This is a genomic window from Natrinema versiforme (assembly GCF_005576615.1).
GTDB classification, from domain to species: Archaea; Halobacteriota; Halobacteria; order Halobacteriales; family Natrialbaceae; genus Natrinema; species Natrinema versiforme_A.
The window spans coordinates 115343-171891 of record NZ_CP040332.1 but is presented as its reverse complement, the minus strand read 5'-3'; the positions used below and the strand labels follow the sequence as shown (position 1 = coordinate 171891).

Below are 56549 nucleotides of genomic sequence, written 5' to 3'. Positions count from 1 at the left end.
GACCTCTACGAGAAACACGGGCTAGAAGTCGCCGAAACGCTCGAGGAGTTCCGGCAGAACGCGGCGACGATTCAGGAGAACGAATCGGATGTCGTCGGCACGGTCGGTCGGGGCCAGAAGGGATACGGAATGAACATTTTCGTCTTGAACGCGTTCCTCCGGGAGCACGGAGCGAAGCTCTGGACGGATTTCTCGGGCGACTCAGGGCTCGATACGGAAGAAGCCATCACCGCTGCGGAGTGGTACGTCGAGTTGCTCCAAGATTACGGCCCCGACGGTGCGTCCTCCCAGTCCTGGTCCGACGCGCTGACGACGATGCAGGAACGCCGCGCCGGGCACATCGTCGCGGACGCCAACCTGTTCTGGCCGGATCTAACGGGAGACGACTCCGCGGTCTCCGACGATATCGGCATCGCGAAAGTGCCCAAGCCGGCCGACGGCGAGTTCTCTCCGAACGCGTATACGTGGCAGCTCTCGATGGCGAGAAACGCCCGCAACACCGAAGAGGGCTTCCTGTTCATGCTGTGGGCGACTTCCGAACCGACCACGACGTGGATGCACCTCAACACCAGCGCCTCGTTCTCCGTGCGCCAGTCCGTTTGGGAGAACGACGAGTTCCGTTCGCGCGTCGGCGAAGAGTTCGCTCAGGTCTCGCTCGAGTCGTTGCGAGCCGCGAGTCCGGACCCGTTCGACCGCCAGTATCCCCGATGGGGCCAGCGGTACTCCGAGGAACTGCAACGGGCGATTGACGGCCAGAAGTCCGCTGAAGCCGCGATGAATCACGCGGCGGACGTGGCAGAGGATATCTACAGTGTGTAAGGCACCGACGAACTGTTCACAAAACCAATGAGTTCACCAACACAAACGCAAACGGAACCGACGCGAGAGACGGGAGAGACGAGGGTGGCCAGACTTCAGGGGGTGTGGAACGAATACCTGCCGGTCTGGTTTACGGCACCGATGGTTTTGGTGATGGTACTGATTACCTTCTTCCCCGGTGCGTACAACCTCTATCTCAGTCTGATCGACGAACCGACACTGAACGTCTTCCAGGCCGAGTTCGTCGGGTTGAGTAACTTCGAGGCGGCGTTTACTCTCGCCGGCGCGACGCACTCCCTCGTCATCACGCTCACCCTCGTCGCCAGCGCACTGCTCTTAGAGACCGTCCTCGGATTCGGCCTCGCGGCGCTCGTCGCCGGCGTCGACTCGGACCGGTTGCAGTCGTTTTACCGGATCCTGTTCATCATCCCGATGGCGGTCGCACCCGTCTCGCTCGCGACGATCGGTCGAATCATGCTCAACAGCGAGGTCGGCATCATTCCCTACCTGATCGAGACGACGACTCCGTTCGCCGCGCCGGCGTTTCTCTCGGAGATGCCGCTGCTGACGGTGATACTTCTCGACACGTGGAACTGGACACCGTTTATGTTCATCATCTTCTACGCGGGCCTTTCGTCAGTTCCCGAAACGCTGCTCGAGGCCTCGCGAGTCGACGGGGCCCCGTTGTGGCGTCGCTACGTCCACGTCATCATCCCGTACATGAAGCCGGTCGTGTTCGTCGCGACCCTCATCCGGATGATCGACTTGTTCCGGACGTTCGGTGTGGTCTACGGGTTAACGCAGGGCGGACCGGGAACGGCCACCCAACTGGTGAGTATCAACATCTACGAACAGATGTTTATCAACGTCCAGACCACCGTCGCCGCCGCGATCGCGGTCGTCTACCTCGTCATGGTCATCGCGATCTGTAACATCGTCATTGCGAAAGTCGGCTTCAAGGGGGTGTGGGACTGATGGCAACGACGGACATCGAGCCCGGCTCGTCCCAGCGCCTCGATACGGACACGCGCGAGACGGTCGTCACGGTCGTCCGGCACGCCGTCTTACTAACGTGGTCGGTCATCGTCCTGTTCCCGCTCTACTGGCTCGCGTCGATGTCGCTGAAGCCGCCGAGCGAAGTGAACGCGCTGCCGCCGGACTGGATCTTCCTGCCGACGGTGTACAACTACATCCAGCTGCTTCAGAATCCGGATTTCATCGCGGCGTTCACCAACAGCCTCGTCATGGTGTCGGCGTCGGTAGTCCTCGTTTTGCTGATCGGGGTGCCGGCGGCGTACGTCCTCTCGCGGTACGACGTCCCCATGGAGCGCGACGTGCTCGTGTGGATCCTCTCCTCGAGGATGCTCCCGCCGATCGCCGTCGTGCTCCCGTTTTTCATCGTCTACCGCGAACTCAACCTCTTCGACACGCGGATCGGGATGATCTTCATGTACGTCAGCATCAACCTCTCGCTCGTGATCTGGGTGATGAAGGCGTTCTTCGACGGCATCCCCGAGACGCTCGAGGAAGCGGCTCGAGTCGACGGCGCGACTCGGTTCCAGGGCTTCCGAAAGGTGGTTCTCCCGGCGGCCAAACCCGGGATCTTCTCGGTCGCGATTATCAGCTTCATCTTCGCGTGGATCGAGTTGTTGTTCGGACTCATGCTGACGAGTTTCGAGGCAGTTCCGGTGACGTTGTTCGTCTACTCGTTCATCGGCTCGCGCTCGATCGAATGGGGAATGCTCGCGGCCGCGTCGATGTCGATGATCGTCCCGGTCGCGATCTTCCTCGTTGCGGTCAACAGGTATCTGGCTGCCGGACTCAGCTTCGGCGTGGTGCTAAAAGAGTGATCCAGCGCACGATCTCACGCGAACGGAACGCATCGAACACGAACGATACCCCTGCAGCGGGGGCAGACAGCTGCACAACGGAGACACACTAATGGCGCAAATCACGATCGACAACGTGACGAAACGATTCGGTGAGGAAGGGAACTCGGTGATCGCAGTCGACGACGTTTCGCTCGAGATCGACGACGGCGAGTTCGTCGTCTTCGTCGGACCGTCGGGCAGCGGGAAGTCGACGCTCATGCGGACCGTCGCGGGGCTCGAAACGCAGACGGAAGGCGACATCGAGATCGGCGAGACGGTCGTCAATCAGCTCGGGCCGCGCGCACGGGACATCGCGATGGTGTTCCAGAACTACGCGCTGTATCCGAACATGACCGTCCAAGAGAACATGTCGTTCGGGTTGAAGATGTCGACGGACATGTCCGCGGCCGAAATCAAAGAGAGCGTCACGTCGACGGCGGAAATGATGGGCATCGAGGACTTGCTGGACAAGAAACCGGGCGAGCTCTCCGGCGGACAACAACAGCGCGTCGCGCTCGGCCGGGCGATCGTTCGCGACCCGAACGTCTTCCTAATGGACGAACCGCTCTCGAATCTGGACGCGAAGCTCCGGACGGAGATGCGGACGGAGATCAACCGGCTCCAGAACGACCTCGGAGTTACCACGCTCTACGTCACGCACGACCAGACCGAGGCGATGACGATGGGCGATCGGTTGGTCGTCCTCAATCGGGGGGAACTCCAGCAGGTCGGCACGCCACTGGAATGTTTCTACCGACCTGCAAACCGGTTCGTTGCGGGATTTATCGGCTCGCCATCGATGAACTTCTTTACTGGGACCGCGAGAGGCGGCACGCTACAGTGTGACGGGTTCGAGTACGACCTCTCGGAACGGATGCAGGAGAGCCTCGGCAGTCACGGGGATCTGGAACTCGGCATCCGCCCCGAGGACATCGAACTGCACGGCGAGGCGGTCGACCGGAACAGTTTCGAAGTCACCGTCGACGTGGTCGAACCGATGGGGAGCATCTCGTACGTCTACTGTCGGGTCGAGGACCGCGAGCCCGACGACACGTTCGTCGTCGAAGTCGACGGCCAACAGCCGATCACCGAAGACCAGACACTGTACGCGCACGTCCCGCCCACAGACGCACACCTCTTCGATAGCGCGACCGGCGAGACGCTCCACCAGCGCAAACTCGACAGCGACATCGGCACATCCGCCGTCAAGCAGTCACAGACAGCAGGCGCGAACTCGAGCCAGCTATAGTGTCTCGATATGAGTGACGTCCCTGCAACCGCACATCGCGGCCGGCTGCTCGCGACGCTCCGGGTACAGTACCCGGACGCGCTCGCGGAGCGCGGCTTCCGGCTGTTGCACCCGATGTCCGGGGAGCCGTACACGGGCCACCGCCGGCACCTCGTGGCGACGTGCCGATCGATCGCGAACTTCGCGGTCGGCGCAATCGTCGACGGCCCGGACTGGTGTCTCGACGCCGCCGAGCACGGACTGCGGTTCCTCGAGGAGGTCCACCGGTCCGTCGATGGCGGTTACTACCTCCTCGTCGATGCGGACGGCACTCCGCTCGACCGGACCCGCTCGGCGTATGGACACGCCTTCGTCCTCCTCGCCTACGCACGCGCCACCGTGGCCGGAGTAGACGGCGCTGAGAACGGCCTCACAGCGACACACGACCTGCTCGAGGACCGGTTCCGCGACGACGCCGGGATGCTCCGGAGCGACTGCGACCCGGATTGGACCGAACGGGAGGCCTACCGCGGCCAGAACGCGAACATGCACGCCTGCGAGGCGTACCTCGCCGCCTTCGAGGCGACCGGCGCAGACGAATACCTCGACCGTGCGCGCCACATCGCACGGACGATTACGGTCGATCTCGCCGCGGGGACCGACGGGCTGCTGTGGGAGCACTATACCGACGACTGGGACCACGACTTCGGGTACAACGAGGACGACCCCCGCCACCAGTTCCGACCGCCGGGGTACCAGCCCGGCCACCACCTCGAGTGGGCGAAGTTCCTCGCGCTGCTCGACCGGTACGCCGCGGATGGCGACGAGGGCGCACCCGAAGGCGGCTGGTACGCCCGCGCGCTCGAGCTGTTCGAGACCGCCGTCGACAACGGCTGGACCGAGGACGGCTTCGCCTACACGCACGAGGCGGACGGGACGCTCATCGTGTCCGACCAGTACGGGTGGGCGTTGGCGGAGGCCATCGGCGCCTCCGCGGCGCTCGCCGAGCGAGCCGCCACACACGGGGACACCGACGCGGCCGATCGGCTACGGGAGTGGAACCGGCAGTTCCTCGCATGTACCGACCGCTACCGCGGCTCCGCCGGCCTCTGGTACGAGAAGCGTCTCGCGGGCGATGACGACCCTGTCGCCCCCAACCCACCGGGCGTCGAGCCCGACTACCACCCCGCCAGCGCCTTCTACGAGTGCTGGCGTTCCGCGCAGAAACGGATAGCCCGACGAACGACCTTTCACGACCGCGAACGAACATGACTGATAGAGACGACATGGACCCGACCGTACTGCTCCCGCCGAAGCCCGATCGGCGGTGGACCATCGCCAAGCAACTCGGCATCGACACGGCCGTCGTGCGTTTCTGGGGCGTCGACGACTGGTGGGAGTACGACACGCTCCAACGCACCGTCACCCGCTTCGAGGACCACGGCCTCTCGCTGGACGTCGTCGAGGACCGCCCGCCGATGGAGCGAACGGTCCTCGGTGAGGAGGGCCGCGACGCGGAAATCGAGACGGTGAAGACGCTGATCGAGAACATGGGACGGCTCGGGATCGATACCTACTGCTGGGTGTGGACCGAGAACCCGCTCGGTGTCATCCGAACCTCGGACTCGCTGCCGGGTCGCGGCGACTCCCAGCGCATCGGTTACGACCACGAGTGGACGGAACGCGCACCCGAGCACGAGGCCGCCGACATCACCGAGGAAGCACTCTGGGAGAACTTGGAGTACTTCCTCGAGGAAGTCGTTCCCGTCGCCGAGGAGTACGGCGTAAACCTCGCGCTCCACCCGGACGACCCGCCGACCTCACCCGTCCGCGGGGTCCCGCGGATCGTCCAGTCCGTCGACGACTATCGTCGCATCCTCGAGCTCCACGACAGCGAGCGCCACGGTGTCACCTTCTGTCAGGGGAACTTCTCCGCGATGGACGCCGACATCCCAGCGACGATCCGCGAGTTCGGCGACCGAATCCACTTCGTCCACTTCCGCGACGTTGAGGGCGGCGAGCGGAACTTCGTCGAGACGTGGCACGACGAGGGACCGACCGATATGAAAGCCGCCATCGAAGCCTATCAGGCGGTCGGCTTCGACGGCCCCATCCGTCCCGACCACGTGCCGCGGATGGTCGGCGAACAGGACCGCGAGGACGCGATGGCTGGCTACACCGATATGGGTCGGCTGTTCGCCATCGGCTACATCAAGGGACTGCTCGAATAGCGACTGCGGATTTAGAGAGACATCAGACATGACACTCGAGACCATCGCAGTCACGGGAGGCAACGGGAAGATCGGCGAGGAGATCCTCGCACAGCTGAACGAGCACGGCTACGAGACGGTCAACGTCTCCCGCGGCAGACAGCGCGAGGAAGAGTCGGACAAATACGTCACGACGGATCTCTTGGACGCGGGCGAAACGTACGGCGCGCTCGCGAAGACGGACGCGGACGCCGTCGTCCACATGGGAACGATCCCGAACCCGTACAGCAACCCCGACTTCCGGGTGTACGAGAGCAACGTGATGTCCGCAACGCACGTCTTAGAGGCGGCCGACGGGCTCGGCCTCGAGTCGGTCGTCCTCCCCTCGAGCATCAACGTCATGGGGAGCGAACACCAGGAGCGGCCGGCTGACGTGCGGTACGTTCCGGTCGACGAGGAGCACCCGCGGACGCCCGACGATCCCTACGGCATCGCCAAGCACGCGATGGAGGTGACCGCCGACGGCGTCGCCCGGCGTCCGTCGACCGACCTCTCCGTCGTGTCACTGCGGTACCCGTGGGTGATGACCGACGAGGAGATGCGCGAGCACTTCATCGAGCGGGACCGCTCGCTGACGGCGCTCCACGATGTCCACCCCGCGACCGGCCGCGACGTGCTGTTCTCGTATCTCGCCCTCGACGACGCGGCGTCTATCGCCCGAAAAGCCGTCGAAGCCGACTTCGACGATCACGAGTCGTTCTGGGCGGTTGCCGGCGATACGACCGCCGACGCGCCGACGGCCGACCTCGTCGCGGAGTTCTATCCCGACGCGGAGCGACACGAGACGCCCGAGGGCCGCGACACGATCGTCGACCTCTCGAAGGGGCGAGAACTCCTCGACTGGCAGCCCGAACACAGCTGGCGCGACCTGTCGGCGTAGTTGTCACAGGAACGGGTCAATTCGACGGCGACAGCTCTGAGAACGATCTCGTCTGAAATCCTCGGCTACTCGGTGTCTTGAAGTAGTCGCCGTCGCGAAATAGGGCATGCGCGTTACCGACTACGAACTCTTCGCTGTCCCGCCGCGGTGGCTCTTTCTCAAACTCGAGACGAGCACCGGCCTCGTCGGCTGGGGCGAGCCGATCGTCCAGGGACGACTCGAGACGGTCAGGGCCGCCGTCGACGAGTTCGTCAGTGGGTATCTCCTCGGGAAAGACCCGTTGGAGATCGAACGCCACTGGCGGACGATGTATCAGGGCGGGTACTACCGCGGCGGGCCGATCTTGATGAGCGCCCTGTCCGGGATCGACCACGCCCTGTGGGACATCAAGGGGAAACACTACGGGGCACCGGTCCACGAACTGCTCGGCGGACAGGTCCGGGACCGGGTGCTGGTCCACCAGTGGATCGGCGGCGAGGACGAAGAAGAGATCGCGAAAGCGGCGATCACCCGTCGCAATCAGGGGTACAAAGCGCTCAAGATGAACGCGACCGCCGAGTTCCGTTCGCTCGAGCCCCCAAACGCGGTCGAACGGGCGCGACGGCGCGTCGCCACCGTCAGAGACGCCGTCGGCGACGATCTCTATCTCGGCGTCGACTTTCACGGGCGCGTCTCGAAGCAAATGGCTCGCCGCCTCGTCGAGGCGCTGGAACCGTACGGGCTGATGTTCGTCGATCAACCGGTGTTGCCGGAACACTCGGAGTATCTCTCGACGCTCACCGAGCGGACGAGCGTTCCCATCGCGACCGGCGAGCGGTTCTACTCGCGGTACGATTTCAAACCCCTTCTCACCGAGGGCGCGGTCACGGTCATCCAACCCGACGTGACACACGTCGGCGGCATCACGGAACTACGGAAGATCACGACGATGGCCGAGGCGTTCGACGTGGCCGTCGTTCCGCACTGTCCGTTGAGTCCGATCGCCTTCGCAGCGAACCTGCAAGTGGTCTTTTCCTCGCACAACGCCGTCATGCAGGAACAGGATCTGTCGCTTCACGACCCAGCGGAAAGTGTCGGGCTCCAGTATTTAGAAGATCCGGAGACGTTCGAGTTCGACGACGGCTACGTCAGTCGACCGACCGAACCGGGGTTGGGAATCGACGTGGACGAGTCGTACGTCCGTGAACAGTCGCGCGCCGACGTGAAGTGGTACAATCCCGTCTGGCGTCACGAAGACGGCGGGATCGCCGAGTGGTAGATCAGTTGTGATTGGGCGACCCGTCTGTGATAGCCATTTCGACGTTCGATCGGGACTTGAGTCCGCCAGCTATCGCCTCTCGTTGCCGGCCCAGCGTTACAATCGCCTCGGGATCAAGCCCTGGGGAATTCTCTTAGACCGCTTGTAAACAAGACGGATCGCCGGATCCGTGGAACTCGCGCTGTATCCGTTAGATGAAGAGAAAGGAAGGATACTATCGCTTTCGAATACCGTTCGAGAATTAGAGAATTCGGAGTCAAGCGCAGGCTGTGATCGCCAGCGCCATCGCGTCGAGTACGTCGTCCGCCTCGACGTCCGCGACATCTACCTCGCCTTCATGCTCCGCGGGTTCGTGACTGCCCTGCCGGAACGTCTCGCCCGGTTCGTCCATCACGTTTTCGAGGGCGGAAAGCCGCTCTCCGAATCCGACGGCGCTCGTTTTGGGTACTCGAACTCTCCACCGTCGAACGCGACGAAGCACACCTCGGGATGTGCTTCTTTCACTCGCTCGCGCCGGCGGTTCCGTTCGTCCTCTGCGGGACCGAGGAACGCGTCGACCTCGGCGATCCCGGGCGCGATGTGATAAGCCTAGACGAGAGTCCTTTGCCGACGACGTCTCGGTTTTTCGCCGAAACGGTCTCATGTTGGTCCCCGCCCCTCGCGAACTCGACAGCCTGCCGGGTCGGTGGAGAAAACGCTCGACGATCTCGGACCGAGCGCGTTCCTCGCGAGTGCGTCATTCGTGCGTTGAGTCCCCTTCTGTCGATCGATGGGTATATGTGATATAACGTGTTACAAGAGATGTAACGAATGACCGTCGAAGTCCGACTCCCACTCCCTGACGAGCAAGTCTTTCGGTATGGGGCGATGGACGAGGCTCTCGAGATACTCGCCCGCAACCCGACCGAGGAATTCTCGAACCGAGATCTCCAGCGACTGACCGGTTACGGCGGTCCCAGCGTTTCGAAGGCGCTCTCCCTCCTCGAGACGATGGGACTCGTCGTCAGGCGCGACGCCGGGAATCGAACCCTCTATCGGATCGACGAACGCCGGCTTCGCGATGCCGACGACCCGCTTCTCGAAATCCCGCAGGCGGAGTTTCGCGAACCGCTCGGACGATTCGTCGAACGAGTGGACGACGAAATGTCCTCGATCGCTGGAATCCTCTGCTTCGGCAGCGTGGCACGCGGCGAGGCGGACCGCGCGAGCGATGTCGACCTCTTCGTCCTCGTCGACGAGGACGAGGATCCGGTTTCGGTGCGACGAACCGTCTCGGACATCGTTCGCGATCTCGAGGAAGAACCGATCGACGGCGATCGGTACGAGTTCGAAGTCTTCGTCGAATCGCCCGAGAGCGCCCGTAAGCGTGGCGAGGATTTGCGCCCCATCCTACAGGAGGGAATTCCCCTCACCGAGAGCGAGACGTTCCGGCGGGTGAAGCGCGACATCTTCGGGGTGGACGGATGACGTCGAGGGTTCGATCGAGACTCGAGTCCGACCAGCATCGCTTAGAGCGAATCGCCTCGAGTTGTTGGTCCAGATTACACGTCTGATCGGAATTCGGGCCTCCCTTCGACCTCGACCGTCGGTTCGAAGCGCAACAGTGCACCGGCGTGTTCTCCCTCGTCCTCGCGCTTCCCATCCGTCAACGCCGTAGTTACGTACGCGTCCGTATACGCTGGCCCGCCGAAGGTGATCGAGGACGCTTTCCGCGCGGGGATGTCGATCCGATCGACCTCGTTGCCGGCTGGATCGTATCTGACGAGACAGCCGCCGTTCCACCGAGCGGACCAGAGATAGCCGTCGGTATCGACGGTCATCCCGTCCGGGACACCGGCTTCATCCTGTACGTCGACGATTACGTCGCGGTTCGTAATAGCGCCGGTTGCGGGTTCGTAGTCGAACCGGTAGATGCAGCCCGCCTCCGAGTCGGTGAAGTAGAAGTAGCGTTGATCGGGTGAGAATCCCATACCGTTGGGAAGCGCGACATCGTCGAAGAGGCGAGTTACCGATCCATCGGTGTCCAGTCTGTACAGCCGGCCCGCCCGTTCCTCCGTCGGCATCGTTCCGCAGAAGACGCGACCGCGCGGATCGGCGATAACGTCGTTGAACCGGGAATCGCCTTCGTCGTCGATCTCCGCGACGACTGTCGTCTCACCGTCGATCAGTCGCTCGATTCGGCCGCCACCCCTGAACAGCAGCAGTCCCTCGTCTTGGATCGTGAACCCGCCGATAACGTCCGTCTCGTACCGCTGAGTATGGGTGTCCGTGGCGGGATCGTAGCTGAACAATCGACCGTTGGGGATGTCGACCCAGTAGAGCAATTCTTCGTCAGGGTGCCACACGGGTCCTTCACCCGTATGACAACGATAATCCGCGACGACTGTCAGCGACATACACGGTTCCACTACCGTGAACGGTCAAAGGTCTTACTCAGTCGGTCTGCGTGCTGTCGCGAAAACCGACCCCGAGACCCCGACATCGCCACCCGGAGCACTTCCGTCGGCTTCGATTCGAGTGACCGGCGTTACCGTCGAAACCGGTGGTCCGGTTCCATCAGTCTTCGAGCAACGGCTCGAGTTCGGCGGCGAGGGTCTCGCCCATCGTGATCATGGCGTTGTCGCCGGGATGGACCAGATCGGTCGAGAGTCCGTCGATGGTCGGCAGCAGTTCGGGTCCCTCGAGGAGGTGGACGTTCTCGTGTGGCGTCTCGTGTACGATCTCCCGGAGTTCCGAACGGAACCGCTCGCACAACCCATCAGGGTCGGAACTCCGACAGACGTCCCGGGAGTTCCGAAAGATGGTGATCGCGACGACCGGTTTCTCGGGGTGGGCGCTCGCCACGCGGTCGATCATCCGTGTGGCCCGGTCGCGGAACTCTTCGGGGGAGAAGGTGCCGACCATGTTCACCGAGATCGAGAGCGTCGCGAAATCCCAGTCGTCGCGCTCGGCGATGTGGTCGGCCATCGCGGCGTCGCAGTAGGAGGTGCCACAGGAACCGAGGTTGATCGGGTCGGCCTCGAGTCGCCGGGCCGTCTGGCTGACGTAGGTCAGGTGCTCGCCCGACGGTGCCTCGCCCTCGGTAATCGAGGTTCCGTAGGCGAGGTACCGCCGATCGGGGAGTTCGTCCTCGCGGGGCGGACGAACGTCTCCCTCGAGGCCCTGGTAGATCATCGGCCCGCCGCGGTGTTCGCCGGGCAACCGGAGCCGACAGACCCGCGGATCGAACGCGAGACCCTCGAGTGCCAACGGCTCGAGGTCGGCCAGTCCGCTCGGGGGCGAGACCTCGATCGTCACGGGGTCGCTACCGACGACCTCGGTCGCACCCTGGATCGGCCCCCAGAAGACCTGGACGGTCCCGTTCGCGGCGCTCCCACCGGGTACCGTCGACAGAGTGACCCGCGCGGGTCCGTCGGGGACGAACCGGAGTTCGACGCCCGCGGGGTGGCGCATCCGTGCTTGGGCACCGTCGTTGAGTTCGGTCCGAACGGCCTCCGGAACGCGCTGCAGTAGCTCACCGTCCCGGTTCTCGACCGGCCGGGCCTCGCCGACGTTGTGGAACTGGATCCCGTCCCGTTGCATGGCGAGACCTGTTCCGCCGTCCCATATCAACTGTTTGGGACGCCGTCACGCAACTATCCGCGTTCGACCCCGGAAACTCGGCCTCGGCGCGTCGCCGTTACCACTCGGCGACGCTGCCGTCGTCGTGTCGCCAGACGGGGTTGTGCCAATCGTGGTCGATCTCGGCCTGCGCTCGGACGTGTTCTTCGTCGATTTCGATGCCGAGTCCCGGCTCGTCCGGGATCTGAACGTAACCGTCGTCGTAGTCGAAGACGGACGGATCCGCCAGGTACTCGAGGACGTCGCTGGTCTCGTTGTAGTGGATGTTCAGGCTCTGTTCCTGAATGAACGCGTTGTGCGAGCAGGCGTCCACTTGGAGACAGGAAGCCAGCGCGATCGGTCCGAGCGGGCAGTGGGGAGCCATCGCCACGTCGTAGGCTTCGGCCATCGCCGCGATCTTCTTGACTTCCGTGATGCCACCGGCGTGGCTGAGATCCGGCTGGATCACGTCGACGGCGCCGTTCTCGAAGACCTGCTTGAAGTCCCACCGGGAGAACATCCGCTCACCGGTGGCGATCGGAATCGTCGTGTGAGACGCGATCTCCGGCAGCGCGTCGTTGTGCTCCGGCAGGACCGGCTCCTCGACGAACATCGGCTCGTGGGGTTCCAGCTTTTCGACGAGCCGTTTCGCCATCGGTTTCGACACGCGGCCGTGGAAGTCGACGCCGATGTCGACCTCGTCACCGACGGCGTCGCGAACTTCGCGAAGTCGGGTGACGGCGGCCTCGATCGTCGCGGGATCGTCGACGCGCTCGATCTCCTCCGTCGCGTTCATCTTGAGCGCCGTAAAGCCCGCCTCGACCTGTGCTCGAGCCTGTTCGGCCACGTCGGAGGGTCGATCGCCGCCGATCCACTGGTAGACCCGGATCCGATCCCGGGTCGCACCGCCCAGCAGTTCGTGGACCGGGACGCCCAGTCGCTTGCCCTTGATGTCCCACAGGGCTTGATCGACACCCGCGATGGCGCTCATGAGCACCGGGCCACCGCGGTAGAAGCCGCCGCGGTACATCGCCTGCCAGTGGTCCTCGATCCGGTCCGGATCCTCCCCCAGCAGGTAGGTGTCGAGGAGTTCTTCGACCGCGGTCCGAACGGTCTTTGCACGCCCCTCCACGACCGGTTCGCCCCAGCCGACCGTTCCGTCGGCCGTCTCGAGACGCAGGAACAGCCATCGCGGCGGGACTTCGAACAGTTCGTAGTCGACGATTTCGGTCATAGTCGTCCCCTTTCCCGCGGTTCATTTAGTCGTTGCGAGACTTCGATCGCGTTCGACCCGTCGAATATTCCTCCTCCGCCGTACGTTTCGATCGTTCGGCTCACTCCGTACGTTTAATCTCTCCCGGTCCCGATAGTCGACATATGGTCTCTCGTCACTGGCTGTACTTCGGTGGGTTCGTGATCACGGGAGTTCTACTGGTCGGTGTCGGTCTGATGGGAGTGGTAGATGCACTGTCGGTGCTCTCCGGTGACGTGTACTATGGCGAGGAGTTCATCCTGCTGGCGATGCTCGGGGAAGCCGCCGAATGGGTCATGGTTGGGCTCGTCCTCGGGCTGGTCGCAGTGGTATTGCTCGGCGCGACTATCGTCTCCGTGCTCCGGAGCGCGTCACTCCCCCGCAGTGACCGACTCGTCTCGCTCGTTGAACGACTCGAGCGCGAGTATCCGATCCTGCAGCAGTTCGACGTCTCGGAGAAAGTCGAGCCGACAGTCGAAGACCGCGAACAACGGATCAAAGACCGATACGCGGCGGGCGAGATCGACGAGGCAGAGTTCGAACGCGAGATGGAGCAGGTACTCGACGACGATTTCGCGACCGAGACGCCGCGGTCCGGAAACGAGACCACTGTCGAAATAGAGGACCGAGACGGGTGAACCGCCTCGGGGTCAAGCCCCGAGGCTTCCCGTGGATTAGTCGGATACTCCCGCGACACCATCGGTCTGATAGCCTCGAACGGCGTCGTGGGTCACGGTCGGGGCGTCCACGGCCCCCGATGCCTGCCGTCGCACCTTCCGAACTTGGGGAAGGCTGTTGAGAACAGGCACATTCCAATCGAGTTTCTTCATGCCTTTCACGGCGATGTTAATGCTTGCACCACGGTCAGAGTGGTCTTGATGGGAACACGACCGACACTTGAACCGCTTCTTATTGCGGTTCGCACGCTCCGTATGCCCGCACAGCGGGCACCGTTGACTCGTGTACCCGGGGTTAATCCACGCGGTCGGGATTCCCTCGAAAGCGGCCTTGTACGATGTATAGAACTGGAGGGCGCGGAACGGGAGGTGGTGCAAGCGTCGGTTCATCCGCGTGCCGTAGTCGATACTGTCGCGCATCTCTTTGAGGTCTTCAAAGACGATGCATGGCCTCTCGAACTGCTGGCTCCACTCCACGATGTGACGGCTCACCTTGTGGAGTCTGTCGCGGACGAACCGTTCCTCACGCCCTTCCAGCGCGTCGTGGATGCTGTCCTTCCCCGCGTTCTGCACGCGCTTCCGCATCGTGAAGTAGCGGTGACGCTCGAACTTAATCTCGGGGAAGTCAATGACCAACGTATCTTCGACACTATCCGCTGAGAGTGCGGTCAAGGCAACGTTGTCCTCGTTCACGTCCAGGCCGACGACCGTCTGCGAGTCCTGCTTGTCTCGAACGGTCTGCTCGGTGTTGGTGACGTTGACGTGCAACTCGGCATTCTCGTTGTGGAACAGGGCTTCAGCCGTCCCAATCTTCCACTCGTCACTTTCGAGTGCGGTCTTGAGAATACCGAGATGAGTGTCACTCCCTTCAAGGACGCCCTTGATGTGCTTGTAGGGCTTCGCGCTGATGCGGAACGCCACGTCACCGTCGTCGGTGAGCGACAGGTTGTACCCTTCCTCGTAGTTTGCACGAAGCGGGTACGCGCCGTCCTTGGTGTGGCTCGGATGGCCGAAGTCGTCGTACTCGTAGTAGTTCTCCATCGCACCGAGTGCCTTCGCAACGACGCGCTGAGTCGTGTTCTTCACGAGGTCGGCGTCGTCGGCCACGCGGTCGGGAATCGCGTCCCAGTCCACGCCCTCTTTGGCGAGTCGAATGGTTTCGTTGTACACCCGGCGGGCTTCGAGGGTGGCGTCGTACAGCAGGCCCTCGTTGTCACTCTGGATGTCGAGTTGGAAGTCCAGCGTCTTGACGAGGGCCTGTGCGCCGGTCATTCGGTGTCTTGTTCGGTAGGTTCTGAGGTTCGGACAACTTTCACGTCGGCTCCACGCCAGCGTTTGGGGACGGTGACGTGGGCGCTGTTCCCGAACTCCTTGACTTCGCCGTCGAGAACTTCCTCGCCGTCGATTTCAAAACGGTTCGCCATACCTGAGTATATCCTTTAGATATACTTAACTGTGTCGGTGGAGTGACTTCGATATGGGCGAGAAGCGGTCGAACCACACGGTGTACAACGTCAACTACCACTTCGTGTGGTGCCCGAAGTACCGACACGCGATACTGGAACCAATCGAGGATTCGCTGGAAGCGAGTTTCCGCGACGTGTGCGACAAGTACGGATACGAGATACTGTCGTCGTCCGAAAATCTCCGACTTTCGTGATCACGAGAGACTTCGTCTCTCGAACGACTCCACATTTCGCCCGACCACGTACACCTGTTCCTTTCAGCCCATCCGAAACACGCACCAAGCGAGATCGTGCGAACGGTCAAGAGCATCACGGCGCGAGAGATGTGGGAACAGCACGAACCGTTCTTGGAAGAGTATCTGTGGGGTGGCGGATTTTGGGAGGAATCGTATTACGTCGGAACGGCGGGAGATGTTTCGACCGACACGATTGAACAATATATCGAGCGCACAGAACACGTTTAGCGGAGCGTACGGCCTTCACCCTCAGGGTCAAGCCCCGAGGCACTCGGCCTGCTCCGCCTGTAGACGAAGCACCACTGTCCCGTAGCCTCCCATTTCCGGTATCACTGCTCCGCTAAGCCCGTTTCGCCGGTCGTAGCGTCGCACGCCGATCGCAGTCACGAATTCGAGACCGTCTATCGAATCGCGCTTTGCTTCAAACGTTGTGTCCGTCCGTACTGGTTGTAGGCTGTCCATACCGTCCCTCAACAATGGCTGCCGAGTCCGAACAGAACGCATAGCTATGTACTGGTAGGGTGAACGCACGGCCGTGACCGACCTGCGTGCGAGTAGCGCCGTCTTCGTCGTCACCGTACTCGTCCTCGCGAGCGGACCCGTCGGCGGCGTGGCAACCACGACCGCCGCCGGGTTCGAGTCCGATTCGGTCGGCCGGATGGCACAGTCGCCGCTGGCCGTTCAGGCCGACGAGAACGCTGACAGTAACGTGACCACCCGACACGCGAATCCGAGCGAGTACGACGAGACCGGCGACCTCGCGGCGCTGGAACATCGGCTGGAGACTCGCATGACCGACGTGCTCGACGAGGGCGCGGTCCGACTCAGAGAGGGTGAGTACGATCGCGCCGCCGACTCCTTCGACGGTTCATACGCCGAGTTGCTCGACCAGTACGACGAAATCGCGGCGGAGACCCCGAACGAGAGTCGCAGCGAACTGTTCGAACTCGCGGGCGAGAACCAGCGAGCCGTAATCGACACGGTCCGGGAGTATCACGAAGTCAAAGCGGCGTACGAGGAGGCGCGGGCCGCCGGCGACGGAGAACGGGCCCGATCGCTCGCTCGCGAACTCGAGACTCTCGCCGCGACTGCCAACGAGTCGAGCGGCGAGTTGCGCGAGAACTACGACGAACTCGAGGCCGAGACCGACCGGAACCTCTCGGAGGCCGACGCCTCGATCGAGGAGGTAAACGAGGAGATTCAGGCCGAACAGGCGACGATCCGCGAGACGGAGTTCGTACCGACATCGCTCACGGTCGATGCCGAACGCGAGGAGATCTCGTTCCGCGAACCGTTGACCGGCGTCGGACGGATACGGACGGCCGACGGGCGGCCGATCGGTGACGAAACGATCCGACTCGAGGTCGGGAACGAGTCGCTCAGGACGACGACGGACGCTGACGGGTCGTTCACGTTCGAGTACCGCCCGACCGACGATCGGCTGTCGACGGAACAACTCACCGTCGAGTACGTTCCGACCAATGACTCGGTCTTCCTCGGGAGCGAGACGACCGTCGACGTCTCGATCGAGCAGGTCGAACCGACTGTCTCGAACCTCGAGACGACGGACGAGGTCGCCTACGGCGAGACCGCGACAGTCAGCGGTGACCTCCGCGTCGACGAGATCCCCGTCGACGGCGTTTCGCTCGCGGTGACCCTCGGCGACGAACGACTCGGGTCCGTCGAGACGACGAACGGATCGTTCGAGACGGACGTTCAGGCCCCCGCCTCGGTCGCCGCCGGTGAGCGGGAGGTGGGCGTCCGATTGAACTACGACGACCGCGCGCTCGCTCCGGTGGCGGCGACGAACGACGTGACGGTCCGCGAAACCGAGGCCGACATGGACGTTTCGGCCAATCGCCTGTCCGACGAGGGGCGAACGGTCGCGGTCGACGGCACCCTCGAGACGGTCGACGGGACGGGGATCGCCGGGCAGCCGGTCTCGCTCAGCGCGGACGGAACCACGCTCGAGACCGTGACGTCGGACGCCGACGGCTCCGTCTCCGCGACGGTGGAGATCCCCGAGGAGACCGCGGTCGGTGACGTTCGGATCGTTGCGACCCACGACGGCTCCGGGTCGAACCTCGCGTCCGCTACCGCGGCGTCGACCGTGTCGTTCTCGACTGCGAACCGATCGTGGATGGGGCTCCCCGCGTGGGCGTTGCTCGGACTGGGAGTCGGACTGATCGCCGCGCTCGGACTCGCCGCGTTCGCGTGGCGGTCACGCGCCCGCTCTTCGCAGTCGGGTGATCGACGCGATCCCGAGGTGACGGCGGACAGGTCCAGCAATCCGGACTCGAGCGCCGAGCGATCGCGGACCGCGACCGCCGAATCGCTGCTCGCTCGCGGCCACGACTCGCTCGCACGCGGTCGTCCCGACCGGGCCGTCGAAATGGGGTACGCGGCCGTTCGGCACGCCCTGTCCGGTCGCGTCGATACCGGCGATGCCACCGACGCGCTGACCCACTGGGAGTTCTACCGCCGCTCGGCCGATCGTTGGATCGGCGAGTCCGACGCCGACCGCGAGTCCGGCGACTCGGAGCGCGCACTGCTCCGCCGCGTGACCGAACACTACGAACGAGCGACGTTCGACGTCGCGGACATCTCGCCCGAGGAAGCCGAACACGTCCTCGAGACCGGGCGGCGGTTGTGCGATCTCACCGCGACCGACGACCGCGACGCCCCGACCGAGTCGGCCGATTGATACCGGTATCGCGTATCGCCGTCCTTACCGCCGCGGGCGATCGGGGTTCGGACTGGCTAACTTTCAAAGTCCCCCGTCGCTAGTCGATATCGATGACAGTGTCCGGTACACTGTGGAAGTTGCTCCCGCGACCGATCCGCGAAACGCCCGCCGACCTCGTCGCCGTCGTCGGCGCGGTCGTCGCGACGAACGTGGCCGTCTTCGCGCCGATCGTCAGAGAGACCGCCCTCCGAATCCCGCTCGGGCTCGTCTTCGTACTGTTCGTTCCCGGATACGCGCTCGTCGCGGCGCTCTTTCCCGAAGCCGACGGTTCGGCGGGCCCTGATAGCACGACGGATGCCGCTGTGGACCGCGAGCAGTCTCGGACCACATCCCTGTCGACTGCGATCAGCGGCCCCGAACGCGCCGTCCTCTCGCTCGGCTCGAGCGTCGCGATCGTCTCACTGGCGGGGCTTGCGCTGAATTACACGCCGTGGGGAGTTCGTCTCGGCCCGGTACTGCTCGCCGTGAGCGCAGCGACGCTCGGTGCGACGGCGATCGCCGCGGCTCGTCGACGGGACCTCTCGCCGCGAAATCGGTTTCGAGTCCCGTATCGGCGGTGGACCGCGGCGAGTCGGACGGCACTACGGGGTCCCGATTCGAGAGCCGATGCGGCGGTGAACGTCTTGCTCGTCGTCACGGTCCTGTTCACCGTCGGCGGCGTCGGCTACGCGCTGGCAACGCCGTCGGGGGGCGAGCGCTTCTCCGAAGTGGCCGTCCTGACCGAAGACGACGGCGAACTCGTCGCCGGCGACTATCCCTCGACGATGGGTCTCAACGAGTCCCGAGAACTCGTTTTCGAGATCAACAACGACGAACGACGACCCGTCGACTACACCGTCGTCCTCGCCCAGCAGAATCTCGACGGCGACGGAAACGAAACGGTCGTCGAGCAACGTGAACTCACTCGGTTCGATGCCCAGCTCGATCACGGCCAGACGTGGCGCCACTCTCACAACATCACGCCGGCCGCGACCGGCGATACCGTCAGGTTCGTCTGGCTCGTGTATCTGGACGGTGACGTGCCGGCGGATCCGTCGCTCGAGAACGCCGAGTACTCGACGTCCCTGTGGATCGATGTCGATGACGAGGCGTCGTCGTCCGCCTAACGCAGGGCTTCGCTCGAGCAGCCTTGGTCCGTCCCGAACGGGAGTTCCCTACTATGTGACCGTCTCACGGGTACTCACGTCCGGTAGCCGAGTTCTTGTAACCGCTGTTCGACGACTTCGGAATCGCCTCGGTCGCGCGAATCGGGCGTCGAATCGGCGCAGTACTCCTTTCGGTCACCGTTTTCCCACACGAACCACGGAACCTTCACGGTCTCTTCCATGTACACTCCCTGCGGATGGCCCCACTCCCGAATCGGGATCGGAAACGATCGCTCGCCGATTGCGTTGCCGTGGTCGGCGGTGACGACCGTCTTTCCTCGCAGTTCGGCGAGTAACTCCTCGACGGACGGGAGCGTCAAGCGGAGGTTCTCGTCGTATAACGGCCGGATCTCTTCGGCGGAGAGATCCAGCTGACCGGTGAACACTTCGTTCCAGAACGCCGGCCGTTCGTCGTCGCTGTGAAGCTGTCGCTTATCGAACGACGTCTTCGAGCCGATAAACGGATAATGGGGCTGAATGAAGTGGACGAGGAGGCGCTTTTGTGGATACTCCTCGGCGGCGGAGAGGGCGTATTCCGCGACCGTCTCCGGAAGGACGGTTTTGTACTCGTCGTCCCACCCGTCGTCCTTCCAGACGTCGATCCGAGCGTGGAACTCCGCTTCCAGTTCGTCTCGATGCTGGTGAAACTGCGGGTTCGCAGTGACGTATACGGTATCGTCGAGGGTCTCGTTCGATACGTTCGCCCGGAGAAATTCGACGGTGCTCGAGCCACGCGAGTACCGAGAGTCGAGAGACCCGTCCCAGTCGACGTGTCGAGCGAACGTATCGTACCGGCAGCCGTCGAGGAGTATCAGGTTGTCCCAGTCTTCACCCAACACTGCGACGCCGTTCCGATAGTGGTCGTCCCCGTGAGCGAAGGAGTGATACAGCCGATTCAGGTATCTGGCAGCGTGCTCCGGCGACTCGAGAGCGCGCTGCAGCATCGTGAGCGGGCGCATACTTCCATACTGACCGAAACGAGCCAAAAAATCACAGGTCCGTCCGCCGAGTATTGCCCCCCTACGAACGACGCGAGAACGGACCATCGGGTCCCCGGCTCGAGGCGACCCGGTCGCCGAACCGAACACCGTCACTGACGCTCAGCCGGATCGACGAGCCAGAGTTCCGTCTCCCCGTTCTCGTAAACTTTGTTCGCCGCTCGATCGTCGGCTAACCGAGCGTGCTCGGAGTCGGTGTACGCGCGTTCGGACCCGTTGTACGGGGCTCGTCGGTCGTGTTCCGTCAGGAACAGGTACTGGGGATACGTCTCGAAGGCGTCCCCCGGACGGTCGCCGTCGTCACCGTACCCGAGCGACGGCGGCGGTTCCGTTTCGGGCCCGCCGCCTCGGAACGGCTGCACGTCTCGGTCGGTCGCGGTACGGTAGCCGAGCGAGTACCAGGCGATATCTCGAGACGTGCTATACGACGCGGTGTCGTACTTGCCCGTCGCCGTCTCGATGGTGTGTTCCGCTCCCGCTGCTTCGGAGTGGGTAAGGTGGTTGTGATCCGTGTAGAGACCGCCGACCGCGAGGAACGTGACAAGTAACACGAGGCAGACGCCGAGAGCGCCGACGCGTGCGAACCCGCGACGTTGTTCCCGCCCGTACCGCCGTGATACGAGAAGACCGACCGCGAGCGTCATCGCGAGTATCAGATACCGGAACCCGCGAATCGGGCTCATCGTGAAGTAAAAAACCAAGCCGATGGCGATCCCGCCGCCGGCGAACAACTGGACGGCGGCGTCCAGATCGCGTCGCGTCGCAGTCCGTTTCGCGACGGCGACGGTAACGGCGACGACGAACAGCCCCGAGAGGAGCGCGTAGACGGCTATCGAACCGTACAGCTCGAGGAATTGTACGACCAGTTCGGTCGGCTTCAGCCCCATCGCTTCGGCTTGCTGTGCCTCGGCCGCCGATTCCCGCGTGCGGAGTGCCGGAGCGATAAACTGGACCAGATTGGTCCCGAGCCGCTCGAACTGCGTGTACCACGTCGAAAACCCGACGAGAACGAAGAGGAATACCGTCGCGGTCCGTCGATCCGTCGTCGGAGTCGTGCGACGAACCACGCGTGTGAGTCGCGATGAGACCGTATACGCGAGGATGAGGACGGCGACTAACAGGGTCGTGATCGGGTGGAAAAAGAGAACGAACGAGGCGAAGACGAGCGAGAGGGCAGTGAATCGCCGCTGCTCTTTCCCACTGCGGTACGACTCCAGCAGATAGAGGAATACCGGAGCGACGAAAAACGAGAGGACGGACGGGTGGAGGCTCAGATGAAATCGTCCGAACAGCAACGGGAGCGCACAGCCGATCAGGACGATCGATTCCGTCGAGTCGGACGCGACGCGGGTGGCATAGAGCGATACGAAGCCGAGGTACATGCCGAAAAAGAGGAGCGGGACGAGATATCTGCCCTGCTCGAGGGGGATCCCGAACTGCTCGAGAACGGCGAGCAGGACGTGAATCACGGGATACCAGTTATCGGGGCTTATGAATCCGGTATTCACGATCGTTCGCGCTTCACCGAGATGAAACAGGACATCCGAGTTGCCGCGGCCGTAGAGCGCGTAGCCGCGGAACAGCGGCAAGCAGAACAGGAGGAGATACGACACGAAGAGCGGAATCAGGAACTTCCACCAGTAGCGTTTGCGCTCGGAGGTGGCGTCCACGAACAGCCCGAGCACCGAACTGACGGCGACGGCTCCGAAGAGTTCCATCGAGTACGCCGACGTGACTGACGGCTCGTACCCGGTTGCCGGTGGCGTCGAGAGGACGTGGATGACCGAGGCAACCGAGAGGACGAGCGAGAGGACGAGCAGGAGCCGCTGGAGCCGCCCCTCTCGAATCGCGCTATACCCGCGCATGGATCTCTCCGATCGCGTCCACGAGTTCCGTGGCGATCGCGTCTGCGGTGTTCTCCCGGCGAACGCGTTCGATCGACCGCGTGCCGATCCGTCTGCTCACGTCCGGCCGTTCGAAGAGGCGCTCGAGCGGCTCCCGTATCGAGCCCTCGGTAGACGGGTCGACCAGGAACCCGGTTTCACCGTGGTCGATCTGCATCGGCATCCCGTGGGCCGGGTTCGAGATAACCGGCAGGCCCGCCGCCTGCGCCTCCAGAACGACGTTCGGGTAGCCGTCGATGTACGAGACGTAGACGAACGCGTCCGCGAGCCCGTACAGCGCTTCGATATCGGCGACGTGGCCCGGCGTGTGAATCCGGTCTCTGACCGACGGAGACGACACCGCCTCGACGTACCGGACGAGCTCGTCGTAGTACAACCCGCCGCCCGCGATGATATATGCGGTGTCGGGGTTCTCCCGGAGGAGACCGGTTATTTCGTCGACGCAGTCTCGAGCGCCCAGAAACTTCCCCTGATATCGTAGATTCGTGACCGTGAGGGCGACGTTTTCGGCGTCGGGCGCACACGCTGCCGTTCGCTGCTCGCCGGGCTCGAACCGGTCGACCTCGATATGCGGTGGGACGACCTTGATCCGCGATCGCGGACACGAGGTCTTCTCGTGTGTTATCTCCCGTAACTCCTCGGAGACGACGATATACCCGTCTGCGAGGCGATACGTGATCGCGTTCAGCACCGCGAGACCGCAGAAACTGAGATAGCCGACATACTCCCGCCGCCGTAACTGCTCGCGTCGCTTCTCGGTGCGTTGTCGCCACAGATCCCCGCCGTGGCGGATCACGACGGGCGTATCGAAGACGATCCCGAGAAGGATCGCGACGAATCCGACGAGATCCGCTCCGTTCGCCAAGAGGGCGTCCGGCCGCTCGCGTTTGATCGTGCGAGCGCCCGTGACGAGCATCGTCCTGTACCGATCGAACCCGTTCCGGTCCGCGACGGAGATGTAGTCACAGCTCCCGCCGAGGGTTTCGAACGGTTGTCGGAACTTCTCAGCTCGGTGGGCCGTAAATCCCAATACGTTCATGTGTTTCGTTCCAGAGTCCGCGCCGGCTGTCGTCACGTCGAACCGCTCGCGTACGCCGAGAGACGAGACAATTCCGTTTAGTGTTTTCCCCGCATCGCCCGACGCGTACGAGTTACGGACACGGTTCGATTCCGGTAAGAATGGCTTTTCGTATCAGTAGTTATTGCTATCGACCATTTCCTTTATACTGGCATCGCGTTACGGCCGACAGCAAAATGCCATTCCTTCGAGACCCTGTTCGGGTACGTCCCGTCGACGTCGATAGAACGGGTGTCCGGTGAACGATGAAGCTCGGTCAAACCTCGCTCGTCTACTACGGGACGACGGTCGTGGCCACGGTAATCGGGTTCCTCTCGACGGTGTACTTCGCTCGAGTGCTCGGTGCGGAGAGATACGGTATCTACACGCTGGCGATAGCGGTCGTCCTCTGGTTGAAGATTGGGGGGCAGTTCGGGATCACGACTGCAGTCACGAAACGGCTGAGCGAGGGGGACGACCGGGGGGCGTTCGTCGTCGCCGGTGCGGTGATGCTCGCGATTCCGATCGCGGCGCTGTCCGCGGCGATATTCCTGTTCAGAGAGCATCTGAACGCGTACGTCGGCGTGCAGGCCGCGAGTCTGATCGCGTTGCTCTTTTTCGCCAGTCTGTTCTTCGAGTACGCTATCGCCGTGCTGAACGGCTACCGCCTCGTTCACGTCTCGGGATTCGTCTCCTTGGGTCGAAAACTCGGTCAGGCCCTGCTACAGATCGGGCTCGTCGCCGTCGGATACGGGTTGGCCGGTATGTTCGTCGGCTACGCGGTCGCCGGTCTCTGTGCCGGTGCGATCACGTTCGTTCTGTTCTCCGTCAACTACGGCGTGCCGAGGCGACGTCACTTCGCCAGCGTCTTCGACTTCGCCAAATTCTCGTGGTTCGGGTCGCTCCGGGCGCGCTCGTTCAGCAACGCCGATATCCTCGTCCTGGGTGCGTTCGTTCCGTCCGGACTGGTCGGCATTTATTCCGTAGCGTGGTCGATCGCCAAACTCCTCGATATCTTCGGCTCGTCGATCAGAGCTACGCTCTTCCCGGAAATGAGTAAACTCTCGGCCGAGGGCGAGACGGGGGCGATAACCGATCTGGTCAACGTCTCGATCGCGTATACGGGCCTCTTTCTGATCCCCGGACTCTGCGGGAGCGTCTTACTCGGTGATCGTATCCTGCGGATCTACGGTGAGGAGTTCGCCGCCGGAGCGACCGTCATGTGGATCCTCGTCGCGGCCGTTCTCGTGTACAGTTATCAGCGCCAACTGGTAAACGCCCTCAACGCCATCGATCGCCCGGATCTCTCGTTCCGAACGAACATCGTGTTCGTGGCGAGCAATATCGTCCTCAACGTCGTGTTGATCTCTCTCTACGGCTGGATCGGCGCCGCAGTCGCGACCGCGCTCTCGGCCGCGATCGGGTTCGCGTTGGCGGCGCATTACCTCAACGCGGAACTCCCGCTGACGATCCCGGGACGGGAAATAGCGTATCAGTGGCTGTCCGCCGGCGTGATGTCCGCCGTTGTCTACGCGGGACTCCGTCTCGAGACGAGTCGCGGCCCGCTGCTCAACGAATACGTGTCCCTCGCCGTCCTCGTCGCCGTCGGTGCCGGGGTGTATTTCCTCTGTCTGTTCGTTCAATCGTCCCGGTTTCGCTCGACCGTGCGGCGGAACGTTCCGCTGGACGCGTCCGGCATTCCGCTCTAAGACCGGTTTCCCTGTATCCGTGTCGCAACCGTCGGCCGAGTAGTCAGTCAGATACCGACACAGTCGATCTCCAATAGCGATAAGGGACAGGTTTCACCGAAACCTTCGTTACGGAGTGGATGATACGGGGCGACGATGTCATCCAGCCGTACGCTCGAGCGGGCCCTCGAGTCGCTCGATGTCGAGAACGTCTTCGTCTACGTCGGCGACGCCGTGCGATGGGACGCCGTGCCCGATCGGGTGACCGACCGGGCGGCCACGGTGCGATCGGTGAGCGCCTCGACGCACAGTCCGAGTTCGTTCGCCTCGCTCGCGACCGGTCGCTACCCGACGACTCACGGGGTCGTAACGTTCAATCACCGACTGTCGGCCGACGCCTTCCGACTGTTCGACGTGCCGGGACACGAAACGCGGTTCGTCAACTCGATCTTCGCGTACGCCGAACGGGAACACGGCAACGCCGTCGACCCGATCCATACCGTCCTCGGCGTCGAGCCGCCGGCCGTCGACGACCCGCTCGAGGGCCTCGAGTCGCCGTTCGTCGCGATGGAGCGGGGGCCGGGCGGCCACGCGCCGTACGGCGACTTCTCGGGGACCGCATCGGACTACTTCCGGCGGCGGCGAGCGGCCGACACGGCGACGCTTCAGGAGGAGTATCGGCGGAGCGTCGAACTGGACGTGGAACGCTTCTTCGAACGGTTGGATCGCCTCGAGGAGACGGGGCGTCTCGAGGACACGCTCGTCATCTACACCTCGGACCACGGCGAGTTGCTCGGCGAAGGCGGCGAACTCGGGCACAGCTCGCCGATGCGGCCCGAACTCGTCTACGTGCCGATGGCGCTGTTCCACCCGGAGCTGCCGACGGCCGCGGTCGACGACGCCGTGTTCCATCACGCCGACCTGCTCCCGACGGTCCTCGACGTGCTCGGCGTCGAGGAGCCGAACGACCGGACGCAGTTCGACGGCCGATCGGCGGCGCGGTCGCTCACGGACGAGCCCCGACCCTGCACATACGAGAACCGGGTGCTGCCGTCGTCGCTGCCGGTCGGCTCCGGCTCGCTCCACTACGAGGGTCTCTGGGACGCCGACGGGGGTTACGCGTTCGCCCGGACGTCGCTTCCCGAACGGCTGCTCGTCCTCGCCGGGAAGACGGTCGCGAGCGCGAAGCGGGGGTACGTCCGCCGGAACCTCCCGACTGCGGTCGGCGCGTACGCCGACAGCGCCTCGAGTCGCTACGGCGAGCCGTCGTTTTCCGAACGCGAAGCGGAGCAACGGCTCGAGCGGCTGGCGGAAGGTGCCGTCGCCGGTGAACAGGTGTCGCTCTCGGACGGGGCCGAGCAGCGCCTTCGCGATCTCGGATACACGTAAGCCGCCCGCCTCGAGTCGGCATAGCGTCGCCTTACGGCTGTCTCCCGCGGCGTCGGCTGAGCGTAGGTACCGAGTTCGCTCGCGGTCCGTCGGTACGTTTTATGCGGGTTCGGATCGAACGCACCGATCACGAATGCGGGTTCTCAATAGCCTCGCCGACCCCCGCGTGGGCGGTCCCCAGCGCCGATCGCTGGCCGTCGCGGAGGGGCTGCGCGACCGCGGCATCGAGACGGTGTTTCACCTGCCGGACGGTGACGACGCGTTCGAGCGACTGGCTGCCGACCGCGGGTTCGAGGTCGTCCGGCCCGGGCCGCCGCAGTTACGGCCGCCCCGGAACGTGCTCGCGAACGCGCGCTTTGCCGCCCGACTGCTCCCGTCGATCGCCCGGCTCGCGGCGACGATCGAGCGCCGGGACATCGACGTGGTCCACGCGAGCATGACGCTCTCGTTCCCGGCCGCGGTCGCCGCCCGGCGTACGGACACGCCGCTGGCCTGGTTCTTCAACGATACCGGGACCCCGCGGCCGCTCGCCCGCGGGATGGCCCGCCTCGCTCGAGCCACCGCGGACGAGATCGCGCTCGCCGCGGACGCGGTCGGCGACTACTTCTTCGACGGGTCGGTCCGGACGCGGACGGTGTACCCGCCGGTCGACGTGGCCGAGTTCGATCCGACGACGGTGGCGGCCGGCGAGCAGTCGCTCCGCGAGGAACTGGGAGTCGCCGAGGGCGTGCCGATCGTCGGCACCGTCGGCAACATCAACCCCGTCAAGGGCCACGAGTACTTGCTTCGGGCGATCGCACGCGTCCACGATCGAATCGGCTCAGTCGTCGTGCCCGTCGCCGGGAAGATACTCGAGTCGCGACGGGGGTACGCCGAGCGATTGGGGCGGCTCCGGTCCCGGCTGGACCTCGAGGAGACCGTGCGATTCCTCGGGCACCGATCGGACGTGCCGCGGCTCCTCTCGTCGTTCGACGTGTTCGTCCTGCCCTCGGTGACGGAGGCGTGTCCGATCGCCGTACTGGAGGCCATGGCGATGGAATCGGGAATCGTCGCGACGCGCGTCGGCGGCGTCCCGGAGCAACTCGAGGACGGCACGCACGGCTGGGTCGTTCCTCCGGCCGACCCGGCGGCCCTCGCGGACGCGATCTGCGACGCGCTCGACTCCCCCGCGGAGCGGCGTCGACGGGGTGTGGCGGCTCGAGACCGCGCCGAAACGCTGTTTTCGGTGGATCACTGTGTCGACCGCCACCGCGAGCTGTACGTGGCGGCCCGCGGGAGCGAGGCTGCGCCCGCGGTCACTCGAGCGGGAGGGACTCGGTAGGGACGCCCAATAGAGTGGCAGTGAGACGAAGCGTCTCGTTACGCACTGAGGATTCTTTACCGTCGATGTGATACCGCGACAACACATGGCTGCCCCCAGAATCGCGTTCGTGCTGGGAACGCGTCCGGAGATCATCAAGCTCTCGCCGCTCATTCGGGCGTGTGACGATCGGGACGTTCCGTACGTCGTCGTCCACACCGGACAACACTACTCGGACTCGCTCGATACCGTCTTCTTCGAGCAACTCGAGTTACCGACGCCGACGCACAACCTCGAGGTCGGCTCGGACGATCACGGCGCACAGACGGCCGAGATGATCCGCGGTATCGAATCGATCCTCACCGAGACGCGACCGGATCACGTGATCGTCCACGGCGACACGAACTCGGCGCTGGCCGGTGCGATCGCGACGAGCAAACTCGAGCCCTCGCTCGCCCACGTCGAGGCGGGGCTGCGGAGCTTCGACCGGAGCATGCCCGAGGAGATTAACCGAGTGCTGGCCGATCACGTGTCGAACTACCGCTTCGCGCCGACCGACGAGTCGGCCCGGCTGCTCGCGGCGGAGGGGATCGACGACGAGCGGGTCGTCGTCACCGGAAACACGATCGTCGACGCCGTCTCGCAGCACCGCGACCTCGCGGCCCGGAAGAGCACGGTCCTCGAGGACCGCGACCTCGAGTCCGGCGAGTTCTACCTGCTTACCGCCCACCGGGCGGAGAACGTCGACGATCCCGACCGCTTCGGAGGCATCCTCGCGGGCGTCGGCGAGTTCGCAGAGCGGACTGACCGCGAGGTCGTCTACCCGATCCATCCGCGAGCGCGAGAGAATCTCGAGGACCTCGACCGGTCGGTCCCCGACTCGATCCGGCTCGTTCCCCCGCTCGATTTCCTCGACTTCCTGACCCTCGAGGACCACGCGCGGCTCGCGATTACGGACTCCGGCGGCGTCCAGGAGGAGACGTGTATCCTGGAAACGCCGTGTCTCACGGTTCGGGACAACACCGAACGGCCGGAGACGATCGACATTGGCGCGAACCGCCTGGTCGGTACCGACCGGACGGCGATCGTCGAGGGAGCCGAGGCGATGGTCGATCGCGACGGGGAGTGGCCGAACCCGTTCGGGGACGGCACCGCCGCGGACCGGATTTTGGACGCCCTACTCTGACATATCGGCCCGTTTCGCCGCTCCAACCGCCGCAAGGTAATTACCACTGCTTGTAGAGCGTGGGAACATGGCATCAGTGCTCGTCATCGGAGGACTGGGAGCGATCGGTGCACCGTTGACAGACGAACTCGAAGGACGCGATCACGACGTCTGGGTGGCCGACCTCCCGTGGAACGAACGCGACCGATACTACCGCTGTGACGTCAGCGAGTACCGCCAACTCGAGCGGGTCTTCGAGGACCGCGAGTTCGACTACGTCTACCACCTCGGCGCGGAGTTCGGCCGGAAGAACGGCGAGGACTTCTACGAGACCATGTGGCAGTCGAACGCGGTCGGGACGAAGAACGTGTGCCGGTTGCAGGCCGAGCACGACTTCCGACTGGTCTTCTCCTCGAGCAGCGAGGTGTACGGCGATTACGACGACGTGATGGAAGAATCCGTGCCGCTCGAGGAGGGACCGCGCCAGCTGAACGACTACGCGATTTCGAAGTGGGTCAACGAGCAACAGATTATGAACGCGGCCGACCGGCACGGGACCGAGTCCGTCCGGGTCCGATTTTTCAACACGTACGGGCCGGGCGAGAAGTACAGCGAGTACCGGAGCGTCGTCTGCAAGTTCTGCTACCGGGCGCTGCACGACCTGCCGTACCACGTCTACGAGGACCACCACCGTTCGTTCACGTACATCGACGACACCGTACGCACGCTCGCGAACGTCATCGACTCGTTCCACCCCGGAGAGGTGTACAACATCGCCGGCGAGGAGTACTACAATATCAAGGAACTCTCGGACATGGTGCTCGGCTACCTCGGCAAGAACGACGAGCAGGTCGAGTATCGGGGAACCGAGACCCACAACACACTCAACAAGAAAGCCAGCGTCGAGAAGGCGAAACGCGACCTCGATCACGAACAGCGCGTCTCCCTCGAGGAGGGCATTCCGCGGACGATCGACTGGATGCGTGAGTACTATGACCTCGAGTGAGCCGCGATCCGAGCGGCCGCGCGGACCGGCGCGGTCCGCAGACAGTGGCAGTGATGGAGACCGTGACAATCTCGGCAACCGCGACGCCCGCACCGGCAGCGACGATCCGGCGCTCGAGCCGATCGAGGACGTGGTCGTCGTCGGCACCGGGTTCGTCGGGCTGCCGCTGGCGCTGTTGCTCGCGAACAACGGCAAGCGAGTCGTCGGCGTCGACATCGACGGGGGCCTCGTCCGGGAGATCAACGACAGGACCCTGAACCTCGACGAGGACGAACTGCAAGCGCTGCTGGCGACCGACGCGGTCGAGCGAAACCTCGAGGCGCGGACCGAACCGACCGACGGCGACGCGTTCGTCATCTCGGTCCCGACGCCGCTGACCGAGCCGAACAAGAGCCCGGACCTCTCGGCGCTCGAGGCGGCCCTCGAGTCGATTCTGCCGTATCTCGAGCCGGGCGACATCGTCAACGTGGAGTCAACGGTGCCGCCGCTGACCTGCGAGGAGACGGTCGTGCCTGTCCTCGAGGACGCCGGGCTCGAGCCGGGCGAGGACATCCAGCTCGCGCACTCGCCGGAGCGGATCCTCCCGGGAAACGTCTTCGACGAACTCGTCACCAACGACCGCATCATCGGCGGGATCGACGAGCGGAGCCGGCGACGCGCCGCGGCGATCTACGAGCCGTTCCTCGAGGGTGACGTCTACTACACCGACCTGCTGTCGGCCGAGCTCTGCAAGCTCATGGAGAACACGTACCGGGACGTCAACGTCGCGCTCGCGAACGAGTTCGCCCTGATCGGGGAGGAACTCGATGTCGCCATGAGCGAGGTGATCGACCTCGCGAACAACCACCCGCGGGTCGACATCCTTCGGCCGGGGATCGGCGTCGGCGGTCACTGCCTCCCGATCGATCCGTGGTTCCTGAACGAGGTCGATCCGGAGCACACGAACCTCATCACGACCGCGCGCCGGATCAACGACAAGATGCCGGCCGTCGCTGCACGCAAGATCCGCCGGACGCTCGCCCCGCTCGCGGACCCGACGGTCGTCGCGCTCGGGGCCGCGTACAAACCGGGCGTCGACGACCGCCGGAACAGCCCCGCATCGCAGATCGTGACTGACGTCCGCGAGGACGGCTACCGCGTTCGCCACTACGACCGCCACGTCGACGCGCTGGCCTACGACGAGTTGCGCTCGGTCCTCGAGCGCGAGTCGCCCGACGTGGTCGTCCAACTGGTCCCCCACGAGGAGACGGTGGCCGCCCTCGAGGAGCACCGCTCGTGGTTCGACGATGCGGGCATCGAACTGCTCCAGTTCGGCGTCGAGAACCCAATCGAACCCTGATTCACTACGCATGTCAGCATCGACAGCATCCTCGAGTCGGAGCCGCGCCCGCGACGAGAGCGCTTCGGACGCCGAGGGCGATACCGACGAGTCGTCCGTCTTGGTCGTCTCGCAACTGTTCCCGCCGGAGTCGATGGCCGGCGCACACCGGTGGGAGAAGCTCCTCCGGAACACGCCCGAGACCGTCGAATCCCGCGTCGTCTGTCCCCAGCCGTCCGTCCCCGTCGGGGAGTTCGAGCGCCGCTACCGCCCGTGGTCGACCGATCGGATCGGCGGCGTTCCCGTCACGCGGCTGTTCACCTATCAGCCCGTCGACGACCGGACGAACCTCGAGCGGATCCTGAACCACGTTATCTTCGCGGTGCTCGCGACCGTCTACGTGCTCGTCCATGGCCGCAAGTACGACTGCGTGGTCGTCCAGATCGGCCCGCACACGACGCTCGTGCCCGGCCTCGCGGCGCTGGCGACCGGGCGCGGGCTCGTCGTCGATGTCTACGACCGCTGGCTCGAGAACGCGGTCGATTTCGGGTTCACCGACGAACGGTCGCTCGCCTACCGGCTGCTGCGGTGGATGGAGCGGGTCGCGATCGAGCGCTGCGACCGGCTCATCGCCCTCACGCCGACAATGGCAGCACAGTACCAAGCGGAGTACGATATCGACAAGGAGCGGATCGAGACGGTCCCGTTCGGCGTCGACGACGACCTGTTCGACCCATCGATCGCGACCGACGAGGAGCCGCGGATCATCTACACGGGGAAGTTAGGCGAGGGGCAGGCCTTCGAGCCGTTCCTGCGCGGGTTTCGACGCGCCGAGATCGAGCACGACCTCGTCGTCTACGGCTTCGGCGAACGCCGGGCGGAACTCGAGGCGCTCAGCTCGCGGTTGGCTATCGACGACCGCGTCCGGATCAACGGGCCGGTTCCTCGCGAGGAGATTCCGGCGCTGGTCGCGTCGTCGGCGATCAGTCTGGTGCCGCTGAAGACCGAGCACGCGCTCGATTACGCGCGCCCGACGAAGTTCCTCGAGACGATGGCCGTCGGAACGCCCTACGTCGCGAGCGCCGTCGCGGAGATCGAGTCCGTCACTGAGGAATCCGGTGCCGGGCTCGCCGTCGAGAATGATCCGGACGCCGTCGCGACGGCGCTGCGCGAACTCGCCGCCGACCCGGACCGCCGCCGCTCGATGGGCGAACGGGGCGTCGCGTTCGTCGACCGACAGCATCGGTGGGACGAACTCGGCGACCGGGTCGGCGACCTCCTCGCGGACGTCGCTCGCGAGCGCGAGGTCGCGGGGTCCGGGCTCCGCGCCCGGTTCGGTCGGCTCGCAACGGCGGCCGGCTTCCGTCGGTAACCGGCCCGGATTCGAACTTCGTGTTCTGTAGCGACGATTGATCTGACCCGGACGAGAAGACCTCGGAACACAGATATCGACGACCCGCCTCGCTGTACCGCTCGTTCTCTCTGGCACTCGCTACGACACTCCGCTGATGGGGGCGGTCAGCGACGACTCCGCTCGAGAAGAGGTGGCAGCGACCGTTCGGTTCTCACTCGAGAACGAACAGCTGTGGAATACGCGGCCGAAAACGAGCGGCATCGACTGCCGTCGGCGATCGTTTCTCCGAAGCAATCGGTTACTCGCCGCTGCGCGTGGCGACGACGGCGAGCGTGCTCTTCCCGACGCGGTCGGGCAGGAGGCGCTCGCACAGCCAGCCGCCGGCCTGCAGCGGGTCCTCGAGTGTGAGCCGACAGTCGCCGACATACGTGATCTCGGTCGGCTCGAAGCCGTATCGCTCGAGGAGTTGGGTCAGCGTGGTCGCGTCGAACCAGCACGTGTGATCAGTGTTGACGAACTCCTGGTCCAGCAGGCGCAGCGCGGTCCAGTGGACCGCCGTCGCGTTCGGCGTCGTAATGACGAGCCTGCCGCTCTCGGCGAGGTGGTCGTCGATCGATCGCAACAGCCCGTCGAAGTCGACGAGGTGCTCGATCAGTTCGCCGATGACGATCACGTCGAACGTCTCCTCGAGCGCGAGCGCCTGTGCGTCGCCGTGAGCGACGTCGTAGCCGGCGTCGTCGAGCGCTTCGAGTTCGTCCTCGAGGATGTCGACGCCGACCGCGTCGTCGGCCGTCCGAACGACGAGTTCGTGTAACCACGGCTCGTCGTGGCGTTTGTCGGAGTCGTGTGCGACACAGCCGATGTCGAGGACGGACGCGTCCCTGACGTGGGCTTCGATACAGCGTTCGAACGTCTTTTCCACGTTTCGTTTGCGCGTTTCGTTTACTCTCATGGTAGCCGTAGGGGTGTTCGCTGCGGCCGCGGGCGCTGGGCCGGTACCCGCCGGTCGAGACCGGCGGCGCAGTGGGGCGTCATCGCAGCCACGCGACGACGATGATGCGCGTCAGGCCGACCGCAAAGCCCAGCTTGGGTTTCTTCGTGTCGCCGTCTTTCCGATCCTCGATCCGGATCGGGATCTCCTCGAGTCGGAGGCCGTTCTTCCGCGCTTCGATGATCAGTTCGGGCGCGTTGAACCGCTCCTCCGTCAGCGTGAGTCGCTCGAGCATCGAGCCGCGGATCGCACGGTAGCCGTTCGTACAGTCGGTAATCGCGGTGTTCATCAGGACGTTGATCACGCCGGTGAAAAACCGGATGCCGGTCCGACGGACGACGCCGTTCCCGGAGCGATCGACGCCGAGATACCGCGACCCCATGACGTAATCGGCCTCGTCGTCGACGATCGGTGCGACGAGTCGCTCGAGTTCGTCCGGCGGGTGTTGTCCGTCGCCGTCGAGGGTGACGACGATGGCCGCCTCGTTCTCGAGCGCGATCTCGAACCCCGTTTTCAGGGCGCCGCCCTGCCCCTGATTGATCGGGTGTTCGACGACCATCGCGCCGTTTTCAGCGGCGTTGGTGGCGGTCTCGTCGGCGGAGCCGTCCGACACGACCAGCGGCTGGACCTCGTAGCCGCGGACCGAGTCCGGCAGCGACGAAACGACGGTGCTGATGGTGTCGCCCTCGTTGTACGCGGGGATCACGACGAACACCGTTTCGACGCCGCCGTCGGTCGCCGGGGCCTGATCGACGGACAGCGATCGCGTCAGCGCCGACACCTCGTCGCTGGCGCGTCGGGCGAGATTCAACACGTGGAAGACGACCCCGAGCAGGACGACGTTCGCGAGCAGCGAGACGACGATGTATCGACGCTCGATGTCGAGGACGCCCCCGATGGCGTCGAACGCCTCGGGGACGAACACGAACGATAGCACGCCGCTTGCAAGCGCGACTGCGATCAGGAGGTCGCTCCGCTCGAATCGGCGGCGGTACCGATCGAATCCCCAGTAGAGGATCCCGACGGCGAGGACGAGTAACGCCGTGTCGAGCGGGTCGGGGGGAACCGGGATCATGGGGCCTGTCTGAGCTGCTTTCGGATCGTGTCTTCGACCGTGTGCGTCGGGTCCCAGCCGAGGACGTCGTGGGTCCGCGTCGTCTCCACGGGGAAGGCGTCGACGAGGGTCTCGTTGTCCCGGGGGTTGTCGACCAGTTCGGTCTCGATCTCGATGCCCCGTTCTTCCGCGACGCACTCGCGAACGATCTCGGCGATCTCACCGATGCTGGGGTCCTCGTCGCTGGCGATCGCGAACGAATCGACGCCGGTCGCGTCGTCGTCCAGTTGCTCGACGAGGACATCGGCGCTGTTGAGATAGGACCTGGCGACGTCTTTGACGTGGACGAAGTTCCGCGACTGCGTGCCCGGCTCGTAGACCGGCAGCGGCTCGGCCGCGAGCGCTCGGTCGACGAAGAAGTTGAGCACCGTTCCCTTCGTGACCACCCGGTCGTCGACCGTGTGATCCCCGTACAGGTTCGACTTGAGGAACTTGTGGGCCGGAAACGAGTCGACGGCGAGTTCCTCGATGAGCCGCTCGCCCACGACCTTGGTTCGGCCGTACCAGTTCAGCGGATCTCGCGGATGAGTGGCCCTGATCGGGAACTTGCGGGGGTCGCCGACGACCGCCATGCTCGCCGGGAAGATCAGTCCGGCACCGCTCTGTCTGCAGAACCGGGCGACGTTGCCCGTCCCGGTCACGTTCACCTCGTAGGCGAGTTCGGGGTTCGATGCGCAGTCCTCGACGCCGCTGATCGCGGCGAGGTGCATCACGATGTCGGCCCCCTCGAGCGCGCTCCACAACCGGTCGCGGTGTCGAATGTCGACGTGTTCGACGGCGACATCGTCGATCCGCTCGAGCGAGCCGCGATAGAAGTTGTCGATCGCCGTGATCGACCACTCGGGTCGTTCGGATCGGAGCTGTGCGACGACGCGGCTGCCGATATATCCCGCCGCGCCGGTGACCGCGACGTGTACCGGGTCCGACTCGACGCCGGTCGGTTCGGTGACGGCCGCGCTCATCGGTACTCACCGTCCGAGACCGGTTGCCGCGGCGACGCCGCCACTGCCCGTCCGGGCTCCCTCGATCGGGAGAACTGGTCGGCCAGCGAACGGACGCCCTCTCGAAGCGTCCACTCGGGTTCGAATCCGGTCTCTGCGAGCCGGTCGAACTCGACGTGGTAGGACGGCCCCGGCTGTTCGTCCTCGAGGTAGACGATCTCGAGGTCGCAGCCGAGTTCCTGCCTGACGATGCGGGCGATATCCTCGATACGGAAGTTCTGATCGGTGCGTCCGACGTTGTACAGGTCTCGTGGCCATCGCTCGGGGAACACCGCCGCGTGTTCGTACGCCCGGGCTGCGTCTTGGACGTGGATGAACGGCCGCCAGTTCTCGCCGTCGCCGTAGATCGTCAGCGGCCGGTCGGTTAGGCCACGGAAGACGAAGTGATTGACGACGAGGTTGAACCGAATGCCGGGCGCGTAGCCGTAGTTCGTACTCATTCGCAGCGACGTCGCGGAGAAGCCGTGCTCGGCCGCCGCCTCGCGGACCACGCGTTCGGCCTCGACTTTCGCCTCGGCGTAGGGATTGAGCGGGGCCGGCGTCGTCGTCTCGTCGAGGTTCGTACTCGCCGCGCGGCCGTAGCTGTTACACGAGGAGGCGAACACGACCGAGTCGACGCCCGCCGCACCGGCCGCCGCCGCGACGGTCTCGGTGCCGCCGACGATAACGTCACGCGTCTCCTCGGGCCGGTCGTGCGTGCTCGCAGCGCCGGTGATCGACGCGAGGTGAATCACGCGGTCGACGCCGCACATTGCGCTCTCGACATCGTCTCCGTCCCGAACGTCGCCGCGCCGGAACTCGAGGCCGTCGACCGCGCCCAGCAGGGAGCGCGGTGATCCGGTCGCGAGCGAGTCGAGAACGACGACGTCGGAGACCGCCTCGTTCTCCGAGAGGCGACGGACGAGCGCGCTGCCGATGTACCCACAGCCGCCGGTGACCAGTACCCGCACGGGTCAGCCCTCGCTCAGTACGTCGGGGAGGAACCGGTCCTCGTGGGCGACGATGGTCGACTCGTTCTCGAGCAGCGTCTCGATGATCGAGCGGACGCCCTCCTCGAACGTCGTCGATTGGCCGCCGATCAACGCGTCGTACCGGTCGTTTTCGATCTCCATCTCGTGTGTCTCGTCCTCCGAACGCGGGTTCTCGAAGTGTTCGACTTCGACGCCGAGCCCGTATTCGTTGGCCACGTCGGCGACGGTCTCGGCGATCTCGACGATGCTGATCGCGCGGGTGACCTGATTGTAGACGGTGTGGTCGTCGGGCCGGTCGTCCGGATCGGACAGCGCGAGCCGGGCCAATCCCTCCACGGCGTCCTCGAGCGCGATGAAGGGCTTGCGCTGCTGGCCGCGGCCGTAGACGGTCATGGGGTAGCCGGCGACGGCCTGCGCACAGAACCGGTGAGCGACGACGCCGAAGTAGTAGTCGAAGTCGAACCGCGTCCCGAGCCGGGGATCGGCCGCCGTCTCCGTCGTGTCGGTGCCGTACGTGATCGCCGTCCGAACGTCGGAGACGGGAATGTCGAACTGCTCGTGGGCCAGTCGCATGTTCGCCGCGTCGTGGGATTTCGTCAGGTGGTACCACGAGCCGGCCATTGCGGGGAACGGCACCTCGTCGCGCTCGCCACCGTGTTCCATCGTCGCGCCGCCTTCGGGGACGGGGAACGAGGGGGCGCCGTAGACGCCGGTCGTCGTGGTCTCGACGAAGTGCGTGTCCTCGAGATCGTTTTCGTGAAGCGACCAGAGGAGGTTCCGTGTCGACTGGAGATTGTTGTGCTGGGTGTAGTTGGCTCGTTCGCGGCCGATCTGCGAGTACGGCGCGGACGGCTGTGCCGCGGTGTGGACGATCGTCTCGGGCTCGTGGACGCGGAGCAACTGGTCGACGAAGTCGCCGTCGGTGAGGTCGCCCTCGACGAACGAGAGGTTCCGGACGCCGTGGACCTCCTCGAGCGCGTCGAGGCGGTCGTCCATGGACGCGACGGGAGTGGCACTCGTCGAGCCGACGGTCTCGACCCAGCCTCGTCGCGCGAAGTTGTCCACGAGGACGACCTGTTCGTCGGTTTGAGATGCGATCCGAACTGCCGTCGGCCATCCGAGATAGCCGTCTCCGCCGGTGAGCAGTACTGACATGATGCTATCGATAGTGTTCCAAACAGGGTCAAAAGTGTATCCATTGGTAAGCACCGATGATACTTCCATAGGCGTTATCTACCGAACAGTTCCGCCGTTTCACCGGTCCGATCTCGTGAGAGTATCAGGGTCCAATAGTGCAAACTTATTACCATCGGTGAATCAAGGTCGGTTCGTATGGCCGACACGAGCGATACAACCGAGGAGACCGAACCGACCGACCAAGCCGACGAAGCGGACGACGAACTGGTCGACGACTTGCGAGACGGCGCGGGATGCGTCGAAATCTGGAAGCACCTCAGCGAGCGCCGCGACGACGAGTGACGGTCGGTCCGCACGCGACACGTCCAACGACCCCCGACGCCGCGGTGTGGAATTGCACCAGTCGCCGATGACCAGTACCTTCAAACCCGTTCCGGTGGGACGACCAGTATGCGCGTGACACGTCACCTGTGGGGCTGTGTCTCTCTCGCGGGCTTTCTGGCCGCGCTCGCGGTCGTCCTCGAGCGTCCCCTCCTCTTGGCCGGTGTGGCGCTGATCGGCGCGTGGCTCCTCGCGACCCAGTCCGCGTTCCTCGCCGCCCTCGAGCGGACGCGACGCGGGCTCTCCGTCACCCGGTCGATGCCGTCCTCGAGCGTCCGCGCCGACGAATCGGTTCCGGTGACCCTCGCCGCGACGCTCGCGGACCCGGCCCCGCTGCATCTCGATGTCGACGCGGGGTTGCCGACGGCGACGAAGACGGCCGACGGTGACGCGACGGCCGTCGCCGTCGAACCGGAGACGACCGGCGCGGAGCGGACCGCGGTCGCGAGTTGGCCGGTTGTGGGAACGCACGCGTTCGATCCGGCGCGGGTGACCGCGACCGACGGCCGCTTCCGCGAGACGTTCGCCGCGGGCGGTTCGCCGACGGTCTCGGTCGAGTCCCGCGGGCCGCAGGCGATCCACGTCGGCGAGGGCGGCGATCGGCTCACGAGCGTCTACGGCGACCACGCGCTGCGGCGATCGGGCCGCGGCCTCGAGCCGTCCGAACTCCGGGAACACGTCCCCGGGGACGCGGCCAAGCGGATCGACTGGAAAGCGACCGCGCGGCTCGCGACGCCCCACGTCCGCGAGTACGAGACCGAGACGACCCGCCGGACGCTCCTCGTGGTCGACCACCGACGGCCCCTCGCGTCCGGCCCGCCGTCGGAGACGAAACTCGACTACCTCCGCGAAGTGATGCTCGCGACGGCCGAGAACGCCCGCGACAGCGACGATCCGCTCGGGCTCCGCTGTGTGGGCGACCGCGGCGTGACGACCGATCTCGAGCCGGCCGCGACGGCGGAGGCGTACGCGACGATCCGCCGGGAACTCCTCGATGTCGAGCCGACGCCCGCGACGCCGTCACCGCAGGCCTCGACCGCCCACGCGCGACCGCAGGCGACCGACGGCGGGCGCTCCGAGACGCCTCGAGCGACGCGGGACGACGCCGGCCCGTCCCCGTCAGTCCACGGCGGCGCGACGCGACGGACGGCCCGTCACTCGGTTCGGGACCTCGAGGGCGACACCGATCCGTTCGCCGAGACGCTGCGCCCGTTCTACGCGGAGTCGCGGCGCGATAGCTGCCGGGATCGGGATCGGCCGCTTTCCGACGCGGTCCGGACGTCGCTGGCGTCGTCCGTGTCCGCGACGCGGACGATCGTCTTCACCGACGATTCCGATCCGGCCGAGGTCCGCGAAACGGTCTCGCTGGCCAGACGGAACGACAGCGACGTCACGGTGTTTCTCGCGCCGAGCGTCCTCTACGAGCCCGGCGGCCTCGACGATATCGAGCGGGCCTATGAGCGCTACCGGGAGTTCGAGTCGCTCCGCCGCGACCTCGGCCGGCTCGAGGGTGTCAGGGCGTTCGAGGTCGGCCCCGCCGATCGACTCGGAACCGTCCTCGAAGCGGCGCGCGATCGGGGTGGTCGCCGATGAGCGAGCGGTCGACCGCCGCCACCGAGGCGGCCGGAGCCGGCGAGACGGACGACGACCGGAGCGCTCGAGACACCGCCGGCGGCCGGGCGACCGAACTCAACGTGCCGGCGATCGTCGCGCTCGCGGCGCTCGTCGGGGCGTTCTGGGTCGTCGCCGGATGGCCGGGGCTGATCGGCGGCGTCGCGACCGCCGCCGGCTGGTACGCGCTCGGGCCGCCGTACGCGGTGGCGCTCGGCCACGTCGCGCTCGTCGTCTGCGTTCCCGCCGCGATCGACCCGACATCGTTCGTGATCGTCGAGGCGGGATTCGTGGCGCTCGTGCTCGCGTCGGCCCCCCGAACGGCGGCGACCGTTCCGATCCGGTACGCCGCGACGGCGCTCGCCAGCGCCGGTGCGCTCGCCGGACTCGCCCGACTCGCATTGGGTCCGGCGGGACAACCGCTGTGGGTGGCCGCTGCCGTGATGGTCGCCGCAGTGGCCGGTAGCATGTACGGACTCCACCGGTACGGACTCGTCGTCGTCCTCGAGCGAGGAGCGACCGATCGCGGCGAGTCACACCGGCGGACGACCGACGAATCGACGACCGTCTGCACGACCGACGGCGAGCCGTCGCTGTCGGACGAAACGACGCCCGACACGGACACTGAACGATGAGCACGACCACCGACGATCCCGATCGTACCGACTCCCAGTCCTCGCCGACCGACGACACCGCTGTGCAATCGGCCCCGGATCGAGCCGAGCTGGCCGCCAGAGCCGAACTCCTCGCCGAGGAGAACGCCCGACTCCGGGACGAGTACGCGCGGGCCACCCGGACGACCTACCGCCGCACCGCGCGGTGGCTCGCCGTCGTCGGCGCGCTCGCCGTCCTCGGCGGGTTCCTGTTCCCCGACGGGCGGGCGGTGCTGTTCGCCCTCGGCGGCACCGGCCTGTTCGGCGGGATACTCACCGCGTATCTCACCCCCGGGCGATTCGTCGCCGCCGACGTCGGCGAGTGCGTCTACGCCGCCGCCGCGACGAACGTGGCCGCCCTGATCGACGATCTCGCCCTCCGCGACGAGCGCCTCTATCTCCCCGGGAGCGAGGGCGCGTCCGTCCGGCTGTTCGTCCCACAGCGAGCGGAGTACGAGCTTCCCGACGACCGATCGGGACCGATCGTCACCCGAGCGGCCGAGCGGGGGCTCGTCCTCGAGCCGACCGGCGGGCGACTCTTCGCCGAGTTCGAGCGGACGCTCGGCGAGCCGCTGCCGGCCGAGCCGTCGGCCGCTGCGACGACCCTCGCCGACGCGGTCGTCGAACAGTTCGAACTCGCGCGGCGCGCGGAGCCGGCGGTCGACGCCGACGACGGCCGCCTCACGGTCGCGATCGACTCGAGCGCGTTCGGCGATGTCGACAGAGTCGACCACCCCGTCGCCTCGTTTCTCGCGGTCGGCGTCGCCGAGGCTCTCGATCGGCCGATCGAACTCGCGGTCGACGCGGGCGAGACGCCCGACGAGTGGCTGGTCACCTGTCGCTGGGACCACGTGGACGAGAGAACGGAGTGAACACGGTTCGGCTACTACCCGATACTCGCGATCCGAACTGCGACGCGGCGCTGATTACGGCTGCCCGGTATTGTCGCCACCGTCACGGCCATCGCCGCTGTCACGGGTGTCGCCACCGTCGCTGACCGCTTGCGGCTCGTTCGCGGCGTCGATCACCGGAACGTCGACCGACTCGAGGATGTCCGCGATGACATCGTCCGCAGCGACATCGCCGAGTTCGGCGTCGGCGGACAGTACGAGCCGATGGATCAGCGTCGGTTCGGCAAGCGCTTTCACGTCGTCGGGAATGACGTACTCGCGGCCGTGGATCGCGGCCCGCGCTTTCGCGACGTCGAGGTACGCGAGCGTCGCCCGCGGCGAGGCCCCGTGAGCGACATCGGGGTGATCCCGCGTCGCGCCAACGAGATCGACGAGGTACTCCTTGACGGGTGCGGCGACGTGGATGGACGCGGTACGCTCGCGAGCCGCGAGCAGGTCCTCGCGGCTGACGACCTGCTCGACCGCGTCCGGTCCGAGCGTCGGCTCGTCGTCGAAGCGATCGACGAGTTTCAGTTCGTCGTCCTCGTCTGGAAGCTCGATTCGGTGTTTCAACTGGAATCGATCGCGCTGGGCCTCCGGCAGTTCGAAGACGCCCTCCATCTCGATCGGGTTCTGCGTCGCGATCACCATAAACGGCGTCGGCAACTCGAGGGTCTCTCCGCCGATCGTGACGTGGCGCTCCTGCATGGCCTCGAGCAGGGCGCTCTGGGTCTTGGGCGTCGCGCGGTTAATTTCGTCGGCGACGACCACGTTCGCGAAGACCGGGCCGCGCTGGAGTTCGAACGCCTCCTTGTTCTCGCGGTAGATCTCCGTCCCCGTGATGTCCGCCGGGAGGATGTCCGGCGTCATCTGGACGCGGCTGTGCTCGAGCCCGCTCGCCCGTACGAAGAGGTCCGCGAGCGTCGTCTTCGCCACGCCGGGGACCCCCTCGAGGAGGAGGTGGCCTCGCGTCAACATGGCGATCGTGAGCAGTTCGACCGCGTCGTCGTTGCCGACGAGGACGCGATCGATCTCCGCACACAGTGCGTCGTGAATCGCCGCCGGATCGACTGGACTAGCGTCGTCGGATCGTGGATCGGTTTCGTTCGTTCGTCGTGTCATGGTCGGTGGTAACTCGGTCAGTCGCTATCGTCGCGGTTCCGCCGATCGCGGGTCCTCCCCCCGATCACGCGCCGAATCCGATCGTCGTCCCAATCGGGATGGCGCTGTCGAAGGATCGCCGCCCGGTCGTCATCGGACAGGAGCGAGTCCGAACGGCGTCGTTCTCGAGGGGCGTCCCCGGAGTGGTCGCCCGAGATGAGTCGCCGGACGCGGGCTCCGATCGAGCGAACGCGGCGGCTGGACAGCGCCGCGATCGCGGCGATGCCGCCGGCCCCGAGCAACGCCTGAAGGGGGCGGACGCTACGGATCGTCAGGACCGCTGCAGCCAGTGGCGGCACGTCGGAAACGTGCGAGACATCCAGCAGGACGCGGTCGTTACCCTCGTACAGTTCACGGACGAACCGCTCGTTGTCCGAGCGGGTATACATCGAGTTGATCGCGATGCTCGGATCACCGATCACGACGACCGCCCCGCTGCTGACGTTCTCGACGGTCGCGACCGGGTGCGATCCGAGTTCATCTTCCTGTCCGAGGCGCTCGTCGTCTTCCGTGAGGTAGGAGACGTTACTCGTCGTGGCGAGTACCGTCGTGTTCTCCGACCCCGGCTCGACCGCCGTCGCGTAGTTGAGCGTCACCCGGTCGACGCCGTCGGTCATCGAGTGGTTCTCGACGGCGGTTGCGACCGGCATCGCCGGCCCGCCGTCGTGGTTGTACTCGTCGCGCACCAGCCTCCCGTCCACACGGGCCTCGGCACCGACATCCGCGAGCAGCGAGTTGCCGTTCTCACCGAAGTTCTCGAGGACGACGAGCGTGCCCCCGTTCTCGACGAACTCCCTGATCCGCGCCGCGTCCTCGGCCGCGTACGGTTCGTCCGGCGCGACGACGAACGCGACGGTCTCGTTGGCGGCGGACTCGTTCGCGAACGCCTCGTATCTGTCCGCATCGCGGACGAGTTCGCTCTCGACGTCGGGATCGTTCTCGAGCGAATCGCTGAGATCGGTCGTCCCGTCCCACGAGGGGTTGTACGGACTGAACGCCGCCGCGGACGTGGCCGCGAAGACGCCCAGCGCGACGACGGTCGCCACGGCGAGCGCGACCAGCAATGCACGCGGCCAGACGATGTCCCCGTCTTTCAGGACGCCGGCGTGCCAGCTCATGCGATCACCTCCGACCGCGTCGATGGCCGTGCAACGCCGGGACGAAACCGGACGAGCGCCGCTCGAGCGTCGGTCACCACGGGATCACCTTCGGCGGAAGCAGTCCCAGGATCCGATGGAGCATGAGGGCGGCGAACCCGAACAACCCGAGTAGCGTGAGCCACCGCAAGCGGGCCCGCCACTCCGGCGTCACGTTGACCGGTGCCGTGAGTTCGGTGACGACGAGCAGTCCGAACAGTGAGAGGACGAAAAAGAGCTCGTACGAGAGCGAACCGAGCAACGAGAGGACGAGCACCGTCGCTACCATCCACGCGAGTTGACCGTGGACGAATCGCATCCGTCGCGGGGTCGCCATCCATCGTTCGTACCCCGACAGGGTGTATAAACATACAGCGAGTAACTCGTGATACGGAACTCGTATCGATTCTCGCCGTTCCCGTTCCAGATACTGCAATCGTTGTGTTCGTTGGGATAGTTACACCCACTAGGTGACCCTAACGGTTATTGCCATCGTTACTTTTCACGTACGCTGCGTAGCGGGCCCCTTCAGCCGCGAAACGGTCGGTGGGTAAAGGGCCATCGCGGATGAGTCGTCGATTCGACCGTTCGAAACTTCCGACCCAACTTTACGAACATATCCTTGTAATCAATCGCGATGCTTGATCCGTCACAGCACTGAGAGCATCACGCGGGTTCGGGACGGGGGACCGAAAAATGAATCGTTCCTCGAGTGAGTATTCGATTCTATCTCGCCGAAATACCAATTTTAGATACTGCTCGAGATACGGAACTACTATCGATAGGCGCGGTCGATAACGCAGAAGAGCTCCAGTAATACGAGCGATCTGATGAAGGCTAATCTGTTGGTATACGCTGCTCATGTCGATTTAATCCGTTGATTTACCGCTTCACTCACTCTCTCGTTATGTACTTCAGACTCGAGACAAAAATGCGGCATCAGAACGCAATCGAATACCTAATTCAAGATATAGAAAATGATATCTACCAGCTCGATATTGTTTTTAGAGCGACTTCCCTAGCTAACACGAGGGTTCAGAGCTATGCAGACGGTGAATTAGCTGCTCTGAACGAGTAATTCGGACGCAGTGACGAGAACAGCGAATTGCGTTGAGCCGTCGGAGAGATCGACTGCAGTTCACGAGAGAGCGAGCTTCTCACAGGGAATCAGACGAGTTCCAGGGCTGCGGCTGTCGCGGTTCCGAGACGGATAGCGCATTTGTCATTGGTCCTGCAGACGAGAGTCGAACAGTTAGCAGCGATACGCTCCCGGCGTCGGCGGTCGTTGTCGTTTGTGCCGGGTTCGGGTACACCACTCGTTGAGTCGGTCGACGAGCGCCTCGTCGATGCCGAGCCGATCCGCGACAGTCGCGGTCTCTCCCTCTTCGTCGAAACGCAGTCGGAGGATGCGATCGAGGGTTTCCGGCGAGACATCTAGCTGTTCTGTCGCCGACTGCCCGGCATACAATGGCGACCCCGCCGTTTCGACGGTGAGGTCCTCGGGAATCCCGATATGTCGAGCGAGCGCTCGCACTTCGGTTCGATAGAGATCACCGAACAACAGGCAGTCTGCCGCCGTTTCACCGTATTTCGTCGCGGACCCGAGGAGATACTGCGTGCGATCGATCGGGCCGACGACGAGAGCGTTCGACGTGTTTGCGACGTAGTAGGTACAGGCCATCCGGAGCCGTGACAGCATGTTGTTCGTCGCGACGACGTCGTCGACCGGTCCGTCCGATTCGCCGACCGCCTCCTGAACGGCCGCCAGTACCGGCTGGAGTTGGAGTCGGCTGTGGTCGATTCCCAGCGACTCGGCGACGGCCTCCGCGTTTCGAGCGATCGCCTCGTGACTGATGAACGCCGGCATCACGAGTGCAGTTACGCGCTCCTCGCCGATCGCATCCACGGCGAGCGTCGCCGCGACCGTCGTTTCGACACTGCCGTCCAGTCGCACTACAAGACCGTCCGCGCTGGCGTCGGTGACCAGTTCCTCGAGGAACGCGGGGAGCTGTTCACGCAGGGTCGTCAGCGCCTCGTCGGTCGTCGCGAGACCGTCCGAATCGCGAGGGAGGCCCTCGACGGCCGTGTCGGAATCGGTCGCCGTCATCGTTCCATCGCCGGGAGACGAACTGAAGCGGTAGTCGGACGCCGAGTGCAACGACGGTCGTACGGATCGACCGGCCGTGAATCACTCGAGACCGGGTCGAAAGCCGCGTTGGAAGACGGATAGATCATCGTTCACGTTACGAGAGCCTGATCATGAGGTATAACAGTTTCTAGCCGATTCCTTACCCACTTGTGAACCCATAGATGAGTATATTATAATATATATGCTGCAGAGGACTATCCCTACTGTAGAATCGTCCGCTTTGCGGAGATGGAGGGTTCGGCAGCCGGGGTTGCGATTCGATTCGGCGATTTAGGACTCAACTCGGTACCGGCCGGAGAGGGTCGAAGGCGGCGAACACGCGCCCTCGAGGACGGGTCGATCGGAACCAACTCCCACACTGCTGAATGCGATCATTCACCGGCGGATTCGGCGGTGACGGTCGCGAGGATCTCGTCCGTCGAACCGATTTCCGCGAACTCGCCCTCGAGGTGTGAGAGGGCGGTTTTGTGGACCACCGACGGGGCGAACTGCTCCCCGTCGAACGTCCGATCGAACGTCGCCGTCGCGTCCCGGACGAGGGTGACGCCGAAGCCTCGATTCTCCGCCATTCGGGTCGTCGTCGAAACGCAGTGATCCGTCGTCAGGCCGCAGATCACGAGCGAGTCGACACCCCGTTCGCGTACCCACGGCTCCAACTCCGTGTCGACGAACGCCCCGTTGACCCGTTTGACGAACTCGGTCTCACCGTCTCGAGGAGCCAGTTCCGGTTTGAACTCGAATCCCGGCTGGTCGCCGCGAAGCGGCGACTCCGGTTCCGTCGAATCGTGGCGAACGTGGGCGATCGGCAATCCGGCCGTCCGCCAGTGGGCGAGAAGTCGCGCCGCGTTCGATTCCGCGTCCGAATTGTTGCGACTCCCCCAGACGGGGTCGTCGAACCCCTGTTGGAAGTCGACGAGCACGAGGGCCGTGCGGGCCGAACTATCGCTCATCTCCGATCACCGTGTGCGGCGCGACTCGATGGTTCGAGGAGATACTCCGACTTCGGGTGGGCCCGGGTTACGGTGATCGGACACTCGCTCGGCGCTTCGGTTTCGGTTTCCGTTAGCATGTACTGTGGCCACTCGCGATCGCCCTCGTTCCCCCAGTCGCCGAGATCGGCGTGGGGACAGACGCCGTCGTAGTCCTCGAGTCGGTCCTGAATCACGTCTCGGGCGTGTTGGCCAGCCTCGGTGTCGCCGGTGACGTTCAACGCCTCGAACAGCGCCCGCGGCTGGAACGTGATCTCGAGGCCGATCGGACAGTAGCGGCTCTTGCGTGTCTCGTAAAACGGCGCGCGACAGGTCGGAAACATCGGCTCACCGCCGAAGCAGAACTCCCAGTGGGTATCATCGGGATCGGTTGGGATCCGATCTGGCCACGGCTCCGGATCGTGGACGTGGAGAAACTGAAGGATGTGCCAGAGCGCGCAGTGGTACTCCGCCTCGGACAGACGGCCGTCGGGCGGTTTGAAAAACGTCACTAACGACGCGCGGTCGCTGTGATCCTGATACGTCTCGAGGTACTCGAGCAGCGTTCGGCCCAGTTCGAGCAGGGCGTCTTTGTCGGTCATCGACGGGACGGCCGTGTACAGCGGATCGCCGTTCTGGACGGATTCGACGCCGAAAAAGCAGGGGAACGGGCTGTCGTTTCGCTCGCCCAACAGCCCGTCGCGGAACGACTCCCAGTGGGCCGCGACCCAATCGGGGGCGTCACCGGCTTCGACGCGTGCCGCGACGGTCGCTTGGTCGTTGAGCGTGCCGACGACGGAATCGGTCATCGAGTAGAGTTCGGACCTTTCAGCCCTTTTAGTTATCGGTTCGGACGGCTGCAGCGTTAGGTAGCGGGTTCGCTGCGACTGGCGTCACGGTCGCGCGTCGGCTGCGTCCTCGCGGTGTTCCTCGAGCGAGAGATCGATCGCTCTTGCCCGTTGTCGGATCGCATCCGCGTCGACGACGGTGACCTCGCCGTCCTCGAGGAGGACGTTGCCGTCGACCATGGTAAACGCCACGTCGTCGCCGTGCGCGCCGAAGACGAGATGCGAGAGCGGGTCGTGCAGCGGCGTCGCTCGAGTCAGATCGGTATCCAACCCGACGATGTCCGCACGCCACCCCTCGCGGAGCGCGCCGAGACGGTCGAATCCGGTCGCCTTCGCGCCGTTTATCGTCGCCATCTCGAAGAGCGTCTCGGCCGGGGCGGCGACCGGATCTAGTCCGTCGACTTTCTGGAGGAGACTTCCCTGTCGCATCTCCGTGAACGGATCGAGCGTGTTGTTACACGGCGGGCCGTCGTTGCCGATCGCGACGTTGATCCCGCGCTCGAGGTAGTCGGTGATCGGCGCGATACCGCTCGCGAGTTTCATGTTCGACGACGGGCAGTAGGTGACGTGCGTACCGGTCTCCGCGAGCAGTTCGCGCTCGCTCTCCGCTGTCCAGACGCAGTGTGCGAGGACGACGTCGTCGCCGGTGAGGCCGACTTCGTCCAGCCAGTGGATGTTCCGCATCCCGGTGTCTTCCTCGACCGTCTCGACCTCGCTGCGGTTCTCGCTCGCGTGCGTGTGAATCCGAACACCGTCGTACTCGTCGGCGAGTTCGCGCGCCCCGCGCAGGCACTCCTCGCTGCAGGAGACGGCAAAGCGCGGCGTCACCGCGTACCGGATTCGGTCGTCGAACGCGCCGTGGTACTCCTCGATCAACCGCTTGCTCTCGGCCAGCGCCTCCTCGGTCTCCTCGAGCAGTCCCGCCGGCGAGCGCCGATCCATCAGCACCTTCCCGAGGACGCCGCGGATGCCGATCTCGCCGGCCGCCTCGAACGCGCGCTCGGCGTGGTTGACCGAGAGGTGATCGATGCAGGTCGTCGTCCCGCTCTCGATCATCTCGAGGTAGCCCAGTTTCGCCGCGATTTCCATCTCCTCAGGCGAGAGCGACGCCTCCATCGGGAGGACGTACTCGAAGAGCCACTCGAGCAGTTCCGAATCGTCGGCGATGCCGCGGCCGAGGCTCTGTACGGAGTGGAGGTGGCCACCGACCAGCCCCGGCAGGAGGATATCGTACGACTGCTCCTCGCGATCCGGGTACCGGTCGCGAAGAGCCGCTCGCCGACCGACGGCGGCGATTCGAGAGTCGTCGACGACGACCGCCCCGTCCTCGATGACGGTGTCGGCGTCGGCGATGACCGTTCCGGAAAGTATCATACCACCCGAGAATACAGTTCCACCGGCAAAACGGTTTGGACTCAGGCCGATCGGGTTCGACGCGGCGAGCGAAGCTCGGTGGGAACGGCTCGAGAGATAGTTCGACTATCGGTAGAACTTACCCATCCTTAGTGTCTATAATCGATTGATCGATGTCGTTGCTGCCGTCCAATTCGACGATTGATAACCGCACGGCGGCGGCGACGTTCCGGGCCTCGATACCTAAGTACGAAGAGCGTGTACGGTGCATGTACCACGATGAGCACGATTGATTTATCTCAACGGCAACGACGAACGCTTACCGAACTCGTCAACGAGTACCAGGCGACCGATTCGCCGGTCTCGTCAACGGACCTCGCGGCTACGCTCGACCGCAAGCCGGGCACGCTCCGGAACCAGATGTCGTCGCTTCGCTCGCTCGACCTCGTCGAGGGAATCCCAGGACCCAGCGGCGGGTACAAACCGACCGAGACAGCCTACGAGGTCCTCGACCGAGAGCCGCTGGCCGATGCCGAATCGGTCACCCTCGCACGAAACTACGACCGCGTCACGGCGACCGTCGACACGATCGATTTCACGACCGTCCACAATCCGGACCTGTGCCGGGCACAGGTCCACTTTCAGCAGTCGGTCCGAGGCTTCGAGAAGGGCGACGAAATCGCGATCGGACCGACGCCGGTCGCGAACCTCGTCCTCGGCGGTGTGATCGTCACCGTCAACGAGAGCGAAAACATGGTGATCCTCGACGTCGCTCTCTTGGAGGCACCGATGAAGGAGGACGGATCGAAACCCGCCTGAGGCGAGTACGGCGAACTGTTGTGTGTCGGCGATCACCGAGTTGCCGCGGCGTCTGACGATGTACCATCGGTCGATTCCGTCCGCTAGACGGTTCGAGATAGGACGAACCGGCGAACCCGAGTGCGTCTGAATACGATATCGTCTACGTTGCTATTGTCTTCTCCTGAAGCGGCCGTGTTTAGTTAAGCGTGAAAAGTGAGGCGGGGCAATTTTGTGCTGATCTACGGCAAAAATCGACCGCCTCAGCGGATATAGCGACTGGATCGATTTGAGTTTTGTGGAGCGAGAACGGACACCGCGTCGGCTGATGGAGTTCGGTATTCGACTCCACCTTGCAGGATTTCCGCTTTCGAATACCGTTCGAGAATTATAGAATTTTGGTGTCGAACGATTGCGCAAGGCTGTACACGATTAGGTACAGAAAGCCGATCTACAACCAGCAGCTGATACGAATCCGAATCACGTTGCGCTCGACGAAACCGTGATCCAAATCGATGATCACCAGTATTGGCTGTACGCTGCAGTCGATCCTGAAACAAACGGAATCCTCCACATACGGCTATTTTCGGCGACTAAGACCATTGACTGGACGTTTTCTGCGAGAACTAATCGAGAAATACGATGTCGAGGATGCGATGTTTCTCGTCGATGGCACACAGCATCTCCAGACAGCACTCCGCCAGCACGGGCTCCGATTTCGATACGAAAAACAAGGAAATTGGAATACTGTCGAACGTATCTTTCGGGAGATAAAACGACGTACCTCTTCATTCTCAAACTGTTTCAGTCGCGTCAAACCAGCAACCGCAGAATCGTGGCTCCAGGCCTTCGCCGTCCTGCAAAATGCTACAAACTAAACACGACCCCGCTCGTTCTCCCAAGATTCTTCTAAATCCGTATCATAGCTCTCGCTGAGCAGCTCTGAGAGCGTCAATCAACTTAATATTTCGACCTGCTCACTTCTCAAACTGGCTCAACTAGACAGTGTCGTTACAATATAGCTATCAAAATCGGGACTACTATTCACGAAGGAATTATGACTGTAGTATGCTTCCAAATGTCAGTACTGTTCCAATTAGGACACACGCTATCCCGACGAGGAACAGGGGAAAAAAACCGTTTTCGAGGGTAACGATTTGTACGAGTACAATTCCTATTAGCGTCGTCTGCATTCCAAGAACTGCCAACCTGGATGCATCATTGAGGACCATGGGTATCAAAACTTTCTTTGCGAAACGACATTAATGCTGGCAATCAGTAGACGGCTTTGAGCGAGAAGCTTCGACTTGATTAGATGGTTAAGCCCAACTCTGATGAATCGCTAGCCTGCGTTGGTTTCGACTGGTAGAAATCGGGAGACGAATGTCGAAAATTTCTCGCTTCACGAAGAAAGCAGTGCGATTAGCTAAAAATGCTGTTGGTGGCGACTTTGCCGACTACTCAATCGTATCGCTCTACTGTCTTTGGGTTTACTTGGAGAAGTCCTATAGAGAGTCGTTAGATCTGCTGAGCGAGATACCACAAATATTTGGAGAGACCAGCCTCGAAGCGGCCGATATACCTCATTAGTCGACATTAGTTAAATGACTTAATAAAATCAAGACAGCACTCGCCAGAGTGCTGCTGCGCCTCTCAGCGTTCGCAAAAGCGAGGCTTTTGTCCAGTCCACAAAATCACGAAGAGATTTTTTGACGCAGTTGCACGACCCAAGCGGTCACGCTGCGATCGACACGATGTCCTTTGACCGCAAAAACGCCAGCAAACACTACTGCCGGCGGACGAATTACCGGGTTCAGACGCTCAAAGCGACCGCTCTCGTCGACACAGAAAGTCACGCAATTTTGGATGTTCACTGTCCGACTGAGAAACGCCACGACACACCTCGCAAGCCTCGCCGCCGACAAAGGCTATGACTAGATGCAATTACGCGAAAAACTTCACGAAGAGCGTGTAAAACCACTGATTAATCATCGGTAGTTTCGGCCAATCGATCACGCGCATAACATGCGGATCGATGGGCCTCGATACCGACAGCGAGCGATGTATGAGACCGTCTTCTCGACGATCAAGTGCACGCACGCCGTCACCGAGCGTACGTGAACTTGGTACAATGGATTTCTAGAACTCGCACTATATATTATTCCTAATGTATGGGATACAAAAACGAAATTAAGATACGCCTAGCGATTTATAACGGTCTTATCTCGGATTGATAAACTTCGAGATCGTCTCCGCTGTTACCGGTCATAACCTTGTGATCGGTAATCCGATACTCGGGGCTGAACCCGATTGCCGGTCCGGTAGCGCTGAAACTCAATGTAGGAGATACCGCCACAGAGGCATGTGCGTGGGTATATGAAGCGCGGACGACACGTTGGTCTTTACTCCAATCACCAACGGAAGTCAAATATACTCCACATGTTCCACCGTGCTCGTACCCATTTTCTTCATCCCCGACATCCACTAACCCACAGTCATAGTTGTTAACGTTGTCGTCCTCCCAATCTTCGTAGCTGGCAGCATCATCGAATCGGAAGCCGGTCCGTCCGACTGTCGGATCGTGTAGATCCTCGGACCAGGTAGCGTTCCCAGTAGTTTCCATCGCACTCTCTCCACCGTCATCTGCAAGTTTGAAGTACTCGTTCTGTCGAGTATTCCAAGCTATCCCGGCAGCATCTCTAGGATTCTCACCATGACTTTTTGGAGTGAACTCTTGCCCGTTACAACTAGCCGAGAACTCGTACCCAATTGAGAGCGATGCAAACATATTGGTACCGGAGGGGCCGCTGTTACCACCGCTGGCACTAATATACGCCCTGATACCGCCGTCCTGCGGATCATTAACTGAACTGGGGCTTATGGAATCAGAATTCTGCTCGTCACCCTCGCCGTCATCGCTTCCAAGTGAGAGAGGCTGGTAAATCTCTATTGAAGTATGACCGTATCCCTTCTTTTCGAGAAATTCTTCTCTAGCTTCCTGCCCTTCCGTGTGGCCAATCTCTATCGAGCGCCGCATATCCCTTTTGAATTCTTCGGGATTACCGTCCTCCTCCTTGGCCGCAGAAGCCATAACAGGCATGCATAGTGTGCTAGCGCTAACTCCAACTGCTTTAATTAAGGATCTTCTCCTCATATATGCTTATTTTATTCTATTGTATAAATATCTTAGCATCGGAGATTAATGAATTAGATAATAGTTCGGAGATTTTGGAGTGCTTCTCGTTCAAATTCTCGAAGGATATACTTGAGCTAAAAGCCGAAACTGCGGCGTTAACATGTCTCTCGGGTACTGTCTAGTTCTGCACCTCCGCGACTGGCATGTTTCCGTCGAGGGTTTGATGCGGTCGTTGGCGGTTGTAGTAATGTACGAACTGTTCGAGTTGCTATGGCTATATCGGCCAAAGTATTAACAAACGTGGTGGAAAAGTCGTCTCTGGCGAGGAATCGAAAGGACACGAACTGAACCGAACGCGCTCTATGGCCTCGCCAAACATGTCTTCGCCACCGTCACGGATCGACTCTCCGTGATCCGAGACCATTCCCACATGCGTTCACTGCAGTCCCGGTACTGGCCTCGACCGGTACCGCGGATTGTATTTGGTCGCACCTACATACCGAAGAGTCATCCCAACAGGTGCTCCCGGAATTGATCCGAGGGAGCTATACGAAGTCAGTTGTCTCTATTCCTCTCGTCGTCCACGAGATAACCGAGCAATGCCGATCGAGCCGTGCCATATTCGATTAGACTAATTAGTTAGGCTAATCGATAAGATAGGATTATACGTCGAATTCAACGCATTACCTCCCGATTTTGACCCCGTCGGCGATAGCTCGAGCGGAAAAATCCTTCGCGTGTCTCTGCACGAGGCGGAGAACGAAGAAGAAGACTTATGACTGACTGACTGGTTAGTCAGCACATGGGCCAGCCACTATCGCAGAAACGACCGTGGCTCGCAGCGCTGCTCGCAGCACTCGCGACCGGGCTCGGCCACCTCTACCTCCGGCGGTGGCGTCGCGCGGTCGGATGGCTCGCCGCCTCCTTCGTGACGACCGCGCTGTTCGTCGACCCGGCCGCGTTCGACGCGTTCGTCGCCGGCAGCTGGGGCCTCGAGACGCTGGTCGCTATCGCGCCGATGTTTTTCGTCATCGGTCTCAGTATCGTCGACGCGTATCTTCTCGCTCGGATGCAAACCGACGGTGCTGTCGCCGACTCGGTCGACGGCTCCGATACGGACTCGGTCGCCTGTCCACACTGCGGAAACGAACTCGATCCGGACCTCGAGTTCTGTCACTGGTGTACGAATCCGGTCGAAGGTATCGACCGCGATCGTCCGGACGCGGCAGACGAGGAGCGCTGACGAACCGTTCGATTGGACACCGAGATCCGTCTCGCAGCGCAGGGTCGCGTTTCTGGCATCGCTATCGATACTCCGTGAGGAGCGAACAGCGCCAGCAGTGAGCAGAGAGGTCACGCGTCACGCATCAAGACGGCAGTGACGTACTCGTCGGCGGTCCGTCTTGCCGTTGCGAGTGCATCCCCCTCGTCCAAGACGACTTCTCGAGTTCGAGCCCCGTCGACGATCGTCATGAGCGCCCGCGAGACGTGGTCGGCGTCGACATCGGTGAAGACGCCCGCCTTGATTCCCTGCTCGATCACCGTACTGAGCAGGTATCGGATGTACTCGTCGTTCTGCTGGAAGCGCTCGCTGAACGCGTCGTTGTACGGTGCCTGACTCCGCATCTCCAGCATCGCGATCAATAGGTCGTGATGGTCCTCCGGGGCGACCAGCAGTTTGTCGAGCAGGTGCTCTAGTCGGTGTTCCGGATCGGTCGTTTCGACCTCGTGAATCGTTTCCTGAAATCGATCGAGGAGATTGTCCAGAAACGCCGCGAGGAGGTCGTCTTTCGTCTCGTAGTGGTAGTGAATCGCGGCGGTCGATTTGCCGTACTCGTCGGCGATCCGTTTGATCGTGAGCGCAGCGTACCCGTGTTTCCGAAGCGCCTGGTAGGTCGCGCGCATGATCGCTTCGTTCGGATCCGAGACGGGTCGTTCCGGCGAATCAGCCATTGTACACTACGTTCGTTGTGGGTCAGATAATAGTTGTGACCCGCTCGGGATCGCGCAGGATATTATCGACTGGTCAGTTCGGAGTCAACGGAGAAGCGCTCGAGGCATCGTGAGGACGGCCCGATGTCTTCCCGAAGGTTTTTGACTAACTAGTCAGTAAGTCCAGTATCGACTGCATGAATGACGACCCGACTACCGAGATACTAGACGCAACGTATCAGGCCCTCTGTAAGCACGGGTACGCCGAACTCACGGTGCAGGATATCGCCGCCGAATCAGCGATGAGCAAAGCATCGATACATTACCACTACGACAGCAAAGACGATCTGTTCGTCGCGTGCCTCGAGTCCCTCTACGATCGGTATACCGCCCATATCGAGGCTGCTGCCGGTGAAACGCCCCGAAAACAGCTCCGCTCGCTGCTCGAGTTGTTGGTCACCGATACCGGAGAGATCTCCGGGACGGAGTTTCGAACGGCAATGCTCGAGTTGAAGGCACAGGCACCCTACAACGAGGAGATTCAGGACCGACTCGTCGAATTCGACGCGGTTCTCTTCGAACGATTGGAGGAGATAATCGAGGCTGGTGTCAGTCGGGGTGAGTTCACCGACCGTATCGATCCGTCCGTTGCGGCCGAATCACTCACCACGACGATCATGGGCGCACACACGCGACGAGTCGCAGTCGACCACTCGACGGATCGGCTCTACGAGATGATGACCGGATATATCGAGACGAATCTGCTGACCGAGATGACAGTGGAGGGGAGACAGTGAGCGATAGCCGCAGCCGTCTCAGCTCCCTGTTCAAGGGGCGCGAGGAGTTCGACCTCACGGCCGGCGATATCGGGAAACCGCTCTTTTTCCTGTCGATGCCGATCGTCGTCACGAACCTCTTCCAGACGGCGTACAACCTCGCGGATACGTTCTGGCTGGGCCAGTACAGTACCGACGCACTGGCGGCGATCAGCTTTGCGTTCCCGATGGTGTTCCTCCTCATCTCGCTCGGGATGGGCATTTCGGTCGCCGGCAGCGTCCTCGTCGCCCAGTACACCGGCGCCGGGGAAGAACAGGAAGCCGAGTACGCCGCCTCACAGACGGTGGTCTTCGCCGGCATCGCGTCGATCGTCCTCGGGGTCGTCGGCTACTTCCTCGTCGAGGAGTTCCTCGGACTCATGGGAGCCTCCGACAGCGTGTTGCCGATGGCGACGAGCTACATGGAGGTCATCTCGCTGGGACTGCTGTTCATGTTCGGGTTCGCGGTCTTCATCGCGCTCATGCGCGGCTACGGCGACACGATCACGCCGATGCTCGTGATGTTCGGCTCGGTGGTTCTCAATATCGTCATCGACCCGTTCCTGATCTTCGGCTGGACGGTCGTCGAGAACGCACCGCTCGTGGGCACGGTCAGCTTCCCCGAACTCGGGATCGAAGGCGCCGCGATCGCGACGGTGTTCTCGCGTGCGCTGGCGCTGGTCGTCGGCCTCGCGATCATGTTCCGCGGCAATCGCGGCGTCGAGATCAACCTCCGGGATATGGTGCCGAACCTCACCTATCTCCGCCGGCTCGCTCGGATCGGCGTCCCCGCCTCCATCGAGGGGACGGGTCGGGCGCTGTCGATGAACTTGCTGTTGTTCATCGTCGCGCTCTTTCCAGACACGGTCGTCGCCGC

Annotated in this window: 51 protein-coding genes and 4 pseudogenes (2 of these 55 running past the window's edge); 30 read left to right on the top strand and 25 right to left on the bottom strand. The window is 63.5% G+C overall.

Features of this window, described 5'->3' with window-relative positions; translation table 11 throughout:
- The 8 genes from FEJ81_RS21785 to dgoD (FEJ81_RS21750) form a co-directional block, all read left to right on the top strand.
- Positions 1 to 819, top strand: the 3' portion of a protein-coding gene (locus tag FEJ81_RS21785; protein ID WP_175416538.1) for an extracellular solute-binding protein. Its footprint begins 579 nt before the window's first position; the window shows 819 of its 1398 coding nt (coding positions 580–1398); its start codon lies beyond the left edge, outside the window; its stop codon occupies positions 817 to 819.
- 27 nt (positions 820 to 846) lie between these two features.
- Complete coding sequence (locus FEJ81_RS21780) at positions 847 to 1794, top strand: carbohydrate ABC transporter permease (protein ID WP_138247306.1); 948 nt, start codon at positions 847 to 849, stop codon at positions 1792 to 1794.
- The gene (locus FEJ81_RS21775) at positions 1794 to 2669 is read left to right on the top strand and encodes a carbohydrate ABC transporter permease (protein ID WP_138247305.1); all 876 of its coding nucleotides are present in this window, start codon (positions 1794 to 1796) and stop codon (positions 2667 to 2669) included. Before FEJ81_RS21780 ends, FEJ81_RS21775 begins: the two co-directional genes overlap by 1 nt.
- 91 nt (positions 2670 to 2760) lie before the next feature.
- Positions 2761 to 3939, top strand: a complete 1179-nt coding sequence (locus tag FEJ81_RS21770) for an ABC transporter ATP-binding protein (RefSeq protein ID WP_138247304.1) — start codon at positions 2761 to 2763, stop codon at positions 3937 to 3939.
- A 9-nt stretch (positions 3940 to 3948) separates the two neighbouring features.
- Positions 3949 to 5190, top strand: coding sequence for an AGE family epimerase/isomerase (locus FEJ81_RS21765; RefSeq protein ID WP_138247303.1), 1242 nt, complete (start codon positions 3949 to 3951; stop codon positions 5188 to 5190).
- Positions 5191 to 5204: 14 nt separating this feature from the next.
- The gene (locus FEJ81_RS21760) at positions 5205 to 6149 is read left to right on the top strand and encodes a mannonate dehydratase (RefSeq protein ID WP_175416555.1); all 945 of its coding nucleotides are present in this window, start codon (positions 5205 to 5207) and stop codon (positions 6147 to 6149) included.
- 28 nt (positions 6150 to 6177) lie between these two features.
- Positions 6178 to 7068: an NAD-dependent epimerase/dehydratase family protein gene (locus tag FEJ81_RS21755; protein ID WP_138247302.1), complete on the top strand. Its 891-nt coding sequence runs from the start codon at positions 6178 to 6180 to the stop codon at positions 7066 to 7068.
- Positions 7069 to 7174: 106 nt separating this feature from the next.
- Positions 7175 to 8326 carry a galactonate dehydratase gene (gene dgoD, locus FEJ81_RS21750; RefSeq protein WP_138247301.1) on the top strand — a complete coding sequence of 384 codons (1152 nt, stop codon included), beginning with the start codon at positions 7175 to 7177 and terminating at the stop codon, positions 8324 to 8326.
- A 256-nt stretch (positions 8327 to 8582) separates the two neighbouring features.
- On the opposite strand, the gene FEJ81_RS24295 is transcribed toward dgoD (FEJ81_RS21750), so the two are convergent.
- Positions 8583 to 8717 carry a hypothetical protein gene (locus FEJ81_RS24295; RefSeq protein WP_267877961.1) on the bottom strand — a complete coding sequence of 45 codons (135 nt, stop codon included), beginning with the start codon at positions 8715 to 8717 and terminating at the stop codon, positions 8583 to 8585.
- A complete protein-coding gene (locus FEJ81_RS24475) occupies positions 8717 to 8893 on the bottom strand; it encodes a DUF429 domain-containing protein (protein ID WP_394349679.1) in 177 nt (58 codons plus the stop codon). Before FEJ81_RS24475 ends, FEJ81_RS24295 begins: the two co-directional genes overlap by 1 nt.
- A 243-nt stretch (positions 8894 to 9136) precedes the next feature.
- Between FEJ81_RS24475 and FEJ81_RS21740 the strand changes: the two genes are divergently transcribed.
- On the top strand, positions 9137 to 9793 hold the full coding sequence (locus FEJ81_RS21740; RefSeq protein ID WP_138247300.1) for a nucleotidyltransferase domain-containing protein: 657 nt from the start codon (positions 9137 to 9139) through the stop codon (positions 9791 to 9793).
- 74 nt (positions 9794 to 9867) lie between these two features.
- Here FEJ81_RS21740 and FEJ81_RS21735 read toward each other — a convergent pair whose 3' ends face one another.
- The 3 genes from FEJ81_RS21735 to dgoD (FEJ81_RS21725) form a co-directional block, all read right to left on the bottom strand.
- Positions 9868 to 10722 carry an SMP-30/gluconolactonase/LRE family protein gene (locus FEJ81_RS21735; RefSeq protein ID WP_138247299.1) on the bottom strand — a complete coding sequence of 285 codons (855 nt, stop codon included), beginning with the start codon at positions 10720 to 10722 and terminating at the stop codon, positions 9868 to 9870.
- Between the two features lie 160 nt (positions 10723 to 10882).
- A complete protein-coding gene (locus FEJ81_RS21730; protein WP_138247298.1) occupies positions 10883 to 11908 on the bottom strand; it encodes an SGNH/GDSL hydrolase family protein in 1026 nt (341 codons plus the stop codon).
- Between the two features lie 97 nt (positions 11909 to 12005).
- Positions 12006 to 13160 (bottom strand): galactonate dehydratase, encoded by a 1155-nt coding sequence (gene dgoD / locus FEJ81_RS21725; protein ID WP_138247297.1) that lies wholly within the window; start codon positions 13158 to 13160, stop codon positions 12006 to 12008.
- 215 nt (positions 13161 to 13375) lie between these two features.
- Here dgoD (FEJ81_RS21725) and FEJ81_RS21720 point away from each other — a divergent pair, with 215 nt between their 5' ends.
- Positions 13376 to 13816 carry an SHOCT domain-containing protein gene (locus tag FEJ81_RS21720; protein ID WP_394349677.1) on the top strand — a complete coding sequence of 147 codons (441 nt, stop codon included), beginning with the start codon at positions 13376 to 13378 and terminating at the stop codon, positions 13814 to 13816.
- A gap of 36 nt (positions 13817 to 13852) precedes the next feature.
- Here FEJ81_RS21720 and FEJ81_RS21715 read toward each other — a convergent pair whose 3' ends face one another.
- A complete protein-coding gene (locus FEJ81_RS21715) occupies positions 13853 to 15127 on the bottom strand; it encodes an RNA-guided endonuclease InsQ/TnpB family protein (protein WP_138247295.1) in 1275 nt (424 codons plus the stop codon).
- Positions 15124 to 15279, bottom strand: coding sequence for a DUF2080 family transposase-associated protein (locus FEJ81_RS21710; protein WP_138247294.1), 156 nt, complete (start codon positions 15277 to 15279; stop codon positions 15124 to 15126). Before FEJ81_RS21710 ends, FEJ81_RS21715 begins: the two co-directional genes overlap by 4 nt.
- 53 nt (positions 15280 to 15332) lie before the next feature.
- On the opposite strand from FEJ81_RS21710, the pseudogene tnpA reads away from it, so the two are divergent.
- The 3 genes and pseudogenes from tnpA to FEJ81_RS21695 all read left to right on the top strand — a co-directional run bounded on the left by tnpA (position 15333) and on the right by FEJ81_RS21695 (position 19409).
- Positions 15333 to 15785 (top strand): annotated as a pseudogene (tnpA, locus tag FEJ81_RS21705) (IS200/IS605 family transposase).
- Between the two features lie 307 nt (positions 15786 to 16092).
- Complete coding sequence (locus FEJ81_RS21700) at positions 16093 to 18261, top strand: Ig-like domain-containing protein (protein WP_229504853.1); 2169 nt, start codon at positions 16093 to 16095, stop codon at positions 18259 to 18261.
- Between the two features lie 92 nt (positions 18262 to 18353).
- On the top strand, positions 18354 to 19409 hold the full coding sequence (locus FEJ81_RS21695) for a DUF1616 domain-containing protein (RefSeq protein WP_138247293.1): 1056 nt from the start codon (positions 18354 to 18356) through the stop codon (positions 19407 to 19409).
- A gap of 74 nt (positions 19410 to 19483) precedes the next feature.
- Here FEJ81_RS21695 and FEJ81_RS21690 read toward each other — a convergent pair whose 3' ends face one another.
- From FEJ81_RS21690 to FEJ81_RS21680, 3 genes are all read right to left on the bottom strand, one after another.
- The gene (locus FEJ81_RS21690) at positions 19484 to 20407 is read right to left on the bottom strand and encodes an alkaline phosphatase family protein (RefSeq protein WP_138247292.1); all 924 of its coding nucleotides are present in this window, start codon (positions 20405 to 20407) and stop codon (positions 19484 to 19486) included.
- 131 nt (positions 20408 to 20538) lie between these two features.
- The gene (locus FEJ81_RS21685; RefSeq protein ID WP_138247291.1) at positions 20539 to 22311 is read right to left on the bottom strand and encodes a hypothetical protein; all 1773 of its coding nucleotides are present in this window, start codon (positions 22309 to 22311) and stop codon (positions 20539 to 20541) included.
- Positions 22298 to 23389, bottom strand: coding sequence for a glycosyltransferase family 4 protein (locus tag FEJ81_RS21680; RefSeq protein WP_138247290.1), 1092 nt, complete (start codon positions 23387 to 23389; stop codon positions 22298 to 22300). The genes FEJ81_RS21685 and FEJ81_RS21680 overlap by 14 nt, the downstream gene beginning before the upstream one ends.
- A 284-nt stretch (positions 23390 to 23673) precedes the next feature.
- On the opposite strand from FEJ81_RS21680, the gene FEJ81_RS21675 reads away from it, so the two are divergent.
- From FEJ81_RS21675 to FEJ81_RS21645, 7 genes are all read left to right on the top strand, one after another.
- The gene (locus FEJ81_RS21675) at positions 23674 to 25116 is read left to right on the top strand and encodes an oligosaccharide flippase family protein (protein ID WP_138247289.1); all 1443 of its coding nucleotides are present in this window, start codon (positions 23674 to 23676) and stop codon (positions 25114 to 25116) included.
- A gap of 135 nt (positions 25117 to 25251) precedes the next feature.
- Positions 25252 to 26484, top strand: a complete 1233-nt coding sequence (locus FEJ81_RS21670; protein ID WP_138247288.1) for a sulfatase-like hydrolase/transferase — start codon at positions 25252 to 25254, stop codon at positions 26482 to 26484.
- Positions 26485 to 26617: 133 nt separating this feature from the next.
- Positions 26618 to 27805: a glycosyltransferase family 4 protein gene (locus FEJ81_RS21665; RefSeq protein ID WP_138247287.1), complete on the top strand. Its 1188-nt coding sequence runs from the start codon at positions 26618 to 26620 to the stop codon at positions 27803 to 27805.
- A gap of 85 nt (positions 27806 to 27890) precedes the next feature.
- Positions 27891 to 28970 (top strand): non-hydrolyzing UDP-N-acetylglucosamine 2-epimerase, encoded by a 1080-nt coding sequence (wecB, locus tag FEJ81_RS21660; protein WP_138247286.1) that lies wholly within the window; start codon positions 27891 to 27893, stop codon positions 28968 to 28970.
- Positions 28971 to 29037: 67 nt separating this feature from the next.
- The gene (locus FEJ81_RS21655) at positions 29038 to 29955 is read left to right on the top strand and encodes an NAD-dependent epimerase/dehydratase family protein (RefSeq protein WP_138247285.1); all 918 of its coding nucleotides are present in this window, start codon (positions 29038 to 29040) and stop codon (positions 29953 to 29955) included.
- Complete coding sequence (locus tag FEJ81_RS21650) at positions 29942 to 31294, top strand: nucleotide sugar dehydrogenase (protein ID WP_138247284.1); 1353 nt, start codon at positions 29942 to 29944, stop codon at positions 31292 to 31294. The genes FEJ81_RS21655 and FEJ81_RS21650 overlap by 14 nt, the downstream gene beginning before the upstream one ends.
- 10 nt (positions 31295 to 31304) lie before the next feature.
- On the top strand, positions 31305 to 32645 hold the full coding sequence (locus tag FEJ81_RS21645; protein WP_138247283.1) for a glycosyltransferase family 4 protein: 1341 nt from the start codon (positions 31305 to 31307) through the stop codon (positions 32643 to 32645).
- Positions 32646 to 32925: 280 nt separating this feature from the next.
- On the opposite strand, the gene FEJ81_RS21640 is transcribed toward FEJ81_RS21645, so the two are convergent.
- The 5 genes from FEJ81_RS21640 to FEJ81_RS21620 form a co-directional block, all read right to left on the bottom strand.
- On the bottom strand, positions 32926 to 33549 hold the full coding sequence (locus tag FEJ81_RS21640) for a class I SAM-dependent methyltransferase (RefSeq protein WP_229504852.1): 624 nt from the start codon (positions 33547 to 33549) through the stop codon (positions 32926 to 32928).
- Positions 33550 to 33658: 109 nt separating this feature from the next.
- Entirely contained in the window at positions 33659 to 34693 is a 1035-nt protein-coding gene (locus FEJ81_RS21635) for a DUF2304 family protein (RefSeq protein WP_138247281.1), read from the bottom strand.
- Complete coding sequence (locus FEJ81_RS21630) at positions 34690 to 35694, bottom strand: NAD-dependent epimerase/dehydratase family protein (protein ID WP_138247280.1); 1005 nt, start codon at positions 35692 to 35694, stop codon at positions 34690 to 34692. The genes FEJ81_RS21635 and FEJ81_RS21630 overlap by 4 nt, the downstream gene beginning before the upstream one ends.
- Entirely contained in the window at positions 35691 to 36683 is a 993-nt protein-coding gene (locus FEJ81_RS21625; RefSeq protein WP_138247279.1) for an NAD-dependent epimerase/dehydratase family protein, read from the bottom strand. The genes FEJ81_RS21630 and FEJ81_RS21625 overlap by 4 nt, the downstream gene beginning before the upstream one ends.
- A 3-nt stretch (positions 36684 to 36686) precedes the next feature.
- Positions 36687 to 37859, bottom strand: coding sequence for an NAD-dependent epimerase/dehydratase family protein (locus FEJ81_RS21620; RefSeq protein WP_138247278.1), 1173 nt, complete (start codon positions 37857 to 37859; stop codon positions 36687 to 36689).
- A gap of 177 nt (positions 37860 to 38036) precedes the next feature.
- On the opposite strand from FEJ81_RS21620, the gene FEJ81_RS23535 reads away from it, so the two are divergent.
- From FEJ81_RS23535 to FEJ81_RS21605, 4 genes are all read left to right on the top strand, one after another.
- Complete coding sequence (locus tag FEJ81_RS23535; RefSeq protein ID WP_175416537.1) at positions 38037 to 38183, top strand: hypothetical protein; 147 nt, start codon at positions 38037 to 38039, stop codon at positions 38181 to 38183.
- A 108-nt stretch (positions 38184 to 38291) separates the two neighbouring features.
- The gene (locus FEJ81_RS21615) at positions 38292 to 39815 is read left to right on the top strand and encodes a DUF58 domain-containing protein (protein ID WP_138247277.1); all 1524 of its coding nucleotides are present in this window, start codon (positions 38292 to 38294) and stop codon (positions 39813 to 39815) included.
- Positions 39812 to 40468, top strand: coding sequence for a hypothetical protein (locus tag FEJ81_RS21610; RefSeq protein WP_138247276.1), 657 nt, complete (start codon positions 39812 to 39814; stop codon positions 40466 to 40468). The genes FEJ81_RS21615 and FEJ81_RS21610 overlap by 4 nt, the downstream gene beginning before the upstream one ends.
- Positions 40465 to 41358, top strand: a complete 894-nt coding sequence (locus FEJ81_RS21605; protein WP_138247275.1) for a hypothetical protein — start codon at positions 40465 to 40467, stop codon at positions 41356 to 41358. Before FEJ81_RS21610 ends, FEJ81_RS21605 begins: the two co-directional genes overlap by 4 nt.
- A 54-nt stretch (positions 41359 to 41412) precedes the next feature.
- On the opposite strand, the gene FEJ81_RS21600 is transcribed toward FEJ81_RS21605, so the two are convergent.
- The 7 genes from FEJ81_RS21600 to FEJ81_RS21570 form a co-directional block, all read right to left on the bottom strand.
- Positions 41413 to 42498: an AAA family ATPase gene (locus tag FEJ81_RS21600; RefSeq protein WP_138247274.1), complete on the bottom strand. Its 1086-nt coding sequence runs from the start codon at positions 42496 to 42498 to the stop codon at positions 41413 to 41415.
- 17 nt (positions 42499 to 42515) lie between these two features.
- Positions 42516 to 43655 carry a DUF4350 domain-containing protein gene (locus tag FEJ81_RS21595; RefSeq protein ID WP_138247273.1) on the bottom strand — a complete coding sequence of 380 codons (1140 nt, stop codon included), beginning with the start codon at positions 43653 to 43655 and terminating at the stop codon, positions 42516 to 42518.
- A gap of 73 nt (positions 43656 to 43728) precedes the next feature.
- Positions 43729 to 44010, bottom strand: coding sequence for a hypothetical protein (locus tag FEJ81_RS21590; protein WP_138247272.1), 282 nt, complete (start codon positions 44008 to 44010; stop codon positions 43729 to 43731).
- Positions 44011 to 44925: 915 nt separating this feature from the next.
- Positions 44926 to 45780, bottom strand: a complete 855-nt coding sequence (gene nadE / locus FEJ81_RS21585; protein WP_138247271.1) for an NAD(+) synthase — start codon at positions 45778 to 45780, stop codon at positions 44926 to 44928.
- Positions 45781 to 46193: 413 nt separating this feature from the next.
- Positions 46194 to 46772 carry a cysteine hydrolase family protein gene (locus tag FEJ81_RS21580; protein WP_138247270.1) on the bottom strand — a complete coding sequence of 193 codons (579 nt, stop codon included), beginning with the start codon at positions 46770 to 46772 and terminating at the stop codon, positions 46194 to 46196.
- Positions 46769 to 47599, bottom strand: coding sequence for a YqcI/YcgG family protein (locus FEJ81_RS21575; RefSeq protein WP_138247269.1), 831 nt, complete (start codon positions 47597 to 47599; stop codon positions 46769 to 46771). The genes FEJ81_RS21580 and FEJ81_RS21575 overlap by 4 nt, the downstream gene beginning before the upstream one ends.
- Before the next feature lie 84 nt (positions 47600 to 47683).
- Positions 47684 to 49012, bottom strand: a complete 1329-nt coding sequence (locus tag FEJ81_RS21570) for a 5'-deoxyadenosine deaminase (RefSeq protein ID WP_138247268.1) — start codon at positions 49010 to 49012, stop codon at positions 47684 to 47686.
- Positions 49013 to 49270: 258 nt separating this feature from the next.
- On the opposite strand from FEJ81_RS21570, the gene FEJ81_RS21565 reads away from it, so the two are divergent.
- The 3 genes and pseudogenes from FEJ81_RS21565 (at position 49271) to FEJ81_RS21555 (ending at position 51994) form a co-directional block, all read left to right on the top strand.
- A complete protein-coding gene (locus FEJ81_RS21565; RefSeq protein ID WP_138247267.1) occupies positions 49271 to 49810 on the top strand; it encodes an Rrf2 family transcriptional regulator in 540 nt (179 codons plus the stop codon).
- Positions 49811 to 50042: 232 nt separating this feature from the next.
- Positions 50043 to 50667 (top strand): annotated as a pseudogene (locus tag FEJ81_RS21560) (IS6 family transposase).
- 505 nt (positions 50668 to 51172) lie between these two features.
- Positions 51173 to 51994: pseudogene (locus tag FEJ81_RS21555) on the top strand (IS5 family transposase).
- 4 nt (positions 51995 to 51998) lie between these two features.
- On the opposite strand, the gene FEJ81_RS21550 reads toward FEJ81_RS21555, so the two are convergent.
- Together FEJ81_RS21550 and FEJ81_RS24470 are read right to left on the bottom strand one after the other, a co-directional pair.
- Entirely contained in the window at positions 51999 to 52943 is a 945-nt protein-coding gene (locus FEJ81_RS21550) for a hypothetical protein (protein ID WP_138247266.1), read from the bottom strand.
- Between the two features lie 160 nt (positions 52944 to 53103).
- Positions 53104 to 53190 (bottom strand): annotated as a pseudogene (locus tag FEJ81_RS24470) (IS6 family transposase); the annotation flags it as partial.
- 537 nt (positions 53191 to 53727) lie between these two features.
- Here FEJ81_RS24470 and FEJ81_RS21540 point away from each other — a divergent pair.
- Positions 53728 to 54168: a zinc ribbon domain-containing protein gene (locus FEJ81_RS21540; protein WP_138247265.1), complete on the top strand. Its 441-nt coding sequence runs from the start codon at positions 53728 to 53730 to the stop codon at positions 54166 to 54168.
- Between the two features lie 110 nt (positions 54169 to 54278).
- Here the strand turns inward: FEJ81_RS21540 and FEJ81_RS21535 are convergent, their stop codons facing one another.
- Entirely contained in the window at positions 54279 to 54878 is a 600-nt protein-coding gene (locus FEJ81_RS21535; protein WP_138247264.1) for a TetR/AcrR family transcriptional regulator, read from the bottom strand.
- A 176-nt stretch (positions 54879 to 55054) separates the two neighbouring features.
- Between FEJ81_RS21535 and FEJ81_RS21530 the strand changes: the two genes are divergently transcribed.
- The gene (locus FEJ81_RS21530; protein WP_138247263.1) at positions 55055 to 55654 is read left to right on the top strand and encodes a TetR/AcrR family transcriptional regulator; all 600 of its coding nucleotides are present in this window, start codon (positions 55055 to 55057) and stop codon (positions 55652 to 55654) included.
- Positions 55651 to 56549: the 5' portion of an MATE family efflux transporter gene (locus tag FEJ81_RS21525; protein ID WP_138247262.1), read on the top strand. 574 nt of this gene lie beyond the right edge of the window; only the first 899 of its 1473 coding nucleotides appear in the window; its start codon is at positions 55651 to 55653; its stop codon lies beyond the right edge, outside the window. The genes FEJ81_RS21530 and FEJ81_RS21525 overlap by 4 nt, the downstream gene beginning before the upstream one ends.

Bases quoted from the DNA above. Each gene is read 5' to 3' on its own strand.
- FEJ81_RS21575 (WP_138247269.1), bottom strand. From the start codon at position 47,599: ATGACCGATTCCGTCGTCGGCACGCTCAACGACCAAGCGACCGTCGCG.
- FEJ81_RS21740 (WP_138247300.1), top strand. From the start codon at position 9,137: ATGACCGTCGAAGTCCGACTCCCACTCCCTGACGAGCAAGTCTTTCGG.
- FEJ81_RS21665 (WP_138247287.1), top strand. From the start codon at position 26,618: ATGCGGGTTCTCAATAGCCTCGCCGACCCCCGCGTGGGCGGTCCCCAG.
- dgoD (WP_138247297.1), bottom strand. From the start codon at position 13,160: ATGACCGAAATCGTCGACTACGAACTGTTCGAAGTCCCGCCGCGATGG.
- FEJ81_RS21730 (WP_138247298.1), bottom strand. From the start codon at position 11,908: ATGCAACGGGACGGGATCCAGTTCCACAACGTCGGCGAGGCCCGGCCG.
- FEJ81_RS21540 (WP_138247265.1), top strand. From the start codon at position 53,728: ATGGGCCAGCCACTATCGCAGAAACGACCGTGGCTCGCAGCGCTGCTC.
- FEJ81_RS21580 (WP_138247270.1), bottom strand. From the start codon at position 46,772: ATGAGCGATAGTTCGGCCCGCACGGCCCTCGTGCTCGTCGACTTCCAA.
- FEJ81_RS21550 (WP_138247266.1), bottom strand. From the start codon at position 52,943: ATGAGGAGAAGATCCTTAATTAAAGCAGTTGGAGTTAGCGCTAGCACA.
- FEJ81_RS21645 (WP_138247283.1), top strand. From the start codon at position 31,305: ATGTCAGCATCGACAGCATCCTCGAGTCGGAGCCGCGCCCGCGACGAG.
- FEJ81_RS21610 (WP_138247276.1), top strand. From the start codon at position 39,812: ATGAGCGAGCGGTCGACCGCCGCCACCGAGGCGGCCGGAGCCGGCGAG.
- FEJ81_RS21670 (WP_138247288.1), top strand. From the start codon at position 25,252: ATGTCATCCAGCCGTACGCTCGAGCGGGCCCTCGAGTCGCTCGATGTC.
- FEJ81_RS21715 (WP_138247295.1), bottom strand. From the start codon at position 15,127: ATGACCGGCGCACAGGCCCTCGTCAAGACGCTGGACTTCCAACTCGAC.
- FEJ81_RS24295 (WP_267877961.1), bottom strand. From the start codon at position 8,717: ATGGACGAACCGGGCGAGACGTTCCGGCAGGGCAGTCACGAACCCGCG.
- FEJ81_RS21535 (WP_138247264.1), bottom strand. From the start codon at position 54,878: ATGGCTGATTCGCCGGAACGACCCGTCTCGGATCCGAACGAAGCGATC.
- FEJ81_RS21685 (WP_138247291.1), bottom strand. From the start codon at position 22,311: ATGCGCGGGTATAGCGCGATTCGAGAGGGGCGGCTCCAGCGGCTCCTG.
- FEJ81_RS21780 (WP_138247306.1), top strand. From the start codon at position 847: ATGAGTTCACCAACACAAACGCAAACGGAACCGACGCGAGAGACGGGA.
- wecB (WP_138247286.1), top strand. From the start codon at position 27,891: ATGGCTGCCCCCAGAATCGCGTTCGTGCTGGGAACGCGTCCGGAGATC.
- FEJ81_RS21755 (WP_138247302.1), top strand. From the start codon at position 6,178: ATGACACTCGAGACCATCGCAGTCACGGGAGGCAACGGGAAGATCGGC.
- FEJ81_RS21695 (WP_138247293.1), top strand. From the start codon at position 18,354: ATGACAGTGTCCGGTACACTGTGGAAGTTGCTCCCGCGACCGATCCGC.
- FEJ81_RS21675 (WP_138247289.1), top strand. From the start codon at position 23,674: ATGAAGCTCGGTCAAACCTCGCTCGTCTACTACGGGACGACGGTCGTG.
- FEJ81_RS21615 (WP_138247277.1), top strand. From the start codon at position 38,292: ATGCGCGTGACACGTCACCTGTGGGGCTGTGTCTCTCTCGCGGGCTTT.
- FEJ81_RS21735 (WP_138247299.1), bottom strand. From the start codon at position 10,722: ATGTCGCTGACAGTCGTCGCGGATTATCGTTGTCATACGGGTGAAGGA.
- FEJ81_RS21570 (WP_138247268.1), bottom strand. From the start codon at position 49,012: ATGATACTTTCCGGAACGGTCATCGCCGACGCCGACACCGTCATCGAG.
- FEJ81_RS21775 (WP_138247305.1), top strand. From the start codon at position 1,794: ATGGCAACGACGGACATCGAGCCCGGCTCGTCCCAGCGCCTCGATACG.
- FEJ81_RS23535 (WP_175416537.1), top strand. From the start codon at position 38,037: ATGGCCGACACGAGCGATACAACCGAGGAGACCGAACCGACCGACCAA.
- dgoD (WP_138247301.1), top strand. From the start codon at position 7,175: ATGCGCGTTACCGACTACGAACTCTTCGCTGTCCCGCCGCGGTGGCTC.
- FEJ81_RS21605 (WP_138247275.1), top strand. From the start codon at position 40,465: ATGAGCACGACCACCGACGATCCCGATCGTACCGACTCCCAGTCCTCG.
- FEJ81_RS21595 (WP_138247273.1), bottom strand. From the start codon at position 43,655: ATGAGCTGGCACGCCGGCGTCCTGAAAGACGGGGACATCGTCTGGCCG.
- FEJ81_RS21760 (WP_175416555.1), top strand. From the start codon at position 5,205: ATGGACCCGACCGTACTGCTCCCGCCGAAGCCCGATCGGCGGTGGACC.
- FEJ81_RS21770 (WP_138247304.1), top strand. From the start codon at position 2,761: ATGGCGCAAATCACGATCGACAACGTGACGAAACGATTCGGTGAGGAA.
- nadE (WP_138247271.1), bottom strand. From the start codon at position 45,780: ATGACGGCGACCGATTCCGACACGGCCGTCGAGGGCCTCCCTCGCGAT.
- FEJ81_RS21635 (WP_138247281.1), bottom strand. From the start codon at position 34,693: ATGATCCCGGTTCCCCCCGACCCGCTCGACACGGCGTTACTCGTCCTC.
- FEJ81_RS21765 (WP_138247303.1), top strand. From the start codon at position 3,949: ATGAGTGACGTCCCTGCAACCGCACATCGCGGCCGGCTGCTCGCGACG.
- FEJ81_RS21650 (WP_138247284.1), top strand. From the start codon at position 29,942: ATGACCTCGAGTGAGCCGCGATCCGAGCGGCCGCGCGGACCGGCGCGG.
- FEJ81_RS21590 (WP_138247272.1), bottom strand. From the start codon at position 44,010: ATGGCGACCCCGCGACGGATGCGATTCGTCCACGGTCAACTCGCGTGG.
- FEJ81_RS21710 (WP_138247294.1), bottom strand. From the start codon at position 15,279: ATGGCGAACCGTTTTGAAATCGACGGCGAGGAAGTTCTCGACGGCGAA.
- FEJ81_RS21620 (WP_138247278.1), bottom strand. From the start codon at position 37,859: ATGTCAGTACTGCTCACCGGCGGAGACGGCTATCTCGGATGGCCGACG.
- FEJ81_RS21655 (WP_138247285.1), top strand. From the start codon at position 29,038: ATGGCATCAGTGCTCGTCATCGGAGGACTGGGAGCGATCGGTGCACCG.
- FEJ81_RS21600 (WP_138247274.1), bottom strand. From the start codon at position 42,498: ATGACACGACGAACGAACGAAACCGATCCACGATCCGACGACGCTAGT.
- FEJ81_RS21630 (WP_138247280.1), bottom strand. From the start codon at position 35,694: ATGAGCGCGGCCGTCACCGAACCGACCGGCGTCGAGTCGGACCCGGTA.
- FEJ81_RS21680 (WP_138247290.1), bottom strand. From the start codon at position 23,389: ATGAACGTATTGGGATTTACGGCCCACCGAGCTGAGAAGTTCCGACAA.
- FEJ81_RS21565 (WP_138247267.1), top strand. From the start codon at position 49,271: ATGAGCACGATTGATTTATCTCAACGGCAACGACGAACGCTTACCGAA.
- FEJ81_RS21530 (WP_138247263.1), top strand. From the start codon at position 55,055: ATGAATGACGACCCGACTACCGAGATACTAGACGCAACGTATCAGGCC.
- FEJ81_RS21720 (WP_394349677.1), top strand. From the start codon at position 13,376: ATGGGAGTGGTAGATGCACTGTCGGTGCTCTCCGGTGACGTGTACTAT.
- FEJ81_RS21690 (WP_138247292.1), bottom strand. From the start codon at position 20,407: ATGCGCCCGCTCACGATGCTGCAGCGCGCTCTCGAGTCGCCGGAGCAC.